Annotated in this window: 46 protein-coding genes and 1 tRNA gene; 24 read left to right on the top strand and 23 right to left on the bottom strand. The window is 61.3% G+C overall.

Going from position 1 to position 50,767, the window contains the following annotated elements; translation table 11 throughout:
• Window positions 1-68 precede the first annotated feature (68 nt).
• Window positions 69-1,004, top strand: a complete 936-nt coding sequence (locus tag PK789_RS04640) for a TraB/GumN family protein (protein ID WP_324307347.1) — start codon at window positions 69-71, stop codon at window positions 1,002-1,004.
• 31 nt (window positions 1,005-1,035) lie between these two features.
• On the opposite strand, the gene PK789_RS04635 is transcribed toward PK789_RS04640, so the two are convergent.
• The 6 genes from PK789_RS04635 to PK789_RS04610 all read right to left on the bottom strand — a co-directional run bounded on the left by PK789_RS04635 (window position 1,036) and on the right by PK789_RS04610 (window position 9,488).
• Window positions 1,036-2,055, bottom strand: coding sequence for a sensor histidine kinase (locus PK789_RS04635; protein WP_324307346.1), 1,020 nt, complete (start codon window positions 2,053-2,055; stop codon window positions 1,036-1,038).
• A gap of 25 nt (window positions 2,056-2,080) precedes the next feature.
• Window positions 2,081-3,598, bottom strand: a complete 1,518-nt coding sequence (locus PK789_RS04630) for a Ppx/GppA phosphatase family protein (RefSeq protein WP_324307352.1) — start codon at window positions 3,596-3,598, stop codon at window positions 2,081-2,083.
• A 41-nt stretch (window positions 3,599-3,639) separates the two neighbouring features.
• On the bottom strand, window positions 3,640-5,715 hold the full coding sequence (gene ppk1, locus PK789_RS04625; RefSeq protein WP_324307344.1) for a polyphosphate kinase 1: 2,076 nt from the start codon (window positions 5,713-5,715) through the stop codon (window positions 3,640-3,642).
• Window positions 5,712-7,043 carry a phosphate regulon sensor histidine kinase PhoR gene (gene phoR, locus PK789_RS04620; RefSeq protein WP_324307343.1) on the bottom strand — a complete coding sequence of 444 codons (1,332 nt, stop codon included), beginning with the start codon at window positions 7,041-7,043 and terminating at the stop codon, window positions 5,712-5,714. The genes ppk1 and phoR overlap by 4 nt, the downstream gene beginning before the upstream one ends.
• A 49-nt stretch (window positions 7,044-7,092) precedes the next feature.
• Window positions 7,093-7,794, bottom strand: coding sequence for a phosphate regulon transcriptional regulator PhoB (gene phoB / locus PK789_RS04615; RefSeq protein WP_324307342.1), 702 nt, complete (start codon window positions 7,792-7,794; stop codon window positions 7,093-7,095).
• A 71-nt stretch (window positions 7,795-7,865) separates the two neighbouring features.
• Complete coding sequence (locus PK789_RS04610; protein ID WP_324307341.1) at window positions 7,866-9,488, bottom strand: M48 family metalloprotease; 1,623 nt, start codon at window positions 9,486-9,488, stop codon at window positions 7,866-7,868.
• Window positions 9,489-9,605: 117 nt separating this feature from the next.
• On the opposite strand from PK789_RS04610, the gene grxC reads away from it, so the two are divergent.
• From grxC to PK789_RS04595, 3 genes are all read left to right on the top strand, one after another.
• Window positions 9,606-9,884, top strand: coding sequence for a glutaredoxin 3 (grxC, locus tag PK789_RS04605; protein ID WP_324307340.1), 279 nt, complete (start codon window positions 9,606-9,608; stop codon window positions 9,882-9,884).
• Window positions 9,881-10,267, top strand: a complete 387-nt coding sequence (locus PK789_RS04600) for a carboxymuconolactone decarboxylase family protein (protein WP_324307339.1) — start codon at window positions 9,881-9,883, stop codon at window positions 10,265-10,267. The genes grxC and PK789_RS04600 overlap by 4 nt, the downstream gene beginning before the upstream one ends.
• Before the next feature lie 126 nt (window positions 10,268-10,393).
• Complete coding sequence (locus PK789_RS04595) at window positions 10,394-11,398, top strand: isocitrate dehydrogenase (RefSeq protein WP_324307338.1); 1,005 nt, start codon at window positions 10,394-10,396, stop codon at window positions 11,396-11,398.
• Window positions 11,399-11,497: 99 nt separating this feature from the next.
• Here PK789_RS04595 and PK789_RS04590 read toward each other — a convergent pair whose 3' ends face one another.
• The 3 genes from PK789_RS04590 to PK789_RS04580 form a co-directional block, all read right to left on the bottom strand.
• Window positions 11,498-12,265, bottom strand: coding sequence for a Bax inhibitor-1/YccA family protein (locus tag PK789_RS04590; RefSeq protein ID WP_324307337.1), 768 nt, complete (start codon window positions 12,263-12,265; stop codon window positions 11,498-11,500).
• A gap of 60 nt (window positions 12,266-12,325) precedes the next feature.
• Window positions 12,326-12,410 (bottom strand) — tRNA-Leu (locus PK789_RS04585).
• Between the two features lie 68 nt (window positions 12,411-12,478).
• A complete protein-coding gene (locus tag PK789_RS04580) occupies window positions 12,479-13,033 on the bottom strand; it encodes a Smr/MutS family protein (RefSeq protein WP_324307335.1) in 555 nt (184 codons plus the stop codon).
• A gap of 73 nt (window positions 13,034-13,106) precedes the next feature.
• On the opposite strand from PK789_RS04580, the gene surE reads away from it, so the two are divergent.
• From surE to PK789_RS04560, 4 genes are read left to right on the top strand one after another with little or no spacing between them, the layout of a single operon-like run.
• Window positions 13,107-13,895: a 5'/3'-nucleotidase SurE gene (surE, locus tag PK789_RS04575; RefSeq protein ID WP_324307333.1), complete on the top strand. Its 789-nt coding sequence runs from the start codon at window positions 13,107-13,109 to the stop codon at window positions 13,893-13,895.
• Window positions 13,892-14,569: a protein-L-isoaspartate(D-aspartate) O-methyltransferase gene (locus PK789_RS04570; protein WP_324307331.1), complete on the top strand. Its 678-nt coding sequence runs from the start codon at window positions 13,892-13,894 to the stop codon at window positions 14,567-14,569. Before surE ends, PK789_RS04570 begins: the two co-directional genes overlap by 4 nt.
• Window positions 14,569-15,183, top strand: a complete 615-nt coding sequence (locus PK789_RS04565) for a YqaA family protein (RefSeq protein WP_324307330.1) — start codon at window positions 14,569-14,571, stop codon at window positions 15,181-15,183. Before PK789_RS04570 ends, PK789_RS04565 begins: the two co-directional genes overlap by 1 nt.
• The gene (locus PK789_RS04560; protein WP_324307329.1) at window positions 15,180-16,049 is read left to right on the top strand and encodes a peptidoglycan DD-metalloendopeptidase family protein; all 870 of its coding nucleotides are present in this window, start codon (window positions 15,180-15,182) and stop codon (window positions 16,047-16,049) included. Before PK789_RS04565 ends, PK789_RS04560 begins: the two co-directional genes overlap by 4 nt.
• Window positions 16,050-16,072: 23 nt before the next feature.
• Here PK789_RS04560 and PK789_RS04555 read toward each other — a convergent pair whose 3' ends face one another.
• The 3 genes from PK789_RS04555 to purM are packed head-to-tail and all read right to left on the bottom strand — an operon-like array spanning window position 16,073 to window position 18,466.
• Complete coding sequence (locus tag PK789_RS04555) at window positions 16,073-16,744, bottom strand: DUF3108 domain-containing protein (RefSeq protein WP_324307328.1); 672 nt, start codon at window positions 16,742-16,744, stop codon at window positions 16,073-16,075.
• Window positions 16,745-16,775: 31 nt separating this feature from the next.
• Complete coding sequence (gene purN, locus PK789_RS04550) at window positions 16,776-17,420, bottom strand: phosphoribosylglycinamide formyltransferase (protein WP_324307327.1); 645 nt, start codon at window positions 17,418-17,420, stop codon at window positions 16,776-16,778.
• Window positions 17,420-18,466: a phosphoribosylformylglycinamidine cyclo-ligase gene (purM, locus tag PK789_RS04545; protein WP_324307325.1), complete on the bottom strand. Its 1,047-nt coding sequence runs from the start codon at window positions 18,464-18,466 to the stop codon at window positions 17,420-17,422. Before purM ends, purN begins: the two co-directional genes overlap by 1 nt.
• A gap of 183 nt (window positions 18,467-18,649) precedes the next feature.
• Between purM and PK789_RS04540 the strand changes: the two genes are divergently transcribed.
• Genes PK789_RS04540 through hda form a run of 3 tightly spaced genes read left to right on the top strand, consistent with a single transcriptional unit; the run spans window position 18,650 to window position 21,591 of the window.
• Window positions 18,650-19,708, top strand: a complete 1,059-nt coding sequence (locus PK789_RS04540; protein ID WP_324307323.1) for a DUF2066 domain-containing protein — start codon at window positions 18,650-18,652, stop codon at window positions 19,706-19,708.
• 1 nt (window position 19,709) lies between these two features.
• Complete coding sequence (locus tag PK789_RS04535; RefSeq protein ID WP_324307321.1) at window positions 19,710-20,870, top strand: AI-2E family transporter; 1,161 nt, start codon at window positions 19,710-19,712, stop codon at window positions 20,868-20,870.
• Between the two features lies 1 nt (window position 20,871).
• Complete coding sequence (gene hda, locus PK789_RS04530) at window positions 20,872-21,591, top strand: DnaA regulatory inactivator Hda (RefSeq protein WP_324307320.1); 720 nt, start codon at window positions 20,872-20,874, stop codon at window positions 21,589-21,591.
• Here the strand turns inward: hda and murU are convergent.
• Complete coding sequence (gene murU, locus PK789_RS04525; protein WP_324307319.1) at window positions 21,588-22,289, bottom strand: N-acetylmuramate alpha-1-phosphate uridylyltransferase MurU; 702 nt, start codon at window positions 22,287-22,289, stop codon at window positions 21,588-21,590. The two genes, hda and murU, sit on opposite strands and share 4 nt — an antisense overlap.
• Entirely contained in the window at window positions 22,286-23,290 is a 1,005-nt protein-coding gene (locus PK789_RS04520; RefSeq protein WP_324307318.1) for an aminoglycoside phosphotransferase family protein, read from the bottom strand. The genes murU and PK789_RS04520 overlap by 4 nt, the downstream gene beginning before the upstream one ends.
• Window positions 23,291-23,332: 42 nt before the next feature.
• Here PK789_RS04520 and PK789_RS04515 point away from each other — a divergent pair, with 42 nt between their 5' ends.
• A complete protein-coding gene (locus PK789_RS04515) occupies window positions 23,333-24,736 on the top strand; it encodes a mannose-1-phosphate guanylyltransferase/mannose-6-phosphate isomerase (RefSeq protein WP_324307317.1) in 1,404 nt (467 codons plus the stop codon).
• 52 nt (window positions 24,737-24,788) lie between these two features.
• On the opposite strand, the gene cysK is transcribed toward PK789_RS04515, so the two are convergent.
• Together cysK and cysG are read right to left on the bottom strand one after the other, a co-directional pair.
• Window positions 24,789-25,748 (bottom strand): cysteine synthase A, encoded by a 960-nt coding sequence (gene cysK, locus PK789_RS04510; protein ID WP_324307315.1) that lies wholly within the window; start codon window positions 25,746-25,748, stop codon window positions 24,789-24,791.
• Window positions 25,749-25,790: 42 nt separating this feature from the next.
• Window positions 25,791-27,248: a siroheme synthase CysG gene (gene cysG, locus PK789_RS04505; protein ID WP_324307313.1), complete on the bottom strand. Its 1,458-nt coding sequence runs from the start codon at window positions 27,246-27,248 to the stop codon at window positions 25,791-25,793.
• A gap of 151 nt (window positions 27,249-27,399) precedes the next feature.
• Between cysG and PK789_RS04500 the strand changes: the two genes are divergently transcribed.
• Entirely contained in the window at window positions 27,400-28,371 is a 972-nt protein-coding gene (locus PK789_RS04500) for a LysR substrate-binding domain-containing protein (RefSeq protein ID WP_324307311.1), read from the top strand.
• A gap of 39 nt (window positions 28,372-28,410) precedes the next feature.
• Here the strand turns inward: PK789_RS04500 and PK789_RS04495 are convergent, their stop codons facing one another.
• Genes PK789_RS04495 through PK789_RS04485 form a run of 3 tightly spaced genes read right to left on the bottom strand, consistent with a single transcriptional unit; the run spans window position 28,411 to window position 32,743 of the window.
• A complete protein-coding gene (locus PK789_RS04495; RefSeq protein WP_324307350.1) occupies window positions 28,411-29,118 on the bottom strand; it encodes a phosphoadenylyl-sulfate reductase in 708 nt (235 codons plus the stop codon).
• Between the two features lie 38 nt (window positions 29,119-29,156).
• Entirely contained in the window at window positions 29,157-30,866 is a 1,710-nt protein-coding gene (gene cysI / locus PK789_RS04490; protein WP_324307309.1) for an assimilatory sulfite reductase (NADPH) hemoprotein subunit, read from the bottom strand.
• Window positions 30,867-30,886: 20 nt separating this feature from the next.
• Window positions 30,887-32,743 carry an assimilatory sulfite reductase (NADPH) flavoprotein subunit gene (locus PK789_RS04485; RefSeq protein WP_324307307.1) on the bottom strand — a complete coding sequence of 619 codons (1,857 nt, stop codon included), beginning with the start codon at window positions 32,741-32,743 and terminating at the stop codon, window positions 30,887-30,889.
• Between the two features lie 283 nt (window positions 32,744-33,026).
• Here PK789_RS04485 and PK789_RS04480 point away from each other — a divergent pair, with 283 nt between their 5' ends.
• On the top strand, window positions 33,027-33,380 hold the full coding sequence (locus tag PK789_RS04480) for a ComEA family DNA-binding protein (RefSeq protein WP_324307305.1): 354 nt from the start codon (window positions 33,027-33,029) through the stop codon (window positions 33,378-33,380).
• 104 nt (window positions 33,381-33,484) lie between these two features.
• Here PK789_RS04480 and PK789_RS04475 read toward each other — a convergent pair whose 3' ends face one another.
• Window positions 33,485-34,177 (bottom strand): energy transducer TonB, encoded by a 693-nt coding sequence (locus tag PK789_RS04475; protein WP_324307304.1) that lies wholly within the window; start codon window positions 34,175-34,177, stop codon window positions 33,485-33,487.
• 361 nt (window positions 34,178-34,538) lie between these two features.
• Between PK789_RS04475 and PK789_RS04470 the strand changes: the two genes are divergently transcribed.
• The 6 genes from PK789_RS04470 to PK789_RS04445 all read left to right on the top strand — a co-directional run bounded on the left by PK789_RS04470 (window position 34,539) and on the right by PK789_RS04445 (window position 39,781).
• On the top strand, window positions 34,539-35,564 hold the full coding sequence (locus tag PK789_RS04470; RefSeq protein ID WP_324307302.1) for a sulfate ABC transporter substrate-binding protein: 1,026 nt from the start codon (window positions 34,539-34,541) through the stop codon (window positions 35,562-35,564).
• 25 nt (window positions 35,565-35,589) lie between these two features.
• Window positions 35,590-36,450: a sulfate ABC transporter permease subunit CysT gene (cysT, locus tag PK789_RS04465; RefSeq protein ID WP_503011899.1), complete on the top strand. Its 861-nt coding sequence runs from the start codon at window positions 35,590-35,592 to the stop codon at window positions 36,448-36,450.
• A complete protein-coding gene (gene cysW / locus PK789_RS04460; RefSeq protein ID WP_324307300.1) occupies window positions 36,443-37,306 on the top strand; it encodes a sulfate ABC transporter permease subunit CysW in 864 nt (287 codons plus the stop codon). The genes cysT and cysW overlap by 8 nt, the downstream gene beginning before the upstream one ends.
• A 2-nt stretch (window positions 37,307-37,308) precedes the next feature.
• A complete protein-coding gene (locus PK789_RS04455) occupies window positions 37,309-38,349 on the top strand; it encodes a sulfate/molybdate ABC transporter ATP-binding protein (protein WP_324307299.1) in 1,041 nt (346 codons plus the stop codon).
• A 136-nt stretch (window positions 38,350-38,485) separates the two neighbouring features.
• Window positions 38,486-39,175, top strand: a complete 690-nt coding sequence (locus PK789_RS04450) for a hypothetical protein (RefSeq protein ID WP_324307297.1) — start codon at window positions 38,486-38,488, stop codon at window positions 39,173-39,175.
• Between the two features lie 18 nt (window positions 39,176-39,193).
• On the top strand, window positions 39,194-39,781 hold the full coding sequence (locus PK789_RS04445) for a C39 family peptidase (protein WP_324307296.1): 588 nt from the start codon (window positions 39,194-39,196) through the stop codon (window positions 39,779-39,781).
• Between the two features lie 59 nt (window positions 39,782-39,840).
• On the opposite strand, the gene PK789_RS04440 is transcribed toward PK789_RS04445, so the two are convergent.
• The 3 genes from PK789_RS04440 to PK789_RS04430 form a co-directional block, all read right to left on the bottom strand.
• Window positions 39,841-42,168, bottom strand: coding sequence for a protein kinase domain-containing protein (locus PK789_RS04440; protein WP_324307295.1), 2,328 nt, complete (start codon window positions 42,166-42,168; stop codon window positions 39,841-39,843).
• A 1-nt stretch (window position 42,169) separates the two neighbouring features.
• Window positions 42,170-42,718: an ECF-type sigma factor gene (locus tag PK789_RS04435; RefSeq protein ID WP_324307294.1), complete on the bottom strand. Its 549-nt coding sequence runs from the start codon at window positions 42,716-42,718 to the stop codon at window positions 42,170-42,172.
• A gap of 165 nt (window positions 42,719-42,883) precedes the next feature.
• A complete protein-coding gene (locus PK789_RS04430) occupies window positions 42,884-43,627 on the bottom strand; it encodes an SIMPL domain-containing protein (protein ID WP_503011897.1) in 744 nt (247 codons plus the stop codon).
• Window positions 43,628-43,748: 121 nt separating this feature from the next.
• On the opposite strand from PK789_RS04430, the gene PK789_RS04425 reads away from it, so the two are divergent.
• The 4 genes from PK789_RS04425 to PK789_RS04410 form a co-directional block, all read left to right on the top strand.
• On the top strand, window positions 43,749-44,318 hold the full coding sequence (locus PK789_RS04425; protein WP_324307293.1) for a Maf family protein: 570 nt from the start codon (window positions 43,749-43,751) through the stop codon (window positions 44,316-44,318).
• On the top strand, window positions 44,315-45,808 hold the full coding sequence (gene rng / locus PK789_RS04420; protein WP_324307291.1) for a ribonuclease G: 1,494 nt from the start codon (window positions 44,315-44,317) through the stop codon (window positions 45,806-45,808). Before PK789_RS04425 ends, rng begins: the two co-directional genes overlap by 4 nt.
• Before the next feature lie 51 nt (window positions 45,809-45,859).
• Window positions 45,860-49,732, top strand: a complete 3,873-nt coding sequence (locus PK789_RS04415; RefSeq protein WP_324307290.1) for a YhdP family protein — start codon at window positions 45,860-45,862, stop codon at window positions 49,730-49,732.
• Window positions 49,733-49,792: 60 nt separating this feature from the next.
• Window positions 49,793-50,767 (top strand): metallopeptidase TldD-related protein (locus PK789_RS04410; protein WP_324307289.1); only part of this gene is annotated, 975 nt, incomplete at its 3' end.

The following is a 50,767-nucleotide window of genomic DNA, read 5'->3' as shown; positions in this document are numbered from 1 at the left end:
CTGGATCTGCGTGTTGAAGCCGGCGAGAAGGCCTACATCAAACCCGCACCACCCGCCAAGGAAGCCCCATGACCTGCACACGACTTGCTCTGCTGCTGTGCGCGCTGCTGCTGCCAGTGGCCCACGCCGCGCCACAACCCAGCCCGCCGGTTGCCGCTGCCGCCACGCCTGTGCAGCGCCCGCTGCTGTGGAAAGTGTCGGATGCCGACAATGCCGTGTATTTGCTGGGCTCGTTCCACTTGTTGAAAGCCGATGACTACCCGCTGCCGGCGGAGATAGATCGCGCATTCGATGACAGCCAACAAGTACTGTTTGAAGTTGACCCAGCGGCGATGACTGCGCCTGAAACCATGACCAAGATGCAGCACTACATGGGTTACGACAATGGCAAAAGCCTGAGTCAGGTATTGCCCAAACCCACGTTGGAAAAATTGAACACCCTGCTGGCCGCCGGCGGTGGCTCGGTGCAGGCGGTGGAGCAGCAAGAACCATGGGCGGTGAATCTGGCCTTGGTGCTCAGCGTCAGTCAGGCACTGGGTTTTCGCCCCGAGTTGGGGATGGATCGGCAATTGATGGAACGCACCGCCAAAGCCGGCAAACCCGCTGCAGGACTGGAAACGATCGACGCGCAATTGCAGGCGATGGATAGCATCCCGTATGCCGAACAAAGCCAAGGCATTGGCGAGTTTCTGGCCGACCCGCAAAAAGCCATCCACCAACTCAATGACATGCACGCATGGTGGCGCGCTGGCGATGTCGAAAAATTAGACAGCGGCATGCGCGCCGACATGGCCAGCAAAACCCCGGAAAGCTATCGCCTGCTCGATGTGCAACGCAATTTGAATTGGCTGCCAAAAATCCAATCCCGTCTGGACGGCGTGAAATCCGGCAACACCTTGGTCGTGGTCGGCGCATTGCATCTGCTGGGCAATGACGGCCTGCTGGAACTGCTGCGCGGCAAGGGTTACAAGGTCGAGCGGGTGTGTGATCGTTGTACGTTGTGAAGGTCGCCAACCTAATTTTGAACGCAAGCCTTCAACCCGCCGTCGCCACCGGCAAGTGCAAGGTGGCGATGTAGCGGCCGTTTTCGATACGGGATTCCACCCGGCCGCGGCCGTCGGTCATGGCGTGAACGCGCTCGCGGGCGGAGCTTAGGCCCACCGCGTGGCCGGCGCTGGGTGCGGCGGCGGTGGGCAGGTCGTTGGCAACGATGATGTCGATGTGCTGGGCGCTGTGCTGGATGTGCACGTCCAGTTTGCCGCCGCCGGGTAAACGTTCGATGCCGTGCCGGATCGCGTTTTCAACCAAGGGTTGGATTGACAGCGATGGCACGTTGACTGCGGGCAATTGCGCTGGGATCTGCCAGTCCAATTGCAGACGCGGGCCAAAGCGCAGGTGTTCGATTTCCAGATAGCGATGGGTCAGCGCCAATTCTTCGGCCAAGGGGATCAGTTGCGGGCCGCGCAACGCGCTGCGAAACAAATCCGCCAAGTCCAGCAACAGGCGTTCGGCGGCATCGGGCTGGGCGTGCACCAGTGCCGCCCCGGTGTTGAGTGTGTTGAACAAAAAATGCGGGCGGATACGGGCTTGCAGGGCTTCCAATTCCAACTGTTTGGCGCGTACCGCCAATTGCCGCGAGCGCCAATAATTTTGATAGGTCAACAGCCCAATCAGGCCCACCACCACCGCCAACGCAAGGATGCGCAAAATAAAGTCATTGCGCGATGCCGGCGCATTGCCGCTCATGCCCAGCACACTCCACGCGGCCGTGGCCACCAACAGGCTCATGCCCAAAAACATCGCCAAGCACACCCACGCCATGCGCAGGGCCGGCAGCTTCGCAATTTGCCGACGTAGCAAAAACAAAGCACACAAGGTACCTAGCACCACCCATTGCACGCCCAACGAGGCCAGCCCGAATTGCACCAGGCGATCGCCGCCTTGGGTGGGTGCCAAGGCCAGCAAGGCGGCCAAGGCTTCGCCGCTCAACACCACCGCCATCAAGGCAGGTGGACGCCAGAGGGCCGCCAAGGGGTCGGTATGCGGTGTTGTCATCTTGCGCAGGGTAGCCGGGAATGCCTCAGCCGGCGACTACGCGCAATTGAATCCCCAGCCCCAGCATGTCCTCCGGCTCGTTTTCCAAGTCGGCACGCAGCAAGGGGTGCGAGTGCAGCCAGCGTTTGTCGATGCGCAGGCTCAGAACGTCGTCATTGGCTTTCAGCTGTAGGCTGGGCGGCACATCGTCGCCGCGTGCGCGATGCAGCAACACCGCAAGCCGCAACAGGGCAGCACTGTGGCGGGCATTGGCCAGCAGCCGGTCGGGGATCGCTTCAAATGCCGATTTGGGGATGCTGCGACGATGGGTGCGCACCAACGCGGCAAGCGTGCGCTGGCCTTGTTGCGAGAACCCGGCGATATCCGAATTGGCCAGCACATAGGCTCCATGCGTGTGGTAGCCGCTATGCGCAATCGCCAGCCCAATCTCGTGCAGGCGTGCGGCGCGTGACAACATCGCGCGGTCATCGCTGCGCAATTGCCAAGCATTGGCCACTTGCTCGAACAGCAGCATCGCGGTGGCGTTGACGCGCTGGGCCTGCGCAAGGTCCACGCCGTAGCGGTGACTCAAGGCGGCCACCGACACCTCGCGGGGGTCATCGGCACCGCCGCGCCCCAGCAAGTCGTACAGCACACCTTCGCGCAGTGCGGCTTTGCTGACTTGCAGGCGCTCGATGGCGAGGGTGGAAAACAGCGCTTCCAGCACCAAGACCCCGCCGGCGATGATCGGACGGCGCTCGTCGGACAGGCTGGGTAGATCGATGGCATCGATGTGATCGGCTTGCAGCAGGCGGTCGCGAATTTGCGTAATCGCGTCGCGGGTGATCGACCCTTTGCTTAGCTTCATTGCAACGCAAATATTGCCGATGGCCTTGTGCGTGCCCGAGGTGCCGATGGCTTCGTCCCAGCCCAGTTGCCGATAGGTGGCGGCAAATTGCTGCATCTGCGCGCCGATCTCGGTCAGTGCGGTGTTCCAGCGCTTGCGTGACAGTTTGCCGCCATCAAAAAACCGCCGGGTACTGGCAATGCAGCCCACTTGCAGGCTTTCGCGCTCCAGTGGCTCGAAGCCGCGGCCGATGATGCATTCGGTGGAGCCGCCACCAATGTCGATGACCAGCCGCTTTTGGCCTGCTTGTGGCGGTTGTTCATGGGCCACACCCAGATACACCAAGCGCGCTTCCTCGCGCCCGGAAATCACATCAATGGCATGCCCCAGCGCGGCTTCCGCCGGCACCAGAAACATGTCTGGTGAGCGTAGCTGGCGCACGCTATTGGTGGCCACCACGCGGACATGGCGCGCCGGGATATTGGCAATACGCTGTCCAAACCGCGACAGGCTGGCCAAGGCGCGATCCCGCACACTGGGCGATAGACCGCCCAGTGCATTCAAGCCTTCGGCCATGCGCACGGTCTCACGCAGGCGGTCCACCACCCGCAACTGACCCAACACGCATTGCGCCACCACGATGTGAAAGCTGTTGGAACCAAGATCCACCGCGGCCAGCAAGTCGCCGTCACGCGGGGTGATGGCGGTGCTGGGCAGGCGGGCGTTCATTCTTGCATTCATGCTGACATTATTGCCGCTCACACGTACAACGCATCCAAGAGTGACAATTGTGCCGAAAATGGCGCGTCTTCCGGCCCTGGCACGCAGCGCTGATAACGGCCATCTGCCAGTAACTGCCAAGCGTTTTGGTTATCGGCAAGATAATTCAATAGACCTTCGTGTAGCACCCGATCGGCCAGTTGCGCATCCAAAATCGGGAATGCGGTTTCCACCCGCCGCAGCAGGTTGCGTTCCAGCCAGTCGGCGGAGGAGCAATACAGTTCCGGGCTGCCGTCGTTGCCAAACCACCACACGCGGTGATGCTCAAGAAAGCGCCCCACCACCGAGCGCACGCGGATGTGCTCGGACACCCCGGCAATGCCGGGCCGCAAGGCGCAGGCGCCACGCACGATCAGGTCGATTGCAACCCCGGCTTGCGAGGCTTCGTACAAGGCACGCACCACTTGCGGCTCGTTCAAGGCATTGATCTTGGCGATGATCCGCCCGGGCTTGCCGGCGCGGGCCAGTGCGGTTTCGCGGGCGATGCGTGTCAGTACGCCTTTGTGCAGGGTGAATGGCGATTGCAGCAGGCGTGCCAGAGTCAGAGGGGCGGCCAGCCCGGACAATTGCTGGAAGATCAAATGCACATCGTTGCCGATTTCCGGATGCGCGGTCATCAGGCTGAAATCGGTATAAGCGCGTGCGGTGCCGCTGTGATAATTGCCGGTGCCCAGATGCACGTAGCGTCGCAGCAGCGCGCCTTCGCGGCGCACGATCAGCAACATCTTGGCATGGGTCTTGTAGCCCACCACGCCATACACCACTTGCACGCCGGCATCTTGCAGGCGGTCGGCCAACCCCAAATTGGCTTCTTCGTCAAAGCGTGCACGCAACTCAACCACCACGGTGACGTCTTTGCCGTTGCGTGCCGCTTGGATCAATTGCTCGACAATTAGCGAGTCCTTGCCGGTGCGATACAAGGTTTGCTTGATCGCCAACACATCCGGATCGTGCGCGGCCTGTTGGATCAACTCCAGCACCGGCGTAAACGCATCAAAGGGATGATGCAGCAACACATCACCTTGGCGGATGGTATCGAACATATTGTCGATATCGCGCAACGGACGTGGTTGGAATGGGCGGAACTTCAATTCCGGGCGCTTGACCAAGTCATACACCTGCACCACCCGGTTGAGGTTGACCGGGCCGTTGATCTTGTACACCGCATTGGCGGGTAATTCGAAATTGGCCAGCAAGGTGTCTACCACGTCTTGTGGGCAGCGTTCGTCGATCTCCAATCGCACCGCACGCAAGTAGCCACGGCCCAGCAATTCATCCCGCAGTGCCAGCGCCAGGTTGTCCACGTCGTCTTCATCGACGATCAATTCGGAATTGCGGGTCACCCGAAATTGGTGCGCGCTTTTGACATGCATGCCCGGGAACAATTCGTGCACAAATTCAGACAGCACCGAGCTGAGAAATACGAAGTCGTGGTAGTTGTCGCCATCGCCATCTTGATCGGGCAGACGGATGATGCGTGGCAGTGAACGCGGTGCTCGCACAATGGCCAGATGCCCTTCGCGGCCGAAGGCATCCTTGCCTTCCAGCAGTACCACCACATTCAGTGATTTGTTGAGAATTTTTGGAAACGGGTGCGCGGTATCCAAGCCCAGTGGCGACAGCACCGGCATGATTTCGTCATTGAAATATTGGCGCAGCCAGTCGCGCTGGGTCTTGTTCCATTGCTCGCGCTGCAACAGGCGAATGCCGGCATCGGCCAACGCTGGGCGCAGTTCGTCGTAAAAGCAGCGGTATTGCGCATCCACCAATTCGGCGGCGCGCTCATGGATGCGGTTGAGCAGCAGCGAGGGGTCTAACCCGTCCATACCGGCGGGTAGGCCAAATTCCACCGCGTGGCGGACGGCACCGCCGCGAATTTCGAAAAATTCATCCAGATTGGTGCAAGAAATGCACAAATAGCGCAGACGCTCCATCAGCGGCACGGCGGGGTCTTGCGCCTGCGCCAATACCCGGAAATTGAAATCCAGTTGGCCGAGTTCGCGGTTGGCATACAGCGCAGGATCGCGCAGCAACGAGGTGGTTTCGGAGGTCATCTGGAAATACCGGAAAGCGAATGAGGCGTGCGCGCAAGCACGTGGTTGGCATCGAATCGGCACAAAAACGTGCTGCCTTTTTCGACTTCACTGGTGATGTTGAGCTGGGCGCTGTGCAGGCCCAACACATGCTTGACGATGGCAAGCCCAAGCCCGGTGCCGCCGGAGTCACGCGAGCGGCTATTGGAGACGCGATAAAAGCGTTCGGTCAGGCGTGGCAGGTGCACGGCAGGGATGCCGGGGCCGGTGTCTTGCACTTCAAGATTGGCGCCGCCGTCTGCATTGCGTACAAACCGCAAATGGATACTGCCGCCGTCGGGGGTGTAGCGCACGGCATTGCTGACCAAATTGGAAAACGCACTATGCAGTTCCTTGTTGGCTCCGCGCAGGTCAACCTGTGCGGTGTCTTCCAGGGTGATCCGGTGCCGGCCTTGGCTGAGGGCTTCGGCTTCGCGCAACAAGCTGGCCAGCAGCGGTGCCATCGCCACCACTTCTTCTTGCAGGCTGTCGCGTGCATCCAACCGCGATAGGGTGAGCAAGTCTTCAACCAGCCGGGTCATGCGCAGCGATTGCCGACGCATTTCCTCCAGCATGGGTGCCCATTGCGGGTTGTCACCTTCGTCCAGCATTTCCAGATAGCCATGCACCACTGTGAGCGGGGTGCGCAGTTCGTGCGAGACATTAGCCACGAAGTCGCGGCGCATCTGTTCCACCCGCATGGTTTGGGTGATGTCACGCGCGATGAGTAGCCAGAATTCTTCCGAATAGGGCAATAGCCGCAATTGCAGACGCAGGTTGGGGTCGGCAGGCGAGGGCACGTCGTTCATGGGCTCGGCATTGCGCCCTGCCGCCAGCCACGGGGCCATCGGCAAGCCGGATAATGCAGTGGCTACCGGCGCATTGCGATGTTCAGGGTGACGCAAACCCAATAACGTCGTTGCCGCGGCGTTGAACCACAAAATGCGCTGTTGGTTACGCTCCACCACCACCACGGCATCCGGCAGTACATCGGCGGCAGCGCGGTAGGCGCGCAACATGGCCAATAACCGACGTTTGCGGATGCGCATTTCGGTTTGGCCGCGATACAACAAGTGATCCAATGCGCTCCAGATGCCTTGGCCTGGCTTGGGTTCAAGGCGGCGGCGCGCGGTCAGGCGTTGTTGCACGCCCAGTAATTTCCAGTAATGCCACGCCACCACCGCTAGCGAGGCCAGGGTCAATGCCGGCCACGGCTGTCCTATTGCAAGGCCCAGTAATAGTGCTGCAGCCAGTATCCCAGCCAAGAGGGCCAAGGTGCGAAACCATGCGTGATGGGAAGCAGAAGCCATGCGCCAAGTATCCGTTGTTATGGCGTGCCCTGCATGCAGGGCGACTGGCTCAGGCCGAAGCCGAGAAGCGGTAGCCGGCACCACGCACGGTTTGCACCATGGCATCCAGCGCGTGCGGCTCCAGGGTTTTGCGCAGGCGGCGAATATGCACATCCACTGTGCGTTCTTCCACATACACACTGCCGCCCCAAACGTGGTCAAGCAGCTGTGTGCGGGTATAGACGCGCTCGGCATGGGTCATGAAAAAATGCAGCAAACGATATTCGGTGGGGCCCATCGGGATCGGCAGCGCATTGCCGCCAAGGTCAGCAAAGACGCGATGCGCGGCACCATCGATGCGCAGCGCACCAACCTGCACGCTGCCGTCCTCGTCATCCTCGCGCGAGCGTCGCAGCACGGCGCGAATCCGTGCCAGCAATTCACGCGCAGAGAACGGCTTGACCACATAGTCGTCCACGCCCGCTTCCAGCCCGCCCACGCGGTCGTTTTCTTCGCCGCGCGCGGTCAGCATGATGATGGGAATGTCGCGGGTGGTGGCTTCCCGCCGCCAGCGGCGGGCCAGTTCCAGGCCACTGCTGCCCGGCAACATCCAGTCGAGCAGAATCAAGTCCGGTACACGTTCGGCAATGCACGCCTGCGCTTGGCGGCCATCGCCGGCAGTCATGGGTACGAAGTCACCTTTGCGCAAGGCAAACGCCAGCATGTCGCGGATCGCGGGTTCGTCTTCGACGATCAGGATGTGTTTTTGCATGGGCTTGCGCGGGTATCCAAACGGTTGACCCTGTTATTACACGACGGATTGGTGACAGTTTCGTGACGTGATCAGCGTGGCGTGAATTTGGCGTCGAAACCCAATTTGCCGCCGCGCACTTCTTCGTCGCGCACCCCTTGGCGATGCAGCTCCAGCACGGTGGGGGTGATTGCGGCGATGCGGGCGTCGATACGGGCGCGGGCGTAGTAGTCCAACGTCTGGTTCTTTTTCAGGTTATTGAGTTGCACCAAGGCCTGCTCCGGGCGACCGGACAAGTAGGCGGCTTCGGCCCAGGCTTCGCCAGCGCGGGCGGGGTCACCGGCGATTTCGTTGGCGCGGGCGTAGGCTTGCTGGAACGGCAGATCGGCAGCGGTATTGCCCAGCAGTGGGCGCAGCACCGCCACCGCACGCAGGCCGGCTTCGCGGGTATTGCGCTCGCCTAGCAGGCGCGCATAGGTCAACGCCAGCGCGCGGTGGGTGGGCATCCGTGCCAATAGGGTTTCAAAGCGACGCTCTGCCTCAGTGATCTTGCCGGTATGCGCTTCGGCTTCACCGATGGCGATTTGCAACCACAAACTACTAGGGTGGGCTTGGAGCAGCGGGGTCAACTCCTGCAATGCTTGTGCAGGTTCATTGGCTTGTTGGTGGGCGATGGCCAAGCCGTAACGGCTGGCATCGTCCAATGGCTTTTTGGTGCGCAGTTGCTGGTACTCGCGGATCGCCTGCGCAGGCGTGGGCGCACTGAGCACGCGCAGGCGCTCACGCGCCCATGCAAAGTCGCCGGTATCGCCTACGCCAGCACGGGTTTGCGTGGGCAACGACAGTTGCAGGCCGGGCGGCAGCAAGGGGTTGCTGCCGGGGGTGCTGCTGGTGCTGGCATGCACGGCAGGGGTGAGCTTGGCCGCGCGTTCGCGCGCTTCGCTGATGCGGGCCAAGGTCAAAGGGTGGGTTTGTAGATAACCGGGGACGGCGCTGCGCTCGTCGCCTTGGTTCATGCGCACCACCGACTGCAAGGTGACGAAGAACTCAGCCATGGCGGCGGGGTCGTAACCGGCATTGGCCAAGGTGCGAATGCCGATGCGGTCGGCTTCGGCCTCGTTGTCGCGGGTGTAGTCGATCTGGCGCTGTTGCAGCAGCCCCATGCCGGTCATCAACGCGGCCGATGCCGCATCGCCACTGGAATTGCCGCCGGCTTTTTGTGCGGCGATGATCGCGCCCAAGGTGGCCAGCAAAATCGGCAGGCTCTCGCGCTGGGCTTTTTCTGCACCGCGCAGGACATGCTGCTGGGTGACATGGGAAATTTCGTGCGCCAGCACGCCGGCCACTTCGTCTTCATGGTCGGCCGCCAACACTAGCCCGGAATTGACCGCGATATACCCGCCCAAGGTGGCAAAGGCATTGATCTGGCGTTCGCGCAGCAGGAAAAACGTGAAGCTTTGCTGCGGTTTATTACTGGCAGCGGCAAGCCGCTGGCCGACATCGTTCAACCAGCCGTCCAGCAAGGGGTCATCCAGCACATAACCTTCGTGCCGCAGTTGCGCCAGCACCATCGCGCCGTATTCGGCCTGTTTGACCGGCGACAGCAGGCTGCCTGCCGATGAGCCAATATCGGGCAGGCTGCGCTCCTGCGCGACGGCGCCGGTCGTGATGGCAAGCGCACAAGCAAAGGCAATGGGCAGTAAGCGTAGTGTCATGCGAACAGCATGCCGGTTTGGACGGGGTTTGGGGTGAATACGGCTTGAGCAACTGGAAAATCGCGCAACAATCACCATATTCGACACCAATCCCATCCAGAGGTTCCGGAGCCCGTCATGCATGACACCGAAACGCCCACCATCACTATTTACAGCACCGCCGTGTGCCCGTATTGCGTGATGGCCAAGAATTTCCTGAAAAGCAAAGGCCGCGAGTGGGTGGAAGTGCGCGTGGACGCCGATCCAGCCGAGCGTGAAAAGATGGTGGCGCTGACCCGCCGCACCAGCGTGCCGCAGATTTTTGTGGGCGATGTGCATGTGGGCGGCTATGACGACATGATGGCGCTGCAGCGCGCAGGCAAGCTCGAACCGCTGCTGGAGGGCAAGCCCGCATGAGCAGTACCGATGATCGGGTGAAGCAGTTCACCGAGTTTCGCCAGCGCATGAATCAGCGCATCCTGGACGAGCCCAACCAAGTGGTGCGGCGCTTTTTCGCGCTGGATACGCAGACCTATCAGGCCGGCGCATTGGACGTCAAAACCAAGGAATTGATGGGGCTGACGGCCTCGATGGTGCTGCGTTGCGATGACTGCATCAGCTACCACGTGGCCCAATGCAAGGATGCTGGCGTGACCCGCGAGGAGATGTTCGAAGCGTTCTCGGTGGGCTTGGTGGTGGGCGGTTCCATCGTCATTCCGCATTTGCGCCGGGCAGTGGATTTTCTCGACCAATTGGAACAGGGGCAGACCACTGCGCCAGGCGCGCACGACCACGGCTGAACCCTTGCCGTTGGAAGAGGCTATCGCCATACGCCGCAGCACGGCATCTGTCATAATCGGCGGTTATACATCCCCCACTGATCCCGCGCCAAGTGCGCGGGATCGCTTGCGATTTGGAAGACGACAATGACAACGATCACGGTGATTCGCGGCGACGGCATCGGCCCGGAAATTATGGACGCCACCTTGCATGTGCTGGATGCCATGCAATTGGGTTTGACCTACGAAGACGCCGATGCCGGCATGGTGGCGTTGGATAAGCATGGCGAACTGCTGCCGCAGGCCACCATGGATTCGATTCGCAGGAACAAGATCGCGTTGAAGTCGCCGTTGACCACGCCCGTTGGCGGTGGGTTTTCGTCGATCAATGTGGAGTTGCGCAAGCGCTTTGACCTGTACGCCAATGTGCGCCCGGCCAAGTGCTTCCCCAATACCAAGTCGCGTTTCACCGGCGGCGTGGATTTGATCACCGTGCGTGAAAACACCGAAGGTGCTTACATCGGCGAAGGTCAAGAGGTCTCGGCCGATGGCGAAACCGCGGTGTTGACCCAGAAGGTGACGCGCAAGGGCTCTGAGCGCATCGTGCGTTATGCCTTCGAGTTGGCGCGCAAGACCGGTCGCAAAAAAGTCACCATCGTGCACAAGGCCAATATCCTGAAGTCCACCTCGGGGCTGTTTTTGAAGACCGCGCGCGAGGTGGCTGCACACTACCCCGACATCGAGTGCAATGAAATGATCGTGGACAACACCTGCATGCAGCTGGTGATGCGTCCCGAGCAGTTCGACATCATCTGCACCACCAATTTGTTTGGCGACATTATTTCGGATTTGTGCGCAGGCTTGGTGGGCGGCTTGGGGCTGGCTCCGGGTGCCAATATCGGCACCGATGTGGCGATCTTCGAAGCGGTGCACGGCTCCGCCCCGGATATCGCCGGCAAGGGCGTGGCCAACCCCTGCGCCTTGCTGCTGGGTGCCTGCCAGATGCTGGATCACCTCGGCCAACCGGAGCAGGCTACGCGCCTGCGCGACGCCATCATCGCGACCTTGGAAGCCAAGGATTCGCTGACCCCAGACTTGGGCGGTAGCGGTAATACGATGGGCTTTGCGAAGGCGATTGCAACGCGGCTATAAGTGGCCCTGTGCGTGCCGGACACCATACCGGACACGTTGCCATCAACAGCAAAAAGGGCACCGCAAGGTGCCCTTTTTTTGTTCCCGATGCGGCTTGTGTCAGTTGCGTGATTGCAATTTGCCCAGCAAGCGCAGGATTTCCAAATACAGCCACACCAAGGTCACCAGTAGGCCAAATGCGGCGTACCACTCCATGTATTTGGGTGCGCCTTGTTCCACGCCTTGTTCGATAAAGTCAAAATCCAGCACCAAGTTCAGCGCGGCCACGATCACCACACCGACGCTGAACACAATGCCCATCGTGCTGGAGCCATTGATAAAACTCATGCCTTTGAAGTGAAATAGATTCAAGCCCAGTTGCGCCAGATACAGCAGGGCAATCCCACCGGTGGCGGCGACCACGCCCAGCTTGAAGTTTTCGGTGGCTTTGATCAGGCCGCTGCGGTAGGCAAACAGCAACGCCGCCAAGGTGCCAAAGGTGAGAATCACCGCTTGCGTGGCGATGCCGGGATAGCGCTGGTTGAACATGGCCGACACTGCACCCAGAAACAGCCCTTCCAAGAGTGCATAAAGGGGCGCGGTGTACATCGCCCATTCTTTTTTGAAGATGGTCACCAGCGCCACCACAAAGCCGCCAATCGCGCCGCCCCAGACATACGGCATGACCGCGCCGGGGTTGCCGGCGGCCAGTGCGGCGGCAAATTGCGACCAGCTATACAGTGCGCCGGCCAAGCACAACACCAATAGAAACGCGGTTTTGTTGACGGTGCCGTTGAGCGTCATCGCCCCGGCATTGCCTTGCACCACGGTGCCGCTGCCAAGGTCGAGGAAGGTGTTTTCAGAAAGGGCGGGGTTGCCGCTGCGCATGGCGTCGATCCTGTGAAGATCCGGCGGAATGCCGTCTGTGCAGGATAGCCCGTAGCACCTTGGTGCGAAAGGCGGGACTCGAACCCGCACGCCTTGCGGCACTGGAACCTAAATCCAGGGCGTCTGCCAATTCCGCCACTTTCGCAAGCGGCTATTGTAACGCGCAAGCGGGGCATTGCACCGCAAATGGGTGATGTTTTCCGCGTTGCGCGGTCACCGCTTCTCCAGCAAGACCAGTACCGCCCCGGTGCCGCCTTGTGCCGCCGGTGGCGAATGGAACGCCAGGATATCGGCGCGTTGGCGCAAAATGCGATCCACCAGATTTTTCAGTACCGGCAGGCGTGCTTCTGAATTGCGGCCCTTGCCGTGGATGATGCGCACGCAGCCCACGCCGTGTTGCTGGCAATCACGCAAAAACGCCCGCAGCACTTGCTCGGCGGTGTGTGCGGGCAGGCCATGCAGATCAAGTTCTTCTTGCGCCGAGTATTGCCCGCGCGCAAGGTTTTTCAGAAGTTGCGGGGCGATATCGTCGCGCCGGTAGCGCAATACATCGCCGGTTTCCAAAGTGGACAGCAACACCCTTCGGAAGTCGTCACGGGCGGCGGCCTCGTCGCGTTTGGCCATCGCTGCCGCGGGTTTGGGCTTGGGGCCGGCAGGTGCCGGCTGTGCTTCGGGTAGCGCGCGCACGTGCCCGCGGTCGGCACCAATGACCGCGCGGAACAAGGTGGCATCGTCACGTTCGTCAACGGGGGCGGGGGCTTTGCGCATTCTGCAACAGGGTACCGCGAAGCGGCGATGGCATCTTGTATCATGGCCGCATGCAGACAGTGTTGATGACGTGATGCGGGTATTGGTCAGCAATGATGATGGCGTTGACGCACCGGGCATCCACGCATTGGCGCGTGGCTTGCGCGAGGCTGGGCACGATGTCTTGGTGGTCGCCCCCGACCGCGATCGCAGTGGTGCCAGTAATTCGTTGACGTTGGATGCGCCGATCCGGGTGGTGCAGTTGGATGCCTGCACGTGGAAGGTCTATGGCACCCCGACCGACTGCGTACACGTAGCGGTCAGCGGCATGTTGGATGGGTTGGGCCTGTCGCCGGATATCGTGGTGTCGGGGATCAATAATGTCGCCAATTTGGGCGATGACGTGATTTATTCGGGCACGGTGGCGGCGGCGATGGAAGGGCGTTTTCTGGGCCTACCGTCGGTGGCGGTGTCCTTGGTCAGTGAAGGCCATCAAGGCCGTCATTACGAAAGTGCAGCACGCGCAGCGGTGGAAATCATCGCGCGTCTGCGCAGTGACCCGCTGCCGGCGTCCACCATCCTCAATGTGAACGTGCCGGATCTGCCGTGGGCACGCATTCGCGGATTTGAAACCAGCCGCTTAGGCCAGCGCCATCGCGCCGAACCCTGCCAGCCGCAGCAAGATCCGCGCGGTCGCCAGTGGTGGTGGATTGGTGCCGCCGGCGACGAACAAGACGCCGGGCCGGGAACCGATTTCCACGCCGTGCGCAGTGGCCATATCGCGATCACGCCGATCCATGTGGACCTGACCCGTTATCAAGCGCTGGAGCAGGTTGCCGGCTGGGTTGGTGGGTTGTCGGCGTCGCTGGGAGGGTCGCCGTGACCGCACGTCTGCGTTTGCAACCGGCCGATGTGGGCGTGGGGTTGACCGGCCAGCGCGTGCGCGATCGCTTGATCGAGGATTTGCGCAAGAGCGGCATTACCGATGAGCACGTGCTCAATGCCATCCGCACCGTGCCCCGGCATCAATTTGTGGATGAAGTGCTGGCCTCACGCGCGTACGAAAACAATGCGTTGCCGATTGGGTTTGGGCAAACCATTTCGCAACCGTTTGTAGTTGCCAAAATGACCGAAGCCCTGCTGCGCTGCGCGCCAACGCGGGTGCTGGAAGTGGGCACAGGCTCTGGCTACCAAGCTGCCGTGTTGGCGGCGCTGGGCTTGCAGGTGTACACCGTCGAGCGCATCGGCGAATTGTTGCGCACGGCGCGCAAACGCTTGCGTGGGTTGGGCTTGCATGTGCGCAGCAAGCATGACGATGGTCGCATTGGTTGGCCGCAAGAAGCGCCGTTCGACGCCATCATCGTGACCGCAGCCGGGCCTGCGCTGGTGGATGCGCTGATCGCGCAATTGGCCGTGGGCGGCATCTTGGTGGCACCCGTGGGGCCCAGTGCCAGTCAGTCGCTGCTATGCCTGCACAAGCAGGCCGATGGCTGCATCGTGCAAGAAGATTTGGGTACGGTGGTGTTTGTGCCCTTGTTGTCAGGGATGACCGATTGATGAAATTGTTTGGGCCCATTTATCAGCGCGCGTTGTTGTGGTCGCGCCATCCCAAAGCACCCTCGCTACTGGCGGGTCTGAGCTTCGTTGAGGCCATCGTGTTTCCGGTCATGCCGGAGGTGATGCTGGGGCCGATGTGTTTGGCGCAACCCAAGCGTGGGTTTCGTTTTGCCAGCATCAGTCTGCTGTTTTCGCTGTTGGGTGCGGTGGTGGGCTATTTGCTGGGCCATTACGCTTATGAGTTGGTCAAGCCGGCAATGGCGGCATTGGGTTGGCTGGACAAAATTGACGCGCAAGTGGCGCACCTGCGCGACGTGGTGGCGCAATCTCCATGGAAGGCGTTCTGGTTGTTGGTGCTGGGCGGGTTTGCGCCCATTCCGATGAAGGTATTCACTTGGGCCAGCGGCATTGTGGGCGTGCCGATGCTGCCGTTTTTGCTGAGCATGGGGATTGGACGCGGCAAGCGGGTGTATTTGCTGGCGCTGGCCATCCGGCTGGGCGGCGAGCGTGCCGAGAAGGCGCTGCAGCGGTGGATCGAGCACATCGGCTGGGGCGCATTGGTGGCCATGCTGGGCTTGCTTGCGTGGTTTTTGTTGCGTGGAGCTGGGCCATGATGACGACGATGCATCCTTATCGTGTTGTGCTGCTAGCCGCAGCCAGTTTGGGTTTACTGGCCTGCGGGCATAGTCGGGTGGTGCGACAGGCACCGCCACCGCAAGCTGTACGTCCCGCCGCGGCGCAGGCGGCACCGGAACGAGTATCACAGCCAAAATACGGGGCCACGGCCGTGGTACGTCCGGGGCAAACGGTGTATCGCATCGCCACCGAAAACGGCATCACTGCGCTGGACTTGGCGTTGTGGAATGACATTCCGCCGCCCTATACCATCCATCCGGGGCAAACCCTGCGTTTGTATCCGCGCGATGGACATGCGCCGGCATCTCGCCCGCAAGTAAAACCACCGGCGACAGCAAGCACCGCGACCATGTCAGCCTCCCCGGCTGCATCTGCGGCGGCAAAACCTGTCATCGCAGGAGCTGGCAATGCCACGAGCCCTGCTGCCACTGCCGCGCCCACCGCCAAGCCGGCGGTGGTGCCTACCAACAGCAATCTGGAATGGCGCTGGCCCGCCGATGGTGCGGTGATTTCGGGGTTCGCAGCGGGTGATCCCACCCGGCAAGGAGTGGATATTGCAGGCAAGGCCGGGCAACCGGTGCGCGCGGCTGCCGACGGGGTGGTGGTGTATTCGGGATCGGGCTTGGTGGGCTATGGCGAGCTGGTTATCGTCAAGCACAATGACCAGTGGCTATCGGCGTACGGCCACAACCGTGCCCGCATGGTCAACGAAGGTGCCCTGGTCAAGGCCGGCCAGCAGATCGCGGAAATGGGCCGCAGTGGCGCATCCCGCGACATGCTGCATTTTGAAATTCGCTACAACGGCAAACCGGTGGATCCGCAAGAGTACTTGCCGAAGAAGTAATCCTGCGCGGTGGTGGGGTGAGGTCAGTGCACCGACTTGAGAGTCAGTTCCAGCTCGTCCTTGCCATTTTTACGTTGCAAGATGCGCGCCGGTGTGGGCAGACCATCCACCACCCAGACGATCAATTGTTTGTTGTCATCGTTGCGTGCCACTTTGGTCGCGGCACGCGGTTGCCCGTCAACGGTGACGGTGTCCTTGCCCAAGTTCTGGTAGGTCTGTGGGCTGGCGATGCCGTTGTCCACCATGCGGTAGTGCAGCGGCTTGCCGGCCGCCACATCGCGCACGATGGCAAGGTTCAATAACATGCCGTCAAGATCGCCTTCTTGCAGTTTGACCGGGCCTGCGCGATCGGCATTGACGTCACCACTCCAACGCGCTTCGCGTTTTGACCAATCGTAGGTGGCGTTTTTCTGTATTTTTTTGAACAACAATTGCGTCGTGTCCACGCCCGACAACGGGCGCAAGGTATCGCCTTGCTCGTCGAAAATGGTGACTTGGCTGCTGCTGCCCAAGCTGTTGTTGACGCTTAATTCGTAATTCCAGCGGTTGCCGGGGGCTTGGCTGAGGCTGATCCGCGCATTTGCCGAAATGCCCTTCCAGCTGGCGGTGTAGTCGGCCACAAACGGTTTGGCCGCCAACGCCGGCGCGGTGGCAATGAGCAAAGACAAAGCTAGGGCGGTACGCAGTGCTTTCATCGGCAAGACTCGCGGGCGACGGCCAAGGCCATCAGGGTGAGGGCAACTGTAGCGGCAAGGGTGTAAACAGGCGCTGACCATCCCACCACACACGGCCGTCCGCCGCATGGATATGGCCAGCGGCGATCTGTTGCAAGACATGCACATACAGCGGGTGCTCACAGGCCAGCACACGCGCGGCTAAGGTGTCTGCGTTGTCGTTGTCCAACACTGGCACCGTCACTTGCGCAAGCACCGCGCCGCCATCCAACTCGGCATTGACCAGATGCACGCTGGCACCATGCTTGGTATCGCCGGCGTCCAGTGCGCGTTGGTGGGTGTGCAACCCCTTGTGCTTTGGCAATAACGAGGGGTGGATATTGAGGATACGGTCCGGAAAGCGGGCGATGAAGGCCGCGCTGAGGATGCGCATATAACCGGCGCAGACAACCCAGTCCGGCGCGCTGGCTTCCACCGCGTCGGCCAGTGCGGCGTCAAATGCCGCGCGGTCGACAAACTGTTGGGGTTTGCGCGACCACCGCAGCCGATCCGGAACCCGGGTCAAGGCCGCTGCATTGGGTTTGTCCGAAAACACCCCGACCACCTGCGCATCCAGTGCGCCGGCGGCAATCGCATCAAGAATGGCCTGCACATTGCTGCCACGACCCGATGCAAGAATGGCAAGGCGGATCGTCATCAAACAATCCGCAGGCGCTCGCCATCGCGGGCCGGTGTGACCTGGCCGATCTGCCAATGCGCCAAGCCCATGCGGTCGAGGTCGGCGGAAATCGCGGCGGCCGCCGCAGGGTCAACCATCAACACATATCCGATCCCGCAGTTGAAGGTGCGCCACATTTCCTCGCGTGCCACGCCACCGGCGCGTTGCAGCCAGTCGAACACGGCTGGCTGCGGCCAGCTGGATGTGTCGATATCCAAGCCCAGGGGGGCCGGCACCACGCGGATAATCTTTTCCACCAGCGCGCCGCCGGTGACGTGCGCCATCGCGTGGATTTCATGCTTGGCCAGCAGCTCCAGCACCGGCTTGACGTAGATGCGAGTGGGTGCCATCAGTGCATCGGCCAGCGTCACCCCGCCAAGATCCAGATCCAGCGGGTTGCCAGCGCGCTGCAAAATTTTTCGCACCAGCGAATAACCATTGGAATGCGGGCCGCTGGACGCAATCCCGATCAGCACATCGCCGGCGCGCAGCTTGGACGAGTCGATGAGTTTGGATTTTTCCACCGCGCCGACGGTGAAACCGGCAAGGTCATACTCGCCCGGCGGGTACATGTCGGGCATTTCGGCGGTTTCGCCGCCAATCAGCGCGCAGCCGGCAATTTCGCAGCCCTTGGCAATGCCGCCGACCACGTTCACCGTGGTCTCGACGTCGAGCTTGCCGGTGGCGAAATAGTCGAGGAAGAACAGCGGCTCGGCGCCCTGCACCAGCACGTCGTTCACGCACATCGCCACCAAATCCTGGCCGATGCTGTCGTGGCGGTTCAGTTGCTTGGCCAAAATCAACTTGGTGCCCACCCCGTCGGTGCCAGACACCAGCACCGGTTCTTGATAGCGGCCGGAGAGGTCGAACAGGCCGCCGAACAAGCCTACGCCGCCCAGCACTTCTGGCCGCAGCGTGCGTCGCACCAAGGGTTTGATGCGTTCAACAACTTCGTTGCCGGCATCGATATCAACGCCGGCATCGCGGTAGGTCAGGCCGGGGGAAGCGGTGGATTGGGTGGTCACGGCACACTCGAACAGGCACGGGAACCGCCAATTTTAACAGCCAAGGCGGCAAGCCATGGACGTGCCGGCTCGCCTGCGGCACCATTTCCCATCGGTAACAGAGATTTCCGGCAAGGAATGACGATGCAAGCAGGGCAGCGACAGATGGCACGCGGGTGGTGGGGGCTGCTGATGGCAGGGCTCATGCTACTGACCGGAAATGCACTGGCACAACGGGTGGAGGGCGATCGCGCGGCGGCCCAGGGGGCGTATCAGGCCGAGGTTGCCGTGCGCAATCAGACCGATGGCGAGCGCGAAAAAGCGTTTTCGCGGGCATTGCTGCAAGTCTTGGGCAATGTCACCGGGGATCGCGGCGCGGCTGCGCGCGGCGGCGTGCGTGAGGAATTGGCCAAGGCCAAAAATTATGTGGATGGCTACGACTATCGCCAGGACGAAGGCGTATCGGCTACCGGCGCACCCAGTTTTCAGACCACATTGGTGGTGCGTTTCAGGCAAGCAGATGTGGATGATTTGGTTGCCATGCTGGGCTTGCCCAGTTGGCCACTGCCGCACCCCAAGCCGGTGCTGTGGTTGGGGATCGATGATGGCAGCGGGCCGCGATTGGTCGGCCTGGGGCAAGTGAATGCTGCCCGTTCGGTGCTGGATCAGGCCAAGGCACGCGGGTTTGCATTGGGAATGCCGGCCGGTAATGCCGCCGAGATGGCCGCCATTGGTGCCATTTGGCGCGGCGATACCGCTGCCGTGGCCGCCCTGTCCAAACGCTACAGTCCACCCATGCAGCTGCTTGGCAAGCTGCGGCGCAGTGGTGCCGGTTGGATTGCGGATTGGACATTCGTGGATAACGGCAAGGTGCTGGCGACATGGCAAAGCAATAATCCCGATGCCCGCCGCGCCATGGCCGGCGGTGCTGATGGGGCCGCCGATGCGCTATTCAAGCGCTATGCACGCGCAGGCAGTGGTGGCAGCCCGGGGGTGTATCGGGTGCGTGTGTTGGGTATTCATGGGGCTGATGATTACTTGCGGCTGGCAGGTTATCTGGATGGTGTGTCGATCGTGCGCAAGATCGTGCCGGTCAGTGCCAGCCCCGACACCTTGGAGCTGGATGTGGAGTTGACCACCGGGGTTGCTAGCTTCAGCAAATATGTCGATCGCGGCAGCGTGCTGGCATCGGTACCTGACACCGGCACGGATAGCAACAGCAACGCAGCGACAGCCACCACCTTCCGCTTAGGGGGTAGTTGACATGTATCGTGAAGATGACCTGGCCACGATCGCCGCATTTTATCGCCGCGTGCAGTGGGCTGCGCTGGGTGTCGGCGTGTTGTGGGTGGTGTGGCTATTGGCGCCCATCCTGAGCCCCTTCGTGTTTGCCGCATTGCTGGGCTGGCTGGGGGATCCAATGGTGGATCGGCTGGAGGCGCGCAAGATTCGCCGCAATACCGCGGTGATATTGGTGTTTGCGGTGATGGTGCTATTGCTGATTATCGTGGCCATTTTGCTGATCCCGGTATTGGAAGATCAGGTGCTGACCTTGGTCAACTCGCTACCAAAATACCGCGACTGGCTAGTGCAAACGGCGCTGCCATGGGTCGAACATCGCACCGGCATGCAAATCTTGACGTGGCTGGACCCCGAGCGCTTATTTGCCCTGTTGCAACAGCACTGGCAAAGCGCAGGTGGGGCTGTGGCTGATGTGTTGGGCTACGTTTCGCGTTCCGGGTTTGCGCTGATCGGCTGGGTGGCCAATATCGCATTGCTGCCGGTGTTGACCTTCTTTTTCTTGCGCGATTGGGATTTGATCGTGGGCCGCATCGGCGCATTGGTGCCACGGGATCATTCCGACACCGTGCGTCGGCTGGCGCTGGAGTCCAACGAAGTGCTGGGCGGGTTCATTCGCGGGCAATTATTAGTGATGCTGATACTGGGCGTCCTGTATGCAATTGGGTTGTGGTGGGTGGGCCTGGATCTGGGCATCTTGATTGGTTTGGTGGCCGGCCTGCTGACGTTTGTGCCGTATTTGGGCCCCACATCGATCGTGGTGTTCGGTGGCACCGCCGCGCTGGTGCAATACGGCGATTGGCAGCATCTTGCTGGTGTGGCGATGGTGTTTGGCATCGGTCAAATCATCGAAAGTTTTGTGCTGACCCCCATGCTGGTGGGGGATCGCATCGGCCTGCACCCGATGGCGGTGATTTTTGCGGTGATGGCTGGTGGCACCTTGTTCGGCTTTCTCGGTATGTTGCTGGCATTGCCGGTGGCGGCGGTGGTCAATGTGTTGTTGCGTTATGCGCAAGAGCGCTATCGCCAAAGCCGCTTGTATGCCGGGGATACTCCGGCAATTTTGCTGGATACCTCGCTGCTGGCAGAGCAAGGCATTGCTAGCGACGACAACGCAGCGGGCTGAGATGGCGCATCTGGTGCCACAACTGCCATTGGCGTTGCGTTATCCCCCCGAACAACGGTTGGATACCTACCAGCAAGCCCCCGCAGGTTTGCTGCAACAGTTGCAAGCACTGACCGACGGACACGCTGACGCCGTGGCTGGCGAAACAATGTTTTTGCACGGCGGACAAAGCTCCGGCAAAACCCATTTGTTGGTGGCCGCTTGTGCCGCTGCCGGCACGGCGGGTGATAAACCGGCATACCTGCCATTGCGACGGCTACGGGGCCGGCTGGCAGGCGCTTGCGACGGTTTGGAAACGGCGGCGCTGGTCGCGGTGGACGATGTGGATGCGATTGCCGGCCAGCGCGAAGATGAAGTTGCGCTGTTCCATTTGCATAATCGGTTGCGTGATGGCGGCCGTGTGCTGCTGTACGCCGCCAGCATGCCGCCGGATGCAATGCCGCTGGTTTTGCCGGATCTACGCTCGCGCTTGGCGCAATGCAGCCGTTGGCAGTTGCCGCAATTGGATGATGCGGGGCGTGCCGACCTTCTGCGCCAGCGCGCCGCTGCCCGTGGGCTGGAGTTTGATGACAGCGCGTTGGAATGGTTGTTGCGGCGCTTCAGCCGCAACCTTGGCAACTTGAGCGAATTATTTGAGCGTATCGACCATGCTGCATTGGCCGCGCAACGCCGGCTGACGGTGCCATTTCTGCGCCAAGTACTCGGTGCGGACCATCGTTAGGCATGCAGGGCGGCGTTCAACTGCTGCAGGCGTTCGGGTGTGCCCACATCGGTCCAGCTGCCGCGATGGTGGGTGCCGGTTACTGCGTGGTTCGCCATTGCAGCACGCAGTAACGGCGCAAGTTTGAAACGCGGTGGTTGCGCTTGCGCGCCATCGGTGTTGCCGATCACCGTGCGCCATGGCATCAGCATTGCAGGCCGATAAACCCCAATCCCTGTGAAGGTGAGCTTGGTTTCGCCATCGGAATGCACGTTGCCGTCTGCGGTCAGTGCAAAATCCCCGCGCGGGTTGTGTGCGGGGTTGTCCACCAACAGTAGATGCGCCTGCCCCAACGGTTCGCGCGGTAACGCGGCAAGGTCGGCATCGCACCAAATATCGCCATTGATAGCGAAAAATGGCGCGTCCCCCAGCAACGGCAGGGCATGCCACATGCCGCCGCCGGTTTCCAACGGGGTGTCGCCTTCAAACGAATAAGCAAGGCGCAGCCCCCATTGCCCGCCATCGCCCAATGTGGCTGGAAATTGCGCAGCCAGCCACGAGGTATTGATGACTACATCGGTCACCCCCAGTGCGGCTAATTTTTGCAAATGCCAAACGATCAGCGGCTTGCCGCCGACAGCAAGCAATGGCTTGGGAGTGTGGTCGGTGAGCGGGCGCATGCGCTCGCCTAGGCCGGCGGCAAAGATCAGCGCTTTCATGCAGTCATCCGGATAAAAGCGGGTTTGAGTGTGCGCTCCAGCAAGATATGCAGCGGGTCGAGGGCGCGATATTTGGGTACCACGGCATCCAGATAGGCGAAGAAGCGCGGGGCGTCCGCCAGATAGCGCGGCTTGCCATCCCGGTGCTGCAAGCGCGCAAAAATGCCTAGAATTTTGAGGTGCCGCTGCACCCCACACCAGTCGGCATCGCGCTGAAATTTGGCCAGCCCCGGCACCGGCAAACCCGCGCGGATGGCGCGTGCGTGGTAGTGGGCCAGCCAAGCACTCACGCACGGTTCTGGCCAACTCAAAAATGCATCGCGCAACAGACTGACCGGGTCATAGGCGATCGGGCCTTGCACCAAATCTTGAAAGTCCAGCACGGCTGGGCCGTCGGTTACCGGCATCAAATTGCGCAGCATGAAATCGCGGTGCGTGGGTACACGGGCCTGTGCCAGTGCGTTGTCCAGCAAGCGACGTTGCACCAATTGCAAGCGTTCGGCATCGGCGCAATCCAAGCTGATGCCCAAGTGTTTGCCGATAAACCAATCTTCAAACAGGCCGGCATCACGCTGTAATAAGGCTTCGCCAAACGCCGGCACATCGGCCGGCAAGGTGATGGATTGCAGACGGATCAGCTGGGTAATGGCGGCATCGATGTGGGCGTCGGCATTGTTGGCATCAATCACCTGTGCCACGGTGGGGCCGCCGAGGTCTTCCAGCAGTAAAAACCCTTGGTCGATATTGCGGGCCAAGACTTGCGGCACGCGCACGCCGCCGGTTTCGAGTAGATCGCGCATCCGCAACCACGGGCGCACGTCTTCTTGGTCAGGCGGGGAATCCATCACGATGCGCGAAGGGGTGCTGCCTTGTGTGCGCCAATAGCTGCGAAAGCCGGCATCGGTGGAGGCGCGCTGCAAGCCAAGAGTGGCATGGCCAAGCGTAGCGCGTGCCCAATGCAAACGAAGACTGCTGCGGGCGTCGGTTGTGGGGATGCTCATGTGCAAAGGGTAAACTGTGCCGATGATTCCAGCGAGGCAGGCATGACCAAACTGCAACCCGTATTGTTATCCGGTGGCTCTGGCACACGGCTGTGGCCGCTCTCGCGTGAGGCCTACCCCAAGCAATTTTTGCCCTTGATAGGCACCGACACCATGCTGCAAGCCACATGGCAGCGCGTGCAGGCGTTGGCCGAAGCCGCCCCGATTGTGGTGGCGGGCGAGGAGCATCGGTTCTTGGTGGCCGAGCAACTGCGCCAAATCGGTGCGCCCACGCCGGCGATCGTGCTGGAACCAATGGGCCGCAATACCGCACCCGCGATTGCCGCCGCCGCGATGCAGGCGATGGTGGATGGTGAGGATCCGCTGTTGCTGGTGTTGCCATCGGATCATGTGGTGCGCGATGCCGCGGCGTTTCGCGCGGCCGTGCAGGCGGCGCTGCCGGCCGCAGACGCCGGCAAGCTGGTGACCTTTGGGATCGTGCCGAGCGCGCCAGAAACCGGGTTTGGCTATATCCAGTCGGATGCGGGTGCCGGTGTGCGCAAGGTGCTGCGTTTTGTGGAAAAACCCGATGCTGCCACCGCACAAACGTATTTGGACGCCGGCGGATATGCCTGGAATAGCGGCATGTTTTTGCTGCGTGCATCGCGCTATCTGGAAGAGTTGACGCGCTTTCGCCCCGACATCGTGACGGCGGTGCGCAAGGCATTTGACGCGGCGGCGCGCGATGGGGATTTCATCCGCCTGGAGAAAACCGCATTTGCAAACTGCCCATCTGATTCCATCGACTATGCGGTGATGGAAAACACCGATGCCGCCTGCGTGCTGCCGGTGGATATTGGCTGGAACGATGTGGGCTCGTGGTCGGCGCTATGGGATGTGAGTGCACAAGACGACAACGGCAACGCCCATCACGGCGATGTGATTTCCATTGATAGCCGCAACAGTTACGCCTACGCGCGCCGCTTGGTGGCCTTGGTAGGTGTGGAAGATTTGGTGGTGGTGGAAACCGACGATGCGGTGCTGGTGGCGCGCAAGGACAAGGTGCAACAGGTCAAGGATGTGGTGACGCAGCTGAAGGCGCAGCAGCGCACGCAAGCGGCATTGCATCGCGAGGTGCATCGTCCGTGGGGCAGTTATGACTCCATCGACATGGCCGATGGGTTTCAAGTCAAACGCATCAAGGTCAAACCCGGCGCACGCCTGTCGCTGCAATCGCATACTCGGCGCGCTGAACACTGGGTGGTGGTGCGCGGCACCGCGCGGGTAACGCGGGATAACGATGTATTCGAGTTGTTTGCCAACCAGAGCGCCTACATTCCGATTGGTGCCAAGCATCGTTTGGAAAACCCCGGCAAAGACATGCTGGAGTTGATCGAAGTGCAGTCCGGCGATTATCTGGGCGAAGACGACATCGTGCGCTATGAGGATGTGTACGGGCGCAGCTGAGACGAGCCCTCTCCCGTAGGGCGGGAGAGGGTATTGGTAAGCGGGATGAGCCTCAACCCAAGCTTGCCAACCATGCGTCGTCGCTGCCTTCGTTTAGATGTGCAAACAACGGCGACGAAAAATAGCGCTCGCCGGTATCGGGCAACATCGCCAGCAACACGCTGCCTTCTGGCGCGGTTTCTGCAATCTTCAGTGCCGTGGCCGTGGTGGCACCGGCAGAGATGCCCACAAAAATGCCTTCTTCGGCGGCCAGGCGGCGCGCGGTGGTAAAGGCATCGTCGTCACTGATGGTGCGTAGTTCGTCATACGCATTGCGGTTGATGACAGCGGGCACGAAGTCCGGAGTCCAACCTTGGATTTTGTGCGGCTTCCATTCTTCGCCTTTCAGCAGGGCCGCGCCGGCAGGCTCGGTACCCACGATGCGGATATCCGGACGCGCCACTTTCAACACTTCGCCCACGCCGGTAAGGGTACCGCCGCTGCCCCAGCCGCTGACAAAATAGTCCAGCCGCTTACCAGCAAAATCACGCAGGATTTCTGCGGCAGTCGTTTGACGATGAAAGGCGGGGTTGGCCGGATTGGTGAATTGGCTAGCCCAGAACCAACCGTGTTTTTCGGCAAGTTCTTTGGCCTTTTCCACCATGCCGGTGCCGCGTGCAGCGGCAGGTGTCAGGATGACGTTGGCACCGTACGCGCGCATGGCTTTGCGGCGTTCGATCGAAAAGGTTTCGGTCATCACCGCCACAAATTTGTAGCCGCGTGCGGCGGCCAGCATCGCCAAGGCGATCCCGGTATTGCCGGATGTGGCCTCCACAATGGTATCGCCGGGCTTGAGCACGCCACGCTTCTCCGCATCCAAAATGATGCCCAATGCCAGCCGATCTTTGACCGAGCCGCCGGGGTTGAAGGATTCCGCCTTCACATACACGGTGGTGCCGATGGGGGCGATACGGTTGAGTTTGAAGACGGGGGTGTTGCCGACGGCGTCGGCGATGCTGTTGTAGATGGCCATGATGGCGGTGTCCTTGTCGTGAAGAAATATTGGCGTGGTAGCTCAGGCGGCGTGGGCAAGCGTGGGGGTGCGACATCGCGCATCGTCTGCGCTCAGCGGCGGTGTCCCAAACCAATGCAGCGGTTTGGCCAGCGCCGCCACTTCCCCCACGATCAACAGTGCCGGGGCTTGCACCGCATGCGCGGCGGCAAGATCGGGCAGGGCATCCAGCTGGCCGGTGATGACCCGTTGGGTGCTGCGGCTACCGTTTTCGATAATGGCAAAGGGTGTGCTGGCGGCGCGGCCATGCGCGATCAATCGTTCACGCAGGTGTGCAAGCCCGCCCACGCCCATGTAGAAGGCCAGTGTTTGCTGCGGTTGCGCGAGTGCGGCCCAGTCGTGTTCGGCGGTGCCAGACTTGGATTGCACGGTGAGGATGCGCAGTGATTGCGCATGCTCACGGTGGGTCAGTGGAATGCCCGCGTACGCCGCGCAAGCCACTGCGGCGGTGATGCCGGGTACCACTTCATAGTCAATGCCGTGCGCGCGCAGGGCTTGCAGTTCTTCGCCACCGCGGCCAAATACAAACGGGTCGCCGCCTTTCAGCCGCACCACACGTTTGCCGGCGGTAGCTAATTCAATCATCAGTGCGTGGATACGGGCTTGGGTGGCGTCGTGATTGCCACCGATGCGTTTGCCCACTTCTATCCGTTCGGCATCGCGACGTGCCAATGCCAGCACGTCCGCGCTGACCAAGCGGTCATGCAGGATGACATCGGCTTCATTCAACACACGCAGCGCGCGCAAGGTCAGCAGCCCCGGGTCGCCGGGGCCTGCGCCCACCAGCGCCACGCTGCCACGTGCAGCGCCGATTTGCGCAGAGAGCTCGGCTTCTACTGCATGCCGTGCAGCAGCGGAGTGGCCGCGCCGCAGCAGTGTTTGCGCGGGCCCGGCCAGCACCCGACTGAAAAACGCACGGCGGATTGCAAGATCCGGCAAGCGACTGCGGATGCGGCTGCGTAATTCGGCGAGCAATTGCGCCAATGCGCCGACGGCATCATCAAACTGGGTTTCCAATTGCTCACGCAGGTGACGCGCCAACATGGGCGATGCACCGCCGCTGGAAATCGCAATTTGCAACGGCCCGCGTTGCACCCGCGCCGGCAGTTGCGCGCTGGCTAACTCAGCATCGTCCACCACATTGGCCCAAATCTGTCTGGCGTGCGCGGCATCGGCCACGGCGCGATTCAAGCCGGCATCGTCGGTTGCGGCGATCACCAGCCAAGTATCTTCCAATTGTGATGCTGCAAACGTGGAGCCCACATGGGTGATGCGCTTGGCCGCAGCCAATGCCAACAGGGCAGGTTCCAGTGCCGAGGCAATCACGCGCACGTCAGCATTGGCCTCCAAGAGTGAGGCGATTTTGCGTGCTGCCACAGTGCCGCCACCGATGACCAGGACGCGGCGACCGCGTAGGTCGAGAAACAACGGGAACAGGCAGGGAGAGGCGACGGTTTGCATCCCATCACGCTAGGCCTGTTGGCGGGGAGATGGAAATAGCTGGCCGATTTTTACATATGCTCTAATGGCATAAGGCTTGTCTGGAAAAGCTTCCAGACTCCGATATACTTCATCGCTATATCCGCATACAGCGATAAAACAGAGCCGTGCCATGACCCTGACCCAACTGCGCTACCTCGTTGCCATCGCCGATTCCAATTTCAATATCACCCAAGCGGCCGAGCGCGTGCACGCCACCCAGCCGGGCTTGTCCAAGCAGCTCAAACAGCTGGAAGACGAACTGGGCTTCCAACTCTTTTTGCGTAAAGGCCGCAGCTTGGAAGGTGTGGCCCCGGCCGGCATCAAGATTATTGAAAGTGCGCGTAAAATTTTGGCCGAAGCCGCCAATATCCGCAGCTATGCCGCCAACGAACGTGGCGAATTCCGTGGCCGGCTGTTGTTGGCCACCACCCATACCCAGGCGCGTTATGTGTTGCCAAAGGTGATTGCCGATGTTACCCGCCGCTATCCGCAAGTCAGCGTGGACCTGTTTGCTGCGGGCGATGCGGAAGTGCTGGATAAACTGGACGAGGCCGATTTTGGTTTGATCAGCACCGCAGGTAGCGTGCCGCTGGTCAATGGCATGGCGGTGCCGTTATTCCGTTGGCGGCGTGTGTTGCTGGTGCAAAAAACACACCCATTGGCCACCCAAAAGCGCGTGCCTACCTTGCTGGAGCTGGCCCGCTACCCGTTGATTTCGTATGAGTCTTCCACCTTGCCGGAGTCCTCTTTGCAGCGCGCGTTTACCGCAGCAGGGGTGCAGCCACAAATTGCGATGACTGCGCGTGATGCCAATTTGATCAAGGCCTATGTGCGCACCGGTTTGGGTGCGGGCTTGTTGGCGGAGATGGCGGTAGGTGGGCGTGAAGATGAAGACCTGCGCGTGATCGACGCACCGGTAGAGCTGCCGGAGTGCATCACCTGGGCGGTGGTGCCACGCGGCCGCGTGCTGCGTGAGTACGCCTTGGAACTGTTGCATGGCTTGGTGCCACAAATCGATCGCCACGACTTGCGCCGCATCTTGGAAGGCAACCAAACCCCCAATTGGCCAGAATTGCCGCGCTGGCAGGCGGAAAGCCTTTAAGTGCTCGCCGGGGACACACACCCGGCACGCGTTGCGCCCTCACAAATCAAAATGCAGCCCGCATTCGCGGCGTAGGCCGAAGAAGCGGGTGCTGGAGGCGTCCATGCCCGGTTGCAATGGGCGTGTGGTGTGCACGTCGCCTACCGAGACGTAGCCTTGCTGTAGCAAGGGGTGCTCGGGGAGATCGTGCATGAGGAAGTAGGCGCCGATATCAATATCCGACCAGTCAGCAATTGGGTGGAATTTGAAGCGACTATCTTTGATGTCAAGGATGGCGATGCCTTTGCGCGTGGAGGATTGCTCGCGGCGCAGGCCTGCATGCCAGCAGCGCACGTGCAAGTCTTGCAAGGCGCGTTGCATCGGTTCCACTTTGCGCAGTTGGTTGTAGCGGGCGATGCCGTCGCTGCCGGCGTCCCAGAGTTTGCCAAGGCGGGCTTCCATCCAGGTACTACTCAGCTGCGCTTGATAGACCTGCAAATTCAGGCCCAGCAGGTCAGTGAGTTGGTCGGCATAGCGGTAGGTTTCCGGAAACAAATAGCCGGTATCCACCATGATCACGGGAATGTTGGGCGCAGTCGTCGCAAAGAGATGCAGCGAGACCGCTGACTGCACGCCGAAGCTGGTGGACAGTGCATGCGTGCCGGGCAGGTGCTCCAGTGCCCACGCAATACGCTGCTGCGCATTGAGCCCCGATAGCAGTTGATTGAGTTCAGCAAGGGCATTGGCCGGCAACGTGGCAGGGTTCAATGCATGCGAGGAAGGGCGTGCAACGGCAGATAACGCGCTCACAAACCCTCCTGTGCGTCCACGCGGACATGAGTGGGATACGTGGGAAGCGCAACAACGCCAACGCGATGCAGGAAGTCGCCGAAGTACTCGTCGGCGGCGCGTTCTGCGGCATAGCGTGCCAGTAGCGGGTCGAGGGCTTCGACGATCTGTGCTTCGGTAATGTTGTCGCGGTACAAGGTGTTGAGACGGGTGCCGCGATGGTCGCCGCCCAGCATCAAGCTATAGCGGCCGGGGGCTTTGCCCACCAGCGCAATTTCGGCCAAGTACGGGCGTGAGCAGCCATTGGGGCAGCCGGAAATGCGCAGCACGATGGGTGTATCGCGCAGGCCGTGCTTCACCAATAGTGGTTCCATCACCGTGAGGAAGGTGGGCAGGTAGCGTTCGGCTTCGGCCATTGCCAGTGCGCAAGTGGGCAGCGCCACGCAGGCCATGGCGCTGCGCGCCAGCGCGGTAGGTGCGTTGTTTTCACGGTCCAATGCGTACTGCTGAACCAAGGCGTCGATGGTTGCGCGCTGGGTGGCCGGCACGCCGGCAATAATCACGTTTTGGTTGCAGGTCATGCGAAATTGCCCGGTATGCACCTTGGCGATTTCACGTAGGCCGGTGAGCAGCGGACGGCCGTCTTCAAAGTCGGCAATGCGCCCCGACGGCAGCGACAGCGTGAGGTGCCACAGACCGTCTTCGCCTTCCAGCCAACCAAAGCGATCACCGTTGTGGTCGAAGTGATACGGGCGCGCGGCTTGCAGGGTAAAGCCGGCGCGCGCTTGCATCATCGCCACGATCTTGTCGCTGCCGTGGTCGTCGATGGTGTATTTGAAGCGCGCGTGCTTGCGATCTTCGCGGTCACCCAAATCCCGTTGCACGGTGATCGCCGCTTCCGCGATGGCAAACACTTGTTCAGGTGTGACGAAGCCAATCACATTGGCCACGCGCGGGTAGTGTGCGGCGATGCCGTGGCTGGCGCCCATGCTGCCGCCAATGGCGACATTGAAGCCGCTCAAGTTGCCGGCCGCATCGACGATGGCGATCAGGCCCAAGTCATTGGCGAACACGTCCACATCGTTCAGCGGTGGCACCGCGATCGCGATTTTGAATTTGCGTGGCAGGTAGGCATCGCCGTAGATCGGTTCGTGCTCGACGCCGCTTTCCGCAACCTTGTCCTCGTCCAACCAGATTTCGTAATACGCACGCGTGGCGGGTTTGAAGTACGCAGACAACCGCTGCGCCCAGTCGTGCACCTGTGCATGCAATGCCGATTGCTGCGGGTTGCTGGAGGCCAGCACGTTGCGATTGACATCGCCGCAGGCGGAAATGGTGTCCATCGCGGCCGCATTGATCGCGGCCATGGTGGTCTTCAAATCCCGTTTGATGACACCGTGGATCTGGAAGGTCTGGCGGGTGGTGACGCGCAGCGAATGGTTGGCATACGTTGTGGCGATCGCGTCCAGCCCCAGCCATTGCTGCGGAGTGAACACGCCGCCCGGCGCACGGATGCGGATCATGAATTGATGCGCGGGCTCCAACTTTTGCCGACGACGTTCATCGCGCAGGTCGCGGTCGTCTTGCTGGTAGCTGCCATGAAATTTGATGGTGCGCTGGTCTTCAAAACTCAGCGAGCCGGTGCTGGCATCGTGCAAGCCCTCGGCCATGCCGCCACGCAGGTGGCGACTTTCGCGTTTGATTTTTTCAACGGAAGGATGACTCATGGCGTTGTTCTCGTGGCGGCTCAATACACATCGCGGGCATAACGCCCATCGCGCTGCAATTGGCTGAGGAAGTCGGTGGCAGCATCGGTATCGCCGCCGTTGTGGGTGCTGACGATGTCGAGCAAGGCCGCGTGGACGTCTTTGCCCATGCCAATCGCGCCGCAAACATACAAATGCGCGCCGCGTTGCAGCCAGTCATAGACCTCACGGCCGTGTTCGCGCAGGCGGTCTTGCACGTAGATTTTTTGCGATTGATCGCGCGAGAACGCCAGGTCCAGACGATGCAGTTCGCCTTTGGCCAATGCCTCTTGCCATTCGGTTTGATACAGAAATTCGGTATTGAAATGGCGCGCACCGAAGAACAGCCAGTTGCGGCCGGTTGCGCAGGTTTCGGCGCGTTCCTGCACAAAACCACGGAACGGCGCCACGCCGGTGCCGGGGCCAATCATCAGGATGTCGCGGCTGCTGTCGGTGGGGAGGCGGAAGCGTTCGTTGGGCTCGATATACACCGGAATTTGCGCATCGTCTTCCAATGCGGCCAAGAACCCGCTGGCGGCACCGAGATGGTCAAAGCCATGTGCGTGGTAGCGCAGCACATCGAGAGTGAGATGCGCTTCTTCGCCCACCCGCTTGCGGCTGGAGGCGATCGAATACAAGCGTTGCACTTGCGGGCGCAAGCTGGCCACCAAGGTTGCGGCCTCCCATTGCGCTGGCCAGCGCCGCAGTACATCGATTACTTGGTGCGTACCCAGCAACGTGGCAAGTTCGGCATTGCCGGGTTGCAGCAGTTGCGCCAAGTCCTGCGCGCCGCTGTGTTCGGCCACGCTGGCAAGCAGCGGGCGTGACAGCCGGGTCAACTCGCGGCGGCTGCTTAACCATTCCGAAAGCGACAGGCTGTGGCCATCGTGATCGACCAAAACATCACCGTGCAGGCCGGTTGCGGCCAATACCCCGGCCACCAAGCCCTGCGGGTTCCGGTGGCGGATGCCCAGCGCATCGCCGGGTTCGTAACTCAGGCCTGACCCTTCCAAGGACAATTCAAGATGGCGAACGTCCTTGTCCACCAAAGCGTAACGGCGGAATCCGGTGCCTTTGAACTCGCGCCCGGTAATGCGTTGATTGGCCAGCACGCTGGCGGTAAAGGGGTTGTCATGCGTCCACGTGGGCAGTGCAGGCGGGCGCAGTGGGGTGACCGTGGCCAAGTGTGCGGGGGTAGCCGGCTTCAACAGCGCCCTGGCCTGCGTCAGCGCGTGCTCACGCCACGGTGCGGCCACGCTATCGATATCCAGATCCGCCTCGCCCAAGGCATGCGCACGGCTGCCACCCAGCTCGGTCAAGCGTGCATCCAATTTGCGCGCGATGCCGCAAAAATCGGCATAGCTGGAATCACCCAAGCCCAGCACCGCAAACTTGAGTTGCGGCAGTTTCGGCGCACGTTTGCCTAGCAAAAATTCGGTGAAACCGATGGCGTCATCTGGCGGATCGCCTTCACCTTGGGTGCTGATGACCAAGTACAGCAACTTTTCATTGGCCAATTCGCGGGTGGCGTAGGCGTCAGTGCGCAACAAGCGTGACGGCAGCCCGGCGGCTTGCAGCTGCGCATGCAGTGCCTCGGCGGTACGCTTGGCGTTGCCGGTCTGGCTGCCATACAGCACCGTTGCTGGTTGGCTGGCGGTTGCTGACGCGGCTGCGGATGCGGCTGTGGTAGCAGTGGCCACGGCCAAGCCGGTAGGGCTGAGTGCACGCGCCATGCCCGCCAAGTAGCCCGAGGCCCATAGCAGGGCGCTGCGGTCGGCGGCATCGGAAAACTGCGATAGCAGCGTGGCCTGATCAGCAGTCAGCGAGGTGGGCAGGGGGGAAGCGGAGGCGTGCGACATGGCGGCATAAGGTGAAGGATGCCGATGCAGGCTAGAGGTGGACGGATCGCAGGGGAAAGGATGGCTGGTTATGCCGATATGGGATATGGCATGGATTGCCGGTATAGCGGGGGGTGCGGGGTTTTCCTACGCGGTGGCGGGGCAAACGTGGGGGCCGATGTGCGTGATTCGCCGATCGTCTGGACATGGGTAAAGCGCGACGCTATCCCTGCCGGCCCGCAGCCTGCACACCAGCAACCGTTGATTCCCAATGCAATCCAAATAATTCACCAAGGAGAACACCATGAAATTTTTGAGCACCCTGCTGTCCACCCTCGTGTTGTCGCTGGCTTTGGCCGGTGCCGCCATGGCCGGGGAAACCGTCAATATCAATACTGCCGATGCCGCCACGCTGGATCGCGTGCTGATCAATATCGGCCCATCCAAGGCGCAGGCAATCGTCGACTATCGCAAGGCCCATGGCGCCTTCCGCAGTGCCGAACAACTGGCCGAAGTCAAAGGCGTGGGCCTGAAGACGGTGGAAAAAAACCGCGACCGCATCAGCTTGGGGGGTGCCGCGCCGGTGCGTCCGGCCGCAACCGCAGTGCGCCCGCAACAAGTGGCCAGCGCGCAGCCCAAACCGGTGGCACGGCGCTGACGTAGGGCGCAGGCAGTGGCCTGCGCAAGACAAGCAAACCCAACGCGCCTGACGCTGAAGAAACGTCAGGCGCGCTGGGTATTACGGTATGTAGCCGATTGCGTTTAACCGCGCAGATTGAACTCGATCGGCACCAGTCCCAGCGCCTGCACGGCATTGCCGTTTTGGGTGGCGGGTTGGAAGCTCCAACGTTTGAGCACCTGCAAGCGGGCGGCTTCGTCCAATTCACGGTAGCCACTGCTGCGCGAGATATTGACCTCCAGCGGCCGCCCATCCACCCCCACCAGCACTTGCAACAACACCGTGCCAGTCAATTGCCGCTGCAAGGCTGCACGCGGATAGGCGGGTGGCGGGGCCTGCCGATAGGCCAATTGCATCGGCACCGGAGCCGCAATGGCCGGGGTGATGCTATCGCCGATCGGGGCGTTGTCATTGGCCACAGGGTCAGTGACTGGCGTGTTGCCGGTATCGCTGAGCACTTGCGCGGTGCTGGCGGTATCGGGGCTATGGCTGCTGCGGGGGTGCGCAGGCGTTTGCACCGGCTGCGGTGGTTGCGGGCGCGTGATGGGGGCTATTTCCACGATCACAGGTTCTGGCGGTTTCACAATGGCCCGTGCCAACGGGTTATGGCTGGGTTGTTCTTGAAACGCCGGCGGCGGCAGCGCCATCGGGACCATCAACAGACCCAGCACCAGCAAATTCAGGGCAATCGTGCTGCTCAAGGTCAGGATGCGGGTGGAATCCAACTGTGGCTTGCTGGCTGGTTTCAATAAGGCAAAACCGGCAGCGTGGGACAAAGTAAGAGTGGGTGCGCGAACCATGGTCAACCTCCTGTGCGGGTGGACTTGCGGAGTACACGAACCATGCAACGGGCGATGTGGCGCAATGGGGTTATGCCGCACCAATTGCATGCCTTGACGCTGCACCCGTTGCGCGGGGATGGCAAAGTGCGAGCGACGGTCGGCTACAACAAGCCGACGGGCGGCGGGCTGGCAGGGTAGGCTCATGCGCAGCGGTCATACCGACATATTGGTGGGTGCATTGACGGGGTCAGCTTTACTCCTTTCACCCGCGCGCAATTTTCGTTTTGACGTTTTTGTTATGGGCACCTGAGGGATTGCCATCCAAATCGATGCATCGACTTGCGAGAATGCACACATGAATATCAACAATCGCACGATGATCGGACACCTGCTATTTGGCCTGCTACTGGCGTTGCCTGGGCTGGTGGGCGCAGCGCCGGTCAAAAACAAAGAATTGCTCAATGTATCGTATGACCCAACCCGCGAGCTGTATGCCGATGTCAACCGGGCGTTTGCTGCCGAATGGAAGCAGCAGACCGGCGAAGTGCTCACCCTGCGCAGCTCGCATGGCGGCTCGGGCAAGCAGGCGCGCGCGGTCATCGATGGTCTGGAGGCCGATGTGGTGAGCTTGGCGCTGTCGGCCGACATCGACGCGCTGGCCGACAAAGGCAAGCTGCTGCCCGCCAACTGGCAAACCCGCCTGCCCAACAACAGCGCCCCCTACACATCAACGATTGTATTTTTGGTGCGCAAGGGCAACCCCAAGGGCATCAAAGACTGGGGCGATCTGGTCAAGCCGGGGCTTGCGGTGATTACGCCCAATCCAAAAACGTCGGGAGGCGCGCGCTGGAATTATCTGGCGGCGTGGACGTGGGCCTCGCGTGAATATCGCAGTGGCAGCAGCGTATTGGATTACATGACCAAGCTGTTTCGCAATGTGCCGGTGCTCGACACCGGTGCGCGTGGTGCCACCACCACCTTTGTGGAGCGCGGCATCGGCGATGTTCTGATCGCTTGGGAAAATGAGGCCTTGCTGACCCGCAATGACCCGCAGTTACGGGACAAATTTGAAATCGTGGTGCCCTCGATCAGCATCAAAGCCGAACCGCCGGTGGCCTGGGTAGATAAAAACGTGGACAAGCACGGCACGCGCAAGCAGGCCGAAGCCTATCTACGGTTTTTGTATTCGCCACAAGGGCAGCAAATCGCGGCGCGCCATTATTTCCGCCCAGCCGATCCGGCCAAGGTTTCCGCGGCATTGCGCAAGGCTTTCCCGCCGATCAAGCTGGTCACCATCGACGCCGCATTTGGCGGTTGGAAGCAGGCGCAAGCCGTGCATTTTGGCGATGGCGGCTTGTTTGACCGCATCTACAAGCCATGACCGGCGCCGCACGATGACCCGCCAGGTGCAAGCGACGCAATCGCCGCCAGCGGCAACGCGCGCACGTGCGCGCAATCCATTACCGGGGTTTGGCCTAAGCCTGGGCTTGGGCATGGCTTGGCTGGGTGTGGTGGTGCTATTGCCGTTGGCTGCGTTGGCGGTGCGCGCGGCTGGCATGGGCAGTCAGGGCTGGTTGCGTGCAATCAGTGATGCACGGGTGCAGGCGGCGTTGAAGTTGAGTTTCAGTGCGGCGTTCAGCGCGGCAATCGTGGCGTCCTTGGTGGGTGCGCTGGTGGCGTGGGTCTTGGTGCGCTATCGCTTTCCCGGGCGTCGTCTGCTGGATGCACTGGTGGATTTACCGTTTGCATTACCCACGGCAGTGGCCGGCATCGCATTGACCGCGATCTACGCACCCACCGGCTGGGTGGGCGCGTTACTGGCAGCACACGGCATCAAAATTGCCTATGCCACCCCGGGTATCGTGCTGGCCTTGGTGTTTATCGGTATGCCATTTGCGGTGCGCACCTTGCAGCCGGTGTTGGAAACACTGGGTCGTGAGCCAGAGGAAGCCGCTGCCTCGCTAGGGGCCAACCGCTTCACTACGTTTCGGCGGGTCATCGTGCCGGAAATGCTGCCGGCATGGTTGACTGGGTTTTCGCTGGCATTTGCACGCGGGTTGGGCGAGTACGGGTCGGTGATTTTCATCGCCGGTAACTTGCCTTACAAAACCGAGATTGCACCGTTATTGATCACCATTCGGCTGGAGGAGTACGACTACGACGGCGCGGTGGCAATCGCAGCGTTATTGCTGGTTGCATCGTTCGTGTGCTTGCTGGCCATCAACTTGGTGCCGCTGTTGTTCCAACGGGGAGCGAGCCATGACTAAGGCAGCGTTGTCAGCAGCAGATCCGCTGCGCGAGCCAGCGTGGCTGAAGTGGTCGCTGATCGTGACGGCAGTGGCCGCGATGGGCTTGCTGGTGGTGTTGCCGCTGGGCATGGTGCTGGGCGCGGCCTTTGGCAAAGGGTTTCAGACGTGGTGGCAGGCGCTGGTAACAGACGATGCCAGCAGCGCCTTGCAATTGACCTTATTGACGGCAGCCATCGTGATTCCCGTCAATGCGGTGTTTGGGGTCTTTGCGGCGTGGGCGTTGACGCGGTTTTCCTTCCGTGGCAAGCGCGTGCTGTTGGCCTTGATCGACTTGCCCTTCGCGGTGTCGCCGGTGGTGGCTGGGTTGTGCTTGGTGTTGTTGTTTGGCAGCGGCGGCTGGTTCCATGCGTGGTTGCAAGCGCACGACATCAAACTGTTGTTTGCGCGGCCGGGTATTGTCTTGGCCACCTTGTTTGTGACCTTCCCGTTTGTGGTGCGCGAGCTGGTGCCGTTGATGCAGCAACAAGGCGCAGATGAAGAACTGGCCGCGCGCTCATTGGGTGCCAGTGCGTGGACGATGTTCCATCGCGTCACCTTGCCCAAGATCAAATGGGGTTTGCTGTATGGCGTGCTGCTGTGTGCGGCGCGGGCAATGGGTGAGTTTGGCGCGGTGTCGGTGGTGTCTGGGCACATTCGCGGCATGACCAACACCTTGCCGCTGCACATCGAAATTCTCTACAACGAATTTGATGCAACCGCCGCGTTCGCGGTGGCTTCGCTGCTGGCGGGGCTGTCGTTACTCACCTTGATCTTGAAAGTTTGGCTGGAAGCGCGCCATGGCGATGCGCTTGCTAACTCGCACAGGCGGCATTGACGATGCAATTGACGATTTCTTGCTTGCACAAACGCTATCCCGGCGTGGCAGCGCTGGATGGTGTGAATTTGGATATCCGCTCCGGTGAATTGGTGGCCTTGCTGGGGCCGTCGGGCTCGGGCAAGACCACCTTGCTACGGGTGATTGCGGGCCTGTTGCATGCCGATGGCGGGCAAGTCGCGTTTGGTGATGTTGATGCCACCCGGCTCAGCTTGCGTGAGCGCAATGTCGGGTTTGTCTTCCAGCACTATGCGCTGTTTCGGCATATGACCGTGGCCGAAAATATTGCATTTGGCCTGCGCAGCCGGCCGCGTGCAAAGCGCCCAGACAAGCCCACCATTGCCAAGCGGGTACAAGAATTATTGCAACTGGTGCAACTGCCCGAACACGGTGGGCGCTACCCGGATCAGCTTTCCGGCGGGCAAAAGCAGCGCATCGCACTGGCACGCGCCTTGGCCATCGATCCGGCAGTGCTGTTGCTGGATGAACCGTTTGGCGCACTCGATGCCAAGGTGCGGGTTGAGTTGCGCCGTTGGCTGCGCCGGTTGCACGCACAGACCGGGCAAACCACGTTGTTTGTCACCCACGATCAGGAAGAAGCATTGGAGCTGGCCGACCGCGTGGTGTTGATGCGTGCCGGCAAAGTGGAGCAAGTCGGCACGCCCGATGAAATTTATCGGACACCGGCATCGCCGTATGTGTTCGAGTTCATCGGGCGCAGCAATGTGCTGCACGGACAGGTCAAGGCCGGCCAGTTTTGCTTGCAGGGTTTGGCGCTGGATGCGGTGGGCGTGGCCGACGGCCCGGCCCGCCTATACCTGCGGCCACATGATTTGCATGCCGTCGCTGCCGCCGCTGCCGACACGTTACCGGTATTGGTGCGCACCGTGCAGCGGTTAGGTGGGCGCATCAATGCTGAGCTCGGTGTTGGTGAGCAAACCCTCGAGTGGGAGGCCTTCGATTCCGACAATGTGGCGCTGGCTGCGGGTGACACCCTACATCTGCGCGTGCGGCGTTACCGGGTCTTTGCCGCCGGGGAGTGATCGCCCCTGCCGTTGATGGCAGCGTGTGGGTGGATTGGCGGGATTGCAGCAGCTTCCGTGTTTGTCTTGGATGGGGAAACCCACGCGCTTGGCCGCAACGGCTGGGCACCATCCATCAGATTGGGGGTTGGCACGCATGAAGTACTTGCGACATTTCTTCCTGGTATCGGCATTGGCCAGTGGTTCTGTAGTTGCCCAGCAGGGCATGGTGGGCACCCGCCCGGGATTTACGTTCATTGGTCAGGCGACCGCCGCCCCGGCACAGGCTGCGGCTGCCCGTGCCTTGCAACAGTTCGTCAGCAGTGTGGATGTTGGTCAAGCCTTGCCGGCCGGGTTTCCGTTGGCGATCAGTAGCGCATCTGAATTGACGCAAGCACGGATTGGTTGGGGCTTTGCGGTGAACGATGTGCAGCCCGACCAATTGCGCGGCAATGTCAACTTGGAGCGCGCAGCGCAGGCGACTGGGCAGTGGCGGTATGCGGTTCTGGTACGGGGGAAGCCGGTGGGCCTGTTGACCATGCAGAACGATGGCAATGGCTGGCAAATGGTGTCATTGGGAGGGATTGCACTGAGCCGCGACATCCACACGATGTTGTCGCGTTACGGCAATCAGGAAAACGTCAGCCTGCGCTATGTGCGGGTACCGCAGGCCACAGCGGATTTCATCGAGGTCAAACAGGCAAACCTGCCCGCGCGCTATGCCCCCTTGCAGGCGGCACGCAGCACGCTGCGGATGACGGCACCGGGTGCCGGTTTGCTGGGTGCAGCCGAGTTGTTGCCCGGCCTGCGTACCGCCGCCGCCCGCAATCTTGATATGACCCACTGACGGTAAGGAGAGCCTGCAATGAATCTGTTTCCTCGCATTGCCGCCGGCCTGTTGCTGGCCGCGCTATCCACTGCTGCGCTGGCAGGTAGCGGGTATAAATATTTGAATGTCGATGCGCTTAGTCAAGAGCACAGTCAATGGTGCTGGGCGGCTTCTTCCGTGGATGTGTTGCGTTGGTATGGGCAAACCCCAAGCCAATGCGGCATCGTCAATTGGGCCTATGGGCGCAATGATGCTTGTTATAGCGCACCGTTTAATTGGAACTCGGGTGCCAATCAACCCAATGCGCTGTATGGAAGCTACGGCAGCGTGCAGGATGTACTGGCGTCCAATGGTGTTGCCAATCGCAGCTACGCGTCGGCATCGTCATGGAATGCCATCGTCAGTGATGTCGATGCAAACCGTCCATTCGTAATTCGGTTTGGATGGTACGGCGGCGGCGGCCACATCATGACCGGCTATGGGTATAACGATCGCGGTGGCACCCAAATGGTGGGTTATATGAACCCATGGCCGGGCGAGGGTTATACATGGTCAACCTACCGTTGGATGGTGTACGCCGCGTATGACCATAGTTGGACGCATACATTACGTATGCAGCGATAGCCGCCGATTCATCAGCAAGGTGGCCATGGGGCGGGGCCGGAGTCATCTGGCCCCAGTGGTCATTGCGTGCCAGCCAGCAGGTGGCGTGCGTGTTCGATTGCTGCCATGCGGCAATTGGGGCGGTTACGGAGTTGTTGTAGCGCTTCGCGGACCAGAGGTTTACCCGTAGTCGTATCGCCCATCTCGATCAGGGCAGTTCCACGCCCCAAGCGCAGGATGCTGAGCCGTGCATGATCGGCGGGATACAGGCGGTCAGCTACGGCCAAGGCTTCTTCGTAACGCGTCTGTGCCAGCGGTATTCGGTCTTGTGCCAAGGCAAGATCGGCTTCGTTTTCTAATAGCGCAACCAGCACATAGGGGGAGGTTGTGCCACTTGGACCAAGGGCGGTGTGCGCGCGCGTCAATGCTGCCTGGGCTTGGTCATATTGGTGCTGACGGATGTGTGCCATCGCCAGCACGCTTTCACTGAGCGCGTACCACGGATGATGGCGACCTAAAATACGCGCCCGGCCATCCGCTGCATGTTGCAGCCAGGCAATGGCTTGATCCGATTGGTTACGACAAATGAGCGCCAGGCCAAGGTCGTGCATCGCCAGCAGAGTGACCGGATGGGTCGTGCCATAACGCTGATCAAGTGCGCCGACCAAAGGACGCAGCACATTGGCAGCATCATCGAACTGTCCCAGCCCGACCAGTGCGGTTTCTTGTGCCAACTTGCTTTCCAGTACATAGGGGTGCTGTGCACCGAGTGCACGGGTGGTAATGGCCACGGATTGATTGGCATGGTGGAGTGCAGCCTGATGGCGGTCTATGCGCGCTTCGCAGAAGCTCAGGTTCATGTAGATGTCGCCGCGCAGGACTGCCTTGGTATCTGGAACATGCGGTAATAGTGCGTTGTAGCGCGCGATGCACGTGTTGAAGTCATCGCGCAACAAGGCTGCATGCGCGATCTGGCTATCGACCTCCAGTAACAAGGTTGAATGGCTTCCCAAGCGCGCCAGAACGTGTTGACGTAATGGGAGCAAGCGCGATTCTGCCGTGGTCAGGTGCGACGCATCCAGCATTTGTTGTTCGCGCTGCAGGCGTGCAGCCAATGTGCGTTGGTCATATGCCCCATAGAGTGCAGTTAGGTGCGCGATTGCCAAGGTAAACGCACGTTCGGCATGTTTGAATTCGCCTAAATTTGCCAGTGTGCGACCAAGGCTTAGCTCCACTTGTGCGGCGACTTCCGGGGTTCTGCCGAGGCGCGCTTCGGCGCGCGCCAATGCACGTTCGGCTAACTCGGTCACGCGCATGTCGCGGCTACCCGATTGCAGCGGGTCCGCACCGGGGAGTAGGTCTTCTTCGATAAAGGCGTTGATGGCTTCGGCCTTGTTGCGGGCATGTTCTGCCACATCGCGCTGGTGGGCCAAGCGCAGCATCATGCCGGTCAAGGTGATGATGAAAACCAGTAATGCCAGCACGCTACTGGCAGTACCCAAGGGGTGTGCGCGGGTCAGCAGGCGCAACCGCCCCCATAGGCCGGGCCGGCGCACACTGACCGGGCGGTGGGCAAGCAGCCGCTTGAGATCGGTTTGTAGCGCAGCAGCGGTGGGGTAGCGCTTGTCTGGTGTGGCATGGGTGGCATGCGCAATGATGGCGTGCAGGTCTTCGGGGATGGTTGCGTTGGCCTGGCGGTGGTTTGTGACGTTCACAATGGCTTGAAGCAAACGCCCCAATTGCCAGACATCGGCACGGATATCGGGCGGTGCTCCCACGCGCTGTTCGGGGCTGGCAAAGCCTTCGGTAAAAGCGGTGCGTGCATCCACTTCGCTCAGTAAGGCTGCCACGCCAAAGTCCACCAACATCGCGCGCCCGTCGGTATCTACCAGTACGTTGTCAGGCTTGATGTCGCGGTGTACCAGTAAGTGTGCATGTGCAAATTGCACGGCATCGATCACCGGGAGGAGCAATTGCACGCATTGCCGCCAGTCCAGTCCCGCATTGCCAACGTGCTGGTCGATGGGGATGCCGGCAACATGCTCCATCGCAAACCACAGGTGGCCGTCAGCGCTGCTGCCTCCGTCGATCAATCGCGCAATATGGGGGTGTCGCAGCTGCGCAAGAATCTGTCGTTCGTGTTTGAATTGCCCGGTTGCCATGGCGGCGACCTTGCCGACAGGGAGCCATTTGATGGCCACATCCTGCTCGAATGCACCATCGTCGCGCACGGCAAGATAGACGATGCCCATGCCACCACGACCCAGCTCACGGACGATGCGGAATGCACCCAGTTGCGCGCCGGCGGCAAGCTCGTCCAAGCCTAGATGTTCGCGTAAAAGTGCGCCAACCAGCGCACCACCCAGCACCGCGCCGGGTTCCAGTAGGCGATCAACACGGTTCGGCATATCAGTCCGGGAGCAAGTGACGCAAGCGTTCACGGGCATCGTGCCAGAGGCGCTGCACGCTGCGCAGTGGCAAGTTCAGTGCTTCTGCGGTTTCCTGCTCGGTGAGGCCGCTGAAGATTCGACAATCCACGATGCGTGCCAGACGCACATCTTCGGTGGCGAGTTGATTCAGTGCGGCATCCAATGCCAACAAGTCGTCGGCTTCGTGCTGTGCGCTGAGGGTGTCTTCATCCAGTGTCACTTGTAATGCGCCACCGCCACGTTTGGCGGCGACGCGATCACGCGCATAGTTGACAAGGATTTGCCGCATCGCGCGTCCTGCAATCGCCAGGAAATGCTCGCGGCTGTGAATGCCATCGGCTTGTCGGCGGGCAACGCGCAGATAGCATTCGTTGACCAGTGCGGTAGGGTTGAGCGTGGCGGCCCCCCCATGCGCACGCGCGCGTCGTGCCATTCGCAAGAGGTCTTCGTACAGCGATGCCACCGCCTGTTCCCAGGCAGCGGGTTCACCATCGCGTGCGCGCTCCAAAAGTTGCGTGATTTCGCCCATGCCATTGACTCGTGGACACATCTTTGGCTGAGGGTAACCCAGGTGGTGAAACTAGGGATGGTAAAGACAAAAATGCCCCGCGCGTGACGGGGCATTTGAGGGCCGCGGGCGCGTGGATCACGCCGCAGCGGAACCACGCGGGGACATGCCAATACTCCTGCAATATCACCGCCCCAATTCAAACACGATATCCACACTCACCGACACTGCCGTCTCACCGGCAGCCACCGCAGTGTCTTTTTCCATTGGCGCCGCTGCGGCCATCATCCGCATCACCGGCATTGGCTGCGGTTGGCTGCTGCCGCCTTCATTGATGCTGATGATGCGCAGCACGCGCAGCCCCAAGGTATCGGCATACGTTTGTGCTTGCGCCTGTGCTTTTTTGACTGCGGCGATGCGCGCCTCGGTATAGGCGGCATCCGGCTTGTCGATGCCAAACGTTGGCCCGTTGATTTGGTTCGCGCCTTGCGCCACCAAGGTGTCCAACACCTTGCCCAGTTTGCCAAGCTCGCGCACCTTCACATTGACCGAGTTGCTGGCTTGATAGCCGACAATCGTGGGTGGTTGGTTGTCGGCATATTTGTATTGCGGGTTGAGGTTGATTCCGCTGGTTTGGATGTCGCGCTCGGCAATGCCGGCGGCACGCAATGCCGCCATTACCTTGTCCATTTTCACGGCGTTGTTGCGCATCGCGGTATTGGCTTCAACAGACTGGGTGACCACGCCGGTCGAGACGGTGGCGATGTCAGGTGCACGGCTGGCTTCGGCGCTGGCGGCTATCGTCAGCAGCGTGCCGGGCTGGTTGGTTGCTGCGATGTCGGAGGGATGAGCGTGGCTGGTCATGGGCAGGGCGGCGGCAAACGGCGTGGCAAGGGCGAGGGTCAGCAGGAGGGGGCGCAACATCATCATGTACTCCAATCAGGTCAGCGGGAAAGATTGCGTGCCGGGGGTGAACGCTCGGTGAGCCAAAATGGGGTGATGGGGGGACAAAGGCTGGGGCACGCAGTCAGCTGCGGGTTAGACTGCACACATGCTGCATCTTGCCTCGAAATCCCCACGCCGTTCCGAATTGCTGGCCCGCCTTGGGCTGCCGTTTGGCATTCTTGACCTAGATATCCCCGAACAACAAGGGGCCACCGAGGCCGCGGCCGACTACGTGCGTCGGGTGGCGCGTGAAAAAGCCGGTGCCGGTTTACTGGACGTGGTGGCGGTGGCCGATGCGGTGGTGCTGGGTGCCGATACCGAGGTCATCTTGGATGGCATGGTGTTTGGCAAACCCGCCGATGCCGTGGATGCAGCCGCCATGCTGCGGCGGCTGTCCGGGCAGACCCATCAGGTCATCACCGCCGTCGCGGTACTGTCGGCCGCGCGTGAATTGCAGGCGGTAGCGGTGTCGCAAGTATCGGTGGAAACATTGTCGGATGCCGACATCAACCGTTATCTGGACACTGGCGAGTGGCAGGGTAAGGCCGGTGGCTATGCGATTCAGGGCCGTTTTGAGGCCCATGTGGCGCGCTTGGAGGGCAGCTATTCCGGGGTCATGGGGCTGCCATTGCGGGAAACCGCCGGCCTGCTGCGCCAAGTTGGGCTGCTGCCATGAGCGAGGAATTATTAGTCAACGTCACCCCGCGTGAAACCCGCGTGGCAGTGGTTGAAAACGGCATGTTGCAAGAACTACACATCGAGCGCGGCAGCCAGCGCGGGGTGGTGGGCAATATCTACAAAGGCAAGGTGCAGCGGGTGATGCCGGGCATGCAGGCTGCGTTTGTCGATATCGGGCTGGAGCGCGCCGCCTTCATCCATGCCAATGATATTTTCCGTGCCGCGCCACTGGATGGGGTGGAGGGTGATGACGCCCCAGTGTCGCCGCCACCGCAAGTACAACTCCCCATCATCGACTTGCTGCGCGATGGTGCCGAGATCGTGGTGCAGGTGGTCAAAGACCCGATTGGCAGCAAAGGCGCGCGCCTGACTACGCAAATCAGCATCCCGTCGCGCTATTTGGTGCTGCTGCCGCGATCCAAAGTGATCGGCATTTCTGCGCGGATTGAAGAAGATGCCGAGCGCAGCCGGCTGAAAGGCCTGATGGCGGAATTGACAGCAGGTGGGCCAGGGCATGGCTACATCGTGCGGACCAATGCCGAAGGCCAGCCGGCCGAGGCCTTGGCCGAGGACATCGCCTATTTAAGCCGGGTATGGGCGCTGATTGAACGCAACGCCACCGATGCCAAACACGGCAGTTGCGTGTACGAAGACCTCAGCCTGCCGTTGCGCGCGGTGCGTGATTTGATCCGTCGCGATGTGGACAAGGTCAAGGTGGATTCACGCGAGACCTGCGAGCATCTGCGTGAATTTGCCGCCAATTACATGCCCGTGCTAGCCGACAAAATTGAACACTATTCCGGCTCGCGCCCGATCTTCGACATGTACGGCGTTGAAGATGAAATCCAGCGCGCGCTGAATAAGGAAGTACCGCTCAAATCCGGCGGTTATCTGGTGATTGACCAGACCGAGGCAATGACCACGGTGGATGTGAATACCGGCAGTTTTCTGGGCCAGCGCAATCTGGAAGAAACCGTGTACCGCACCAACTTGGAAGCGGCGCAGGCGGTGGCACGGCAACTGCGGCTGCGTAATCTGGGCGGCATCATCATCATTGATTTCATCGATATGCACGATGCCGAACACCGCCGGTTGGTGTTGCGCACGCTGGAAAAATCACTGGTCAAAGATCACGCCAAAACCACGGTGTATGACTTCTCGCCGCTGGGCTTGGTGGAAATGACCCGCAAGCGCACGGTGGAATCCCTGGAGCGGCAGTTGTGCGAACCCTGCCACGAGTGCAGTGGGCGCGGCATGGTCAAAACCGCCGAGACGACAACGTATGAAATCTTTCGCGAAATCGTGCGCGCGGTGCGGCAGTTTGATGCCGCACGGTTGTTGGTGATTGCATCGCCCAAGGTGGTGGGGCGGATTACCGATGAAGAATCCAACGCGGTGGCCGAGCTGGAGGAGTTCATCGGCAAGTCGATTCGCTTCCAGGCGGATGCGCAATACCTGCAAGAGCAGTTCGATGTCGTGCTGCTGTAACGTGCGGGTGGCGGCAAGAACCCGAACTGTGCAAGGCAAGGCGGGCCAAGTATGACAACGCCATCCCCGCCAGCAGCACGCGGTTGGCGCACGCTCTGGCGTCACTGTTGGCATACCTTGGCGGCAATGCTGGCAGTGCTGGCCTTGGGTAATGGCGTGGGCAGCTTGTTGCTGCCAATGGTCGAGCGTCATCCCGAGCAAGTCGCCGCATGGCTCAGCGAACGTGCCGGGCGCGCGGTAGCGTTCGATCATCTGGCAACCCAATGGACGCGGCGTGGGCCATTGTTGCGGCTGTCCAATCTGCGCGTGGGCGATCCGGCCAACCCATTGCGGATTGGCGATGCCGAAATCCAGATTGCGCAATACGCCGGCTTGCTGCCGGGGCGTTCGTTCACCGAATTGCGCCTGCGCGGGCTGGATTTGACATTGCAGCGCGACGACGATGGCCAGTGGCAAGTGCGTGGCTTGCCGGGGCAGCAAACCGGCGGCGATCCGCTGGACGCACTGGCGCATCTGGGTGAATTGCAACTGGCGCAAGCCAAGTTGCGCGTCTTCGCGCCGGCCTTGCATATGGATGTGCGCCTGCCACGGATCGATTTGCGCCTGCAAGTCAACGGCAAGCACGTGCGTGCCGGTGCCCGCGCATGGCTGCGCAGTACGGCAACGCCATTCGATATCGCCGGCGAGCTGGATCGCAGCAGTGGCGATGGCCGCGTGTATGCCGGCAGTCGCATGCTGGATCTGGTCGAGTTGGCCGGCAAGTTGCCGCTCACCGGAATAACGCCGCTATCGGGGCGCGGGCGCTTGCAGGGCTGGGCGCAGTTGCGCAGTTATCGAATAGTAGGGGTGCGTGCCGACGCCGGGTTGCTGGATGTGCGCTTGCGCGGTGCACCGCTCGCCAACACGGCCACACCCACTCGCACCCTGGGGGAACTGGTATTGGCGGCCAATTGGAGCGGGCGCTTGCAAGATTGGCAGGTGCGCGTCAGCCGCTTACGCATCGGTGATGGCGAGCAGCGGCAACAGTTGGATGGGCTGGCCATCGCCGGCGGGCAGCGTTATGCGCTACGTGCCAAGCATCTGCAAGTGGCGCCACTGCTGCAATTGGCGGCGTTGAGCGATGCCGTCCCGGCACCGCTGCGGCATTGGTTATTGGCCACCCAGCCGGCGGCGGTGTTGGACAATGTGGATATCCGCGGGCAAGCAGCGGGCCCGTTGTCTGTCAGTGCGCAAATCAGCGGTTTCCGCTTTGACCCGGTGGCAAACGCCCCCGGCATGCGTGGTGTGGCAGGCTGGTTACAGGCCGACCAAGACGGTCTGCGCCTGCGCTTTGACCGCAGCGCACAGGTCGCATTCGATTGGCCAGCGGGGTTTGGCGTGGTGCATCGCTTCACCTTGGATGGTGAAGCCGTACTGTGGCGCGATGTCGCCGGCTGGACCATCCAAACCCCCGGTTTGGCGATCGCCGGGGGCGCACTGCACGTGCAGGCACGTGGTGGTATTGGGCTGCAAGACGACGGCAGTCATCCACGTTTGGATATCGCTGCCGACATTGGTGATGTCCCGATAGCTATCGCGCATGGGTTTTGGATCCATCATTTGATGCCCCGATCCACCGTGCAGTGGTTGGACATGGCATTGCGCGGCGGAACCTTGCGCAATGTGCATGCCATCGTTGCCGGTGATCTGGACGATTGGCCATTCCGCAATGCGCCGGGCTTGGCCGGCGCCGGCATGTTTCGCGCCGATGCCCACATCGACAACGGCACGGTGAAGTTCCAACCAGACTGGCCGGCGGCCGAGCATTTGAATGCCGATGTCAGCTTTGTGGCCGATGGCTTCAAGGTCACTGGCCGTGGTCAATTGGCGGGGGTGCCGGTGCCAACGTTGCAGGCCGGAATCGCGCGTTTCGGGCAGGCCGAATTGACCGTGGATGCCAACACCAATGGCGATGCCAAACAGTATCTTGCCCTGCTGCGTGCCAGCCCGTTGCACAAGGACTACGGCGAGGTGATGGATCACCTGCAAGCGGCGGGGCCGGCGCAGGCGCAATTTCATATGCGGCTGCCGCTGCATCACGACGTGCCGGTGCCGCCGATTATTGATGGCAACGTGACCTTGGCCGGTGCCAACTTGGTGGAGACGCGCTACCAGCTGAAGTTCGAACACGTGCACGGGCAGGCGACGTTCGATCATGCCGGCTTTGACGCACCGGCGCTGCGCGTACGCTACGACGGCACCCCCGGTGTGCTGGCGCTGCGGGCCGGACCACACACACATGACCCTGCACAGGCATTTGAAGCGCAATTGCAAATGCAGGCCGAGATCGACGGCCTACTGAGCAAGGCCGGCAATCTGGATTGGCTGAAGCCCTATCTGCGCGGCAGTTCGCAGTGGGCGGTGGATATGGCGGTGCCGCGCGCTACGGCGACTGGCAGCCCGCCAGCATTGCTGCAATTGCGTTCCAATTTGGTTGGTACAGCCTTCGACCTGCCCGCGCCCTTGCATAAACCGGCGGCACAAGCACTGCCCACGGCAGTGACGATTCGATTGCCGCTGGATCGCGGTGATATCGAAGCCAGCGTGGGCGATGTGCTCAGCCTGCGCAGTCACAGCGCGCACGGGCAAACCGGCCTGCGGGTGCAGATGGGCGGTGGCGATGTGCCCGCGCCACCTGCGCGTGGGCTGGCCATCGGCGGGCATGTCGATACATTGGATGCACTGGATTGGATTGGCTTTGCCAGCGGCGGCCAAAGCCATGCCGACTTGCCCTTGCAACGCATCGACGTGCAGGCCGCGCGGATGCGTTTGCTGGGTGCGGAGTTTGCCGATACCCGTCTGCAAGTGCTGCCGATGACGCAAGGTCCGGGGGTGCAGGTGCACGTGCAGGGCAGCGCCATCGCCGGGAATTTGCGTGTGCCCGAGCAGGCCGGCGCCAGCGTCAGCGGTCAGTTCGATCGCCTGTATTGGGCCGCGCCTGGTAGTGCCACTGCCACCGCGACCAGCAAGCCAGCCACCGACCATGCCGGCATCGCAATCACCACGTCGCCTGCGCCGATTGCCACCACGGCAATCAGTAGCGTCAACCCTGCTGCAATTCGGCCACTGGCACTGGATGTGGTGGATCTGCGCTTTGGCGGCACTTTGCTGGGTGCGGCGCGGTTCCGCAGCTCGCCGGTGTTTGGTGGCTTGCGCTTGGACGAATTTCGCACATCGGGCGGCAAGCAGCGACTGGCCGCAACCGGCAGTTGGTTGGGGCGCGACAGTGCGGCACGAACGCAATTCCGGCTGGATGCCGACAGTGATGACGTCGGGGCGTTGTTGGCAGGTTTTGGACTGGGCGGGCAACTTGCTGGCGGGAATGGAAAGTTGAGTGGCACGGCCAGCTGGAACGGCGGGCCGGAAGCCTTCGACGTAGGCACCCTCACCGCCACATTGCATGCCGATGTGCATGATGGCCGTCTGCCTGAAATCGAGCCGGGTGCCGGCCGGGTCTTGGGCTTGTTGGGCGTTGGGCAGCTGCGGCGGCGTCTGAGCTTGGATTTCAGCGACTTCTTCAGCAAAGGCTTTGCCTTCGATCGCCTGCAAGGTGATCTTCATCTCAACCAAGGCACGGCGCGGACCGACAATCTTTCGATCAAAGGCCCAGCGGCCGATCTCAACTTGCATGGCAGCGTCAACCTGCGCAGCCAATCGTTCGATCAAACGGTGGAAGTTCTGCCGCGTTCGGGCAGCTTGCTGACCGCCGTGGGGGCGATTGCCGCAGGGCCCGTGGGTGCGGCGGTGGGGGCAGTTGCCAATGCCGTGCTGGATAAACCAATGTCGGGGATTGGGGCCAAGACCTACCACATCACCGGGCCATGGGCCGCCCCCAAGGTGGACGTGGTGCCGCGCGCCAGCATCGACAGCAAACCCACACCCTGACGCGTGCTTGATTGCCCGGCAAGCATCTCCATTTCTTAACGAAACCAAGACAATTCAACCATGACCGCACTCAGCCTTGCCGAATCTCGCCTGCTGGCCCCCACCGGGCTGGATACCGCCGCATTGGAACGTACCTTCGGCGCGTTATTGGGGCCGGGGATTGATTTTGGCGATCTGTATTTCCAGCACGCCCGCCGCGAGGCGTGGAGCATGGAGGACGGCATCGTCAAAGACGGTTCCCACAGTATCGAGCAGGGCGTGGGTGTGCGTGCCATTTCCGGTGAAAAAACCGGCTTCGCCTATTCCGATGCACTGGATGCCTCGGCATTGCTGGCCTCGGCGCAGTCGGCCCGCGCCATTGCCCGCGCGGGACACAGCCACGGCGCACAAGCCCTGACGCGCAGCGCAGGCAAGGCGCTGTACCCGGCGCTGGACCCGGTGGATGCGCTGGACAATGCCGCCAAGGTCGAGGCGCTGCGCCGCGTGGACGGCCTGCTGCGCGCGCTGGAGCCGCGCGTGCAACAAGTGATGGTGAGCATGACTGGCGGCGTGGACACGGTGCTGGTGGCGCGCAGCGACGGCGTGCTGGCCGGCGATGTGCGGCCACTGGTGCGGATGAATATTCAGGTGATCGTGGAGCACAACGGCCGCCGCGAATCGGGCTTTGCCGGGTTTGGCGGGCGCTATGGCTATGCCGAACTCTTGGCCGACGACAAGCCGGAGAAATTTGCCCGCGAAGCGCTGCGGCAGGCGTTGGTGAATTTGGACGCGATTGACGCCCCCGCCGGGGTGATGCCGGTGGTGTTGGGCCACGGCTGGCCGGGTGTGCTATTGCACGAAGCTGTGGGCCACGGGTTGGAAGGCGATTTCAACCGCAAGGGCACCAGCACCTTCGCCGGTCGCATCGGCCAGCGGGTGGCCTCCAAAGGCGTGACGATCGTGGATGACGGTACGCTGGATGGCCGCCGTGGGTCACTGAGTATCGATGATGAAGGCACCCCCACCGCGTGTACCCCGTTGATCGACGACGGCATT

This window comes from Thermomonas sp. (assembly GCF_035369645.1).
In the GTDB taxonomy this organism is placed as follows: Bacteria; Pseudomonadota; Gammaproteobacteria; order Xanthomonadales; family Xanthomonadaceae; genus Thermomonas.
Note: the sequence above shows the minus strand (reverse complement) of the source record. Positions and strands in the feature narration are given on the sequence as shown.

Coding starts and splice junctions, on each gene's coding strand:
- PK789_RS04640 (WP_324307347.1), top strand. CDS start 69: ATGACCTGCACACGACTTGCTCTGCTGCTGTGCGCGCTGCTGCTGCCA.
- PK789_RS04635 (WP_324307346.1), bottom strand. CDS start 2,055: ATGACAACACCGCATACCGACCCCTTGGCGGCCCTCTGGCGTCCACCT.
- ppk1 (WP_324307344.1), bottom strand. CDS start 5,715: ATGACCTCCGAAACCACCTCGTTGCTGCGCGATCCTGCGCTGTATGCC.
- phoR (WP_324307343.1), bottom strand. CDS start 7,043: ATGGCTTCTGCTTCCCATCACGCATGGTTTCGCACCTTGGCCCTCTTG.
- phoB (WP_324307342.1), bottom strand. CDS start 7,794: ATGCAAAAACACATCCTGATCGTCGAAGACGAACCCGCGATCCGCGAC.
- PK789_RS04610 (WP_324307341.1), bottom strand. CDS start 9,488: ATGACACTACGCTTACTGCCCATTGCCTTTGCTTGTGCGCTTGCCATC.
- grxC (WP_324307340.1), top strand. CDS start 9,606: ATGCATGACACCGAAACGCCCACCATCACTATTTACAGCACCGCCGTG.
- PK789_RS04600 (WP_324307339.1), top strand. CDS start 9,881: ATGAGCAGTACCGATGATCGGGTGAAGCAGTTCACCGAGTTTCGCCAG.
- PK789_RS04595 (WP_324307338.1), top strand. CDS start 10,394: ATGACAACGATCACGGTGATTCGCGGCGACGGCATCGGCCCGGAAATT.
- PK789_RS04590 (WP_324307337.1), bottom strand. CDS start 12,265: ATGCGCAGCGGCAACCCCGCCCTTTCTGAAAACACCTTCCTCGACCTT.
- PK789_RS04580 (WP_324307335.1), bottom strand. CDS start 13,033: ATGCGCAAAGCCCCCGCCCCCGTTGACGAACGTGACGATGCCACCTTG.
- surE (WP_324307333.1), top strand. CDS start 13,107: ATGCGGGTATTGGTCAGCAATGATGATGGCGTTGACGCACCGGGCATC.
- PK789_RS04565 (WP_324307330.1), top strand. CDS start 14,569: ATGAAATTGTTTGGGCCCATTTATCAGCGCGCGTTGTTGTGGTCGCGC.
- PK789_RS04560 (WP_324307329.1), top strand. CDS start 15,180: ATGATGACGACGATGCATCCTTATCGTGTTGTGCTGCTAGCCGCAGCC.
- PK789_RS04555 (WP_324307328.1), bottom strand. CDS start 16,744: ATGAAAGCACTGCGTACCGCCCTAGCTTTGTCTTTGCTCATTGCCACC.
- purN (WP_324307327.1), bottom strand. CDS start 17,420: ATGACGATCCGCCTTGCCATTCTTGCATCGGGTCGTGGCAGCAATGTG.
- PK789_RS04540 (WP_324307323.1), top strand. CDS start 18,650: ATGCTACTGACCGGAAATGCACTGGCACAACGGGTGGAGGGCGATCGC.
- PK789_RS04535 (WP_324307321.1), top strand. CDS start 19,710: ATGTATCGTGAAGATGACCTGGCCACGATCGCCGCATTTTATCGCCGC.
- hda (WP_324307320.1), top strand. CDS start 20,872: ATGGCGCATCTGGTGCCACAACTGCCATTGGCGTTGCGTTATCCCCCC.
- murU (WP_324307319.1), bottom strand. CDS start 22,289: ATGAAAGCGCTGATCTTTGCCGCCGGCCTAGGCGAGCGCATGCGCCCG.
- PK789_RS04520 (WP_324307318.1), bottom strand. CDS start 23,290: ATGAGCATCCCCACAACCGACGCCCGCAGCAGTCTTCGTTTGCATTGG.
- PK789_RS04515 (WP_324307317.1), top strand. CDS start 23,333: ATGACCAAACTGCAACCCGTATTGTTATCCGGTGGCTCTGGCACACGG.
- cysK (WP_324307315.1), bottom strand. CDS start 25,748: ATGGCCATCTACAACAGCATCGCCGACGCCGTCGGCAACACCCCCGTC.
- cysG (WP_324307313.1), bottom strand. CDS start 27,248: ATGCAAACCGTCGCCTCTCCCTGCCTGTTCCCGTTGTTTCTCGACCTA.
- PK789_RS04500 (WP_324307311.1), top strand. CDS start 27,400: ATGACCCTGACCCAACTGCGCTACCTCGTTGCCATCGCCGATTCCAAT.
- cysI (WP_324307309.1), bottom strand. CDS start 30,866: ATGAGTCATCCTTCCGTTGAAAAAATCAAACGCGAAAGTCGCCACCTG.
- PK789_RS04485 (WP_324307307.1), bottom strand. CDS start 32,743: ATGTCGCACGCCTCCGCTTCCCCCCTGCCCACCTCGCTGACTGCTGAT.
- PK789_RS04480 (WP_324307305.1), top strand. CDS start 33,027: ATGAAATTTTTGAGCACCCTGCTGTCCACCCTCGTGTTGTCGCTGGCT.
- PK789_RS04470 (WP_324307302.1), top strand. CDS start 34,539: ATGAATATCAACAATCGCACGATGATCGGACACCTGCTATTTGGCCTG.
- cysW (WP_324307300.1), top strand. CDS start 36,443: ATGACTAAGGCAGCGTTGTCAGCAGCAGATCCGCTGCGCGAGCCAGCG.
- PK789_RS04455 (WP_324307299.1), top strand. CDS start 37,309: ATGCAATTGACGATTTCTTGCTTGCACAAACGCTATCCCGGCGTGGCA.
- PK789_RS04450 (WP_324307297.1), top strand. CDS start 38,486: ATGAAGTACTTGCGACATTTCTTCCTGGTATCGGCATTGGCCAGTGGT.
- PK789_RS04445 (WP_324307296.1), top strand. CDS start 39,194: ATGAATCTGTTTCCTCGCATTGCCGCCGGCCTGTTGCTGGCCGCGCTA.
- PK789_RS04440 (WP_324307295.1), bottom strand. CDS start 42,168: ATGCCGAACCGTGTTGATCGCCTACTGGAACCCGGCGCGGTGCTGGGT.
- PK789_RS04435 (WP_324307294.1), bottom strand. CDS start 42,718: ATGGGCGAAATCACGCAACTTTTGGAGCGCGCACGCGATGGTGAACCC.
- PK789_RS04430 (WP_503011897.1), bottom strand. CDS start 43,627: ATGATGATGTTGCGCCCCCTCCTGCTGACCCTCGCCCTTGCCACGCCG.
- PK789_RS04425 (WP_324307293.1), top strand. CDS start 43,749: ATGCTGCATCTTGCCTCGAAATCCCCACGCCGTTCCGAATTGCTGGCC.
- rng (WP_324307291.1), top strand. CDS start 44,315: ATGAGCGAGGAATTATTAGTCAACGTCACCCCGCGTGAAACCCGCGTG.
- PK789_RS04415 (WP_324307290.1), top strand. CDS start 45,860: ATGACAACGCCATCCCCGCCAGCAGCACGCGGTTGGCGCACGCTCTGG.